We start from the raw sequence: 47,866 nt of genomic DNA, 5'->3' as shown, positions 1-47,866 counted from the left end.
GCCGGAGTGCTGGCCGCGTTCGCGACGTTCGCGGTCGGGTTCGCCGGACGCCCGGTGGGTGCGGCGCTCTTCGGGCACATCGGCGATCGGTTCGGGCGCAAGCCCGCGCTCGTCGCCTCGACGCTGTCGATGGCCGTGGCGACCACTTTGGTCGGGTTGCTGCCGACGTTCTCCTCGATCGGTGCGCTGGCCCCGGTGCTGCTGGTGATCCTGCGCGTCGGGCAGGGGATCGCGGTCGGCGGGGTCTGGGGCGGGTCGACCCTGCTCGCCGTCGAGCACGCTCCGCCGAACCGCCGGGGCCTGCACGGTTCGCTGCCGCAGCTGGGCGTTTTCGCCGGGATGGTGCTCGGCACCCTCGTCTTCGTCGTGCTGTCCGCCGTTCTCGTGGCGGACCAGTTCTCCGCGTGGGGCTGGCGGATCCCGTTCCTGCTCGGGATCCTGATGATCCCGGTCGTGTTCTACATCCACCGCTACCTCGAGGATTCCCCGGAGTTCCGCGTGGTGGAGGAGAAGCTCGCCGCCGCGCCGAAACGCTCGTCGGTGGTGCAGGTGCTGCGCCGGCCGAGGAACCTGCTGCTGGTCGTGTTCATCTTCCTGCCCGCGACGATCATGTTCTACGCGACCGCGACCGGTCTGCTGGACTACGGCGTGCGGGACCTGAAGATCGCGAAGGGCACGATGCTCACCGCGGTGATGTTCTCGATGATCGCGACCGGTGTGAGCACTGTCCTCTGTGGATGGCTGTCGGACAAGCTCGGGAGGCGTCCGGTGTACGCGGGCGGCGTGGTGCTCGCCGGCGTGTGGGGCTTCGCGCTTTTCCCGCTGGCCGAAACCCGGAACTTCTGGGCGATCCTGCTGGCGATCGTGGTCGGGCAGATCTCGGTCGGCGCGATGTTCGGGCCTGGCGTCACGATGTTCGCGGAGATGTTCCCGCCGTCGGTCCGGTTCTCCGGCGCGTCGATGGGCTACCAGCTGGCCAACATCATCGGCGGGGGACTGGCCCCGTTCGTGATGGCGGCGCTCATCGCCGCGACGCACACGACCGTGTACGTGTCGGTCTACATTCTGGCGGCCTGCCTGGTCAGCCTGGTCCCGCTCGCGCTGCTGGGCCGCCGGGTCTTGACTCCAGCCATGACCGAAGAATAATATAAAATATTATCAACCTGAGGAGGAGGTGCGCGATGGCGCCTCGAACGGATTCCGAGCTGAGCTGCCGGGCACTGGCCCTCCTCCGTGTCGTGGCCGCCGGGAGAGCGGAGATCACCTGCAGCAGCGAGCCCGACATGTTCGTTGACGGCGTGCCGTGCTGCGACCAGTACACCGCGCACGCGCTCGCCCGCCGGGGTCTGGTCGTCCAGACCGGACCGGCGGAGCTGGGAAAGCGGGTTCGCGCGCGCCTCACCCCGGCTGGGGTCGCGGCACTGGGAGTTGTCGGAGAGGCGGCCTGAAAGAGCAACGGGCGGTGCGACGGCCGAGGAGACTGCCGCACCGCCCGTGACCATGTGCTCGTCGGGCTGAGCCGGGGAGGTCTGCCGATTCAGCACACCTCCTGTCCACTGTGCACAGCGGAGGGACCGCTCGCGAGGAGCGTCGTTCCGAACGAACAAGGAGTGAGCTGATGGTTTCCGCCGCAGTCCCGGCTTTCGGGGACCGCAATCTGTTTTTCGCGTGGAGCACCTACACGACCGACTACGGCACCTACGCGAAGTGGTACGACGAGGAGCACATCCCGCAGGTGATGGACGCGCCCGGGATGGTCGGCGCGCAGCGGTTCCTCATCGCGGACACCAAGCCGCTGCCGGGCGTGCGTTCGCTGGACTTCGGGCACCTCGCGCTGTACGAAATGGACGGAAGCGCACAGGGTTTCCGCGACGAGGTCAAGCGGAAGCTGATCTCCGGGGAAATGGTGCTGCCGGACTACATGGTGCAGCCGTTCCAGGCGTTGTTCGCCAAGCCGGTCAGCGAGCCGTTCCACTCGGATCTCTTCGCGGACGTGGAAAACCTGGACAACCGGCACTTGTTCTTCGCGTGGAGCCGCCACACGGGAGACGACGCGACGTTCGCGAAATGGTACGACGAGGAACACATCCCGCAGATCATGTCGGCACCGGGAATGCTCCGCGCGCAACGGTTCGAGGTCTCCGACGTGAAGCCGCTGCCGGGGGTGAAGCCAGTCGACGAGGGACATCTGGCGATTTACGAAATCGACGGCGACCTCGAAGGCTTCCGCGCGGAAGTCAAGCGGCAGCTGATTTCCGGCGAGATGGTGCTGCCGGACTTCATGATCCCGCCGTTCGGAACCATGTTCCTCAGGCCCGCCAGCCCGTTCTTCCTCTCGGATCGCGGGGCGTGATGCGCGAGGTCGAGATCGCCGGTGTCACCGTGCCGCACCTCGACTCGGTCTACGTGGCCGGGGAATGGGTGCCAGCGACCGGAGCCGCGTACGAGGTCGTCTCGCCGTCGACCGAGAAGACCGTCGCCGAGGTGACGCTGCCGTCGGCGAAGGAGGCGGACGCGGCGCTCGCGGCGGCGACGGACACGGAGTGGGGACGGCTGCCGGTCGAGCAGCGGGTCGAGATCTGCGCGCGGTTCTGTACGGCGCTGGAGGCCCGGTTCCCGGACCTGGGCACGGTCTGGGCGGCGGAAGCGGGCATGCCGGTGCGCTACAGCGCGACGCTGCACAAGTATGGCGCGGCGGGTGCGTGGAACTCCGCGCTGGAATGCGCAGTGGACGCGCTGCGCGACGACCGCCGCAGTTCGCTGCTCGGTGACGTCGTGGTGCGTCGTGAACCGGCCGGGGTCGTGGTCGCCATCCTGGCCTACAACGGCCCCGTGGTCACGATGGCCACGAAGGTCGTCCCGGCCCTGCTCGCGGGCTGCCCGGTCGTGGTGAAGGCAGCGCCCGAGTCGCAACTGATCATGCGGCTGGTTGCCCAATCCGCCGCGACGGCGGGCTTCCCGGCCGGTGCGTTGAGCATCCTGTGCAGCGATGTGGAGGTGGCACGGCAGCTGACGGCGGACCGGCGCGCCGACCTCGTCTCGCTGACCGGCGGCCGGGTCGCCGCGCAGCACATCATCGACGCGACGCGGGAGCGGTTCGCCCGCACGCACCTCGAACTCGGCGGCAAGTCCCCGGCGCTGATCCTCGACGACGCCCCTCTCGACCGGGTGCTGAAGTCGCTGGTTCCCGGGGCGACCGGCGGTGCTGGGCAGGTGTGCGCCGCGCTGTCCCGGGTGCTGATTTCGCAGCGGCGCCACGACGAGCTGGTCGACCGGCTCCGCACGGCTTGGCAGGGACTGCGGATCGGCGACCCGTTCGACCGGGAGACGCAGATCGGCCCGGTGGTGAACTCCGCCGCGCTGCGCCGGACCGAAGGCTTCGTGGACCGTGCGCTCGCCGCCGGAGGAGAACTCGTCGCCGGAGGCAGGCGGCCGGAAGGATTCTCCGCAGGTTACTACTACGAGCCGACGCTGATCACCGGTGTCGCCCGGGACGCGGATCTGGCGCGGAACGAGGTGTTCGGCCCGGTCACGGTCGTGCAGACCTACGAAGACTTCGCCGACGGCCTGCGACTGGCCAACGACACGAGCTTCGGCCTCGCCGCGAGCGTCTACACCACCGACCGCGCCGTCGCGTGGGAGGCCGCGTCCGCCATCTCCGCGGGCTCGGTCGCGATCAACACGTTCGGTCCCGCGGTGAGCGCCCCGTTCGGCGGGGTGAAGGGCTCGGGCTGGGGCCGCGAGTCGGGGCCGGAAGGCATCCACGAGTTCACCGAGCTGAAGCAGATCGTCGTCGGACCGGGCGTGTAGAGACAGGAGAGCGGGCCATGACGTTCACCAGACTGCTCGATGCGGTAGCCGACCAGCTCCCGCCGCCGGGCGGAGACCGGATCGCGGTGAGTTTCGACGGCCTCGAACGGCTGACCTATCCGGAGCTGCGGGACAAATCGCTGCGCTACGCGACGGCGTTGCGGGAACTCGGTCTCGGCAAGGGCGACCGGCTTGGCCTGATGCTCTTCAACGACTCCGAGTACCTGCCGCTGTGCTTCGCCGCGATGCGCCTCGGCGTGGTCGCGGTCCGGCTCAACTTCCGGCTCGCGCCGGCCGAGCTGAAGTTCATCCTCGCCGATTCGGGCAGCAAAGCGGCGATCGTGCACAGCAGCCTGCTCGACCGGGTCGAACCGGTGCGCGCGGAGACCGGGGTCGAGAGGTTCATCGTCCGCCCGGATTCCGCCGATCCGATCCCGGAATGGGCGCTTCCGTTCGACGTGCTGCTCGGCCGCGAGCCGCTGGCCGACGCGCCGGAGGTGACCGACGGGGACCCGATGTCACTGCTCTACACCTCGGGCACCACGGGCTTGCCCAAAGGCGCGGTGTGGACCCACGCCAACACGGTCAGCACCGCCGTAGCGCAGGCGCTGCGCTGGCGGTTCTCGCCGGAGACCGTCGCGCTGGTGCCGGGCCCGCTCCACCACGCGGGCGGCTTCGAGGCGGTGACCGCGCCGGCGTTTCTGGTGCACGGCACCGTCGTGTGCCTGCGGTCCGGGAACTTCACCGTCGACCGGCTGCTCGAGGTCCTCGAAACCGAGGAGGTGACCGACTGCCTGCTGTTCTCCTTCATGCTGCACGACCTCCTGCGCGTGGACGGCATCGAAGACCGGCTGCCGAAATCGGTCACGCATTTCATCATCGGCGGCGACACGATGATGCCGTGGGTGGTCGAGGAAGTGCGGCAGAAGCTTCCGTGGGTGCGGCTGACCCAGGTCTACGGCCTCACCGAGGGCGGCGCGATCGCGACGACCCTGGACGACGGGGACTTCGACGCCCAGCCGAAAAGCGTCGGCCGTCCGGTGCCGCTCACCGAGGTCCGGGTCGCCGGTCTGGGACTCGAACCGGCCCCTCCCGGCGAAGTCGGCGAGATCCTGGTGCGCGGGCCTTCGGTGTGCGGCGGGTACTGGAACCGGCCGGACGCGAACCGGGACACCTTTGTGGACGGTTGGTGCCGCACCGGGGATCTGGGCTTCGTCAACCCGGACGGTTTCCTCGTGCTCGCCGGCCGGGCGAAGGACATGATCCGCAGCGGCGGGGAGAACGTCTACCCGGCCGAGATCGAGCGGGTGCTGACGCAGCATCCGGCGGTGCTGGACGCGGCTGTCGTCGCGGTGCCGGATCCGAAGTACCTCGAAGCCGGCTGCGCGGTCCTGGTGCTCGCCGAGGGAACGAAACTCGACGACGCGGAGTTGCGGGCGTACTGCCGGGAGAATCTGGCGTCCTACAAAGTGCCCCGGTATTTCGTCGCGCAGCCGGAATTGCCGCGCAACGCGTCCGGGAAGATCCTCAAGTTCAAGCTGCGCGAAAAGTACGGAAAGCTCGGCACCCCCACGGATTCCGGCGTGACGCGCCCGGGAGAGGACGGCACGCGATGAACCACCCGGTCCGGCGGCGCAAGCCCGAGCTGGCGCTGGTGACAGGTGCGGCGGGCGGCGTCGGCTCGGCCACCGCGCGGCGGCTGGTCGAGGACGGCGCGAAAGTCGCTCTCACCGACCTGAACGCCGAACGGCTCAAGGAACTCGCCCACGAACTCGGCGCGGTCGCCCTGCCCGCCGACGGCACCGACCGCGCGGCGATCCACGACGTGGTCGAGCAGGCCGTCGCCCAGCTGGGCGGCCTCGACACCGTGATCGCCGCCCAGGGCGCGGCGGTGTCGGGCACCGCGCGGCCCGCGCACGTGGAGGCGTACCAGCGTGCGCTGGACGTGAACCTGCACGGTTCGTACTACCTGGCCGGGGAAGTGCTGCCGCATCTGGTGGAGCGGCAGGGCTCGCTGGTGCTGTTCGCATCGACCGCCGGGTTGATCGCCGGTCCGCCCGGAACCGTCGGGTACACCGCGGCCAAGGCGGGAATCATCGGCATCACCCGCTGGCTCGCGCGGGACTACGGGCCAAAGGGCGTCCGGGTGAACGCGGTCTGCCCGGGCTGGATCCGCACCCCGCTCGGCGAGGGTGCGATGGCCTACCTGGCGAAGCGCGAGGGCATCACGCTCGACGAGGCGTACGCGCTGACCACGAAGCATGTGCCGCTCCGCCGGGCCGCGGAACCGGAGGAGATCGCGTCCGTGTGCGCGTTCCTCGCCTCAGGCGACGCTTCGATGGTGACCGGCCACGTCCTGGTCGCGGACGGCGGCGGCGCGGCGGTGGACTCGTCCACTTTGGTCTTCGACGAGCCGTGAACCGGGTCGCGAGGGAGGGAGGGGACTGCCAGCACCTCCCACCGTCGCCCGCGGGCGCTTAGCGTACGGAGGGGAACTGCCCCGCGTTTCGTCCCGAAGGAGCTCGCCATGCCGCTCGACCCCGAAACCCGCGACCGGATCGGCACCGCTTCGGAGATTCACATCAGCAGCTACCGTCGCGACGGTTCACTCCGGCGGTGGACCCCGATCTGGGTGGTTCAGGTCGGCGACGATCTCTACATCCGCTCGGCGTACGGCACCGAGGGCGGCTGGTACCGCTGGGCCACCGCCGAGCAGCTCGCCCGGGTGCGTGTGGACGGCTTCGAGACCGACGTGGCTCTGCGCCCAGCCGCGGACGCCGACACGAACGCCGCCGTCGACGCCGCGTATACAGAGAAGTACCGCAGCCAGCCGAGCGCCCTGGCACCGATGGTCGCGGAGACCGCCGCCGCCACGACGACCCGGCTGGAGCCAGCGCCCGCCTGACTCATTCGACCCAGGTCACCACTTCGTCCAGCCCGGCCCGGGCGGTGCGGTAGCTGTTCGTCGGATGGGCCTCGTCGGCGTAGCCGAACGAAATCCCGAGCAGGATCTTCCGGTCTTCCGGGATCTCGAAGTGCTTGCGGATCAACGTCGCGTGCCCGGCGAGCGCGGCCTGCGGGATCGCGCCCAGCCCCAGGCTCCGCGCCGCCAGCAGGAAAGTCCCCACGTACAGTCCGCTGTCGACCGCGCCGTATAGGTCGTGCACCGCGTCGGTCGTGATGATCGCGACGTGCGGGGCGCCGAAGAAACGGAAGTTCTCGAACGCCTGCCGCGCGGACGCTTCCCGGTCGCCGCGTTCGATGCCGACGGCCTCGTACAACTGCCAGCCGCTCGCGCGACGGCGATCTCGATAGACGCCGCGGTACTCGGCGGGCGGGGCGAAATCGAACTCCGCCGGGTGGTCGCGCGCCCACTCGGTCATCGCCTCGCGGAAGCGCTCGGTACCGGCTCCGCTGGTGACGATCACCTGCCAGGGCTGGGTGTTGCACCAGGACGCGGTCCGCTGCGCGAGGGTCAGCAGCCGTTCGATGACCGGCTTCGGCACCTGGCGGTCCTGGTAGGCGCGGCAGCTCCACCGGGTGGCGAGCAGGTCTTCGAGGGCTTCGTCGGGGGTCATGCCATAAGTATAAAATATATTGAAGGAGCCGTGAGGCTCAGTTTCGCAGCCAGTACGCCACCGCCTCCGCGCGGTTCGCCGCGTCGAGCTTGCGCAGGATGTGCGTGATGTGCGTCTTCACCGTGCCTTCGGAGATCGAGAGCTTCCGCGCGATGGCCCGGTTCGCGTCGCCGCGGGCCATCAGCTCGATCACCTCCACCTCGCGGGCCGACAGCAGCGGATGCCGCGGCAGGGCAGCAGGCTCGGGCGGGGGAGCGATGCGCACGTCGGCGGCGAGCCTGGTCATTCCCTCCTGCAGCGAAGCCAGTCCTTCGAGGACGGACACCCGGGCCAGTGTCTCGCTCACGCCCTCGGCGTAGAGGTTCAGCACGGCGCGGTCGGTGGCGTCGACTTCGCGGCGGGGCGAGTAGTAGCTGTCCGCGTGCAGCAGCCCGACGACTTTCCCGTACGCCTGCAACGGCGCGATGGCGTAGGACGTGCAGCCGGACATCGAGACGAGCTGCCGGTTCACGCGGGGGTTCTCCTGCACGTCGTACACCAAGCCCGCGCGCGCCTGCCGCACCACGTCGGATTCGACCAGCGAGCCGTCCAGCCGCGGCGGGGCTTCGCGTCCGGCGGCGAGCATTTCCTCGGCCAGCCGGGGATCCTGCTCGATCACCATCTTCCGCAGCACCCAGGTCGCATCGTCCACGGTGGAGACGAGCACGCGGTCGAACCCGAGCGTGCAAGCCTCCTCGGCGGCGCGGGAGAGGAGTTCCTCGGCGGTCGACGAGGTGTGCAGCCGGGTCAGCGCGCGGCGGACCCGGCGCATCGTCGAGACCCCGTCGGCGACCCTGGCATCGTCCACTCGCGACTCCAGCTCGCGGACCCTGGCCAGCAGTTCGGTGAGCCGGGGCAGGCGCTCCGGCCCGGGGGCCGCGCCGAGCTGCGCCATGGTGGCGTCCCAGACCTGTCCGAGCAGGCGTTTCGCCGGCAGCACCTCGGCGCAGCGGCCTACCGGCAGCAGCCGGTCGAGAACGGAACTCGCGTGCAGCCCCAGCTCGCGGACCTGATCGGCCAGATCCGCGCTCAGCCGGACGCTGTCGAGCCGCGGGAAACCTGTCGCGCTCATGGGCAGCCCCTCGGGAAAATTTCCCAGAGGAAATTTTGCACATTATATACCGGAGGTACCTGCCGGGCCACTCCTCGCATCGGCCGTTCGGGGTAGCGGAATACGACCGGCGGCAGATGCGGCGGCCGGGTGACGGCCGACACACTGGCCGCGCTGTCCCACCCATCGAACCGGGAATCCCATGACTACCGCAACAGTGGCAACGAAGCCACGCGTGTCCCTCCGGGCACGCCTCGGCGGCTTCGACCAGACCTACCTGGTCCTCGTCATCACGGTGCTGCTCGCCCTCGCGGCCGGGGCCACGACGACGAATTTCCTCACCGCAGGCAATTTCGGCAGCATCCTCAACCTGTCCGCCGCGTTCGGCATCCTCGCGATCGGCGAGGCGATCGTCATCCTCGGGAAGGGGCTGGACCTGTCGGTGGCCGGCATCGGGCTCGGCTGCGCGCAGGCGACGCTCGCGTTCATCAGCGAAGGCATGCCGGAATGGCAGGCGATCGCGCTGATGGCCGGTCTCGCGCTGGCGATCGGGCTGGTCAACGGCATTCTCGTCGCCGTCTTCGAGGTGCCGGCGCTGTTCGTGACGCTCGCGACCGGCATGCTGGCGATCGGCGGGATCGACATCCTCTTCCTCAGCCAGAACGTCTACGGGGTGCCCGCCGGGTCGTTCCTGTCGCAGCTGAGCGGCGGCGGGGTGCTCGGCGTGCCGAGGCCGGTGCTCATCGCCGGCGGCGCGTTCCTGCTCGCCTGGCTGTTCATCGCCTACACCTCGCCCGGGCGGCTGATCCGCGCGATGGGCGACAATTTCGAGACCGCCCGGTCGACCGGCGCGCCGGTGCGGCCGCTGCAGATCCTCACCTACGTGCTGTCCGCGCTGCTCGCCGCGGTGGCCGGTTTCGTGACGGTCTCGATCCAGGGCAGCGTGCAGACGACGGTGACGTCGTTCGACCCGATCCTGTTCACCGCGCTGACGGTGGTGGTGATCGGCGGGGTCTCGCTGTCCGGCGGGCGCGGCACGATCCTGGGCGTCCTCGCCGGAGCCCTGTTCGTCGGCGTGCTCAACAACCTGCTGGTGCTGCACGGGCTGAGCACCGCCGTGCAGGACCTCATCCGCGGCGCGGTGCTGGCCGCCGCGATCGCCTTCGACGCGTGGCTGCATCCGCGCAACGAGGAAACCGAGAAATCCGGGGAACTGTGACCGGCAACGACGCCGGGGAACGGAAGTAGAAGCGCATGAAGATCACCAGGAAGCTGTTGGTGCTGGCCGCCGCGGCGGCGCTGGCCGGGGCCGGCCTGTCCGCCTGCTCGGTCGGGGGCGGGTCCTCGGACTCGGCCGGTGCCGCGACGAATGCGGTGTTCAGCGGCAACGAGCAGCTGATGCCCATGCGGCAGAAGTCGCACGACGCGTTGAAGGGCAAGAAGATCGCCTTCGTCCCGATTCTCTACAAGGGCTACAAGCTCACCGAGAACTGGGGCACCACCATGCAGCGCACCTTCGAGAACCTGGGCGCGGACTTCCAGGTCTACGACTCGAACTTCAGCAGCGACCGGATGATCAGCACGATCAACGACCTCATCGCGCGCAAGGCCGCCGACGTGCTCGTGCTGCAGAACCAGGACCTCGGCCTGCTGGACAACGCGGTGGACCGCGCGCAGAAGGCCGGCATCTACACCGTCATGCTGAACATGCCCTCCACCCGGCTCGGCGACGCGTTCGTCGGCGTCGACGTCTACGGCGCGGCCCAGTCGATCGCCAAGCGCGCGGTCTCCGACTGCAACTCCCGCAACGCCCCGAAGACGATCTCCATCATCGACGGCCCCGGCAACGACCCGGCCTCGATCCTGTGGGACCAGGGCATCAAGGACGTCGTGGAGAAGGAGGGCTACAAGACCCTCGTCGCGCACTCGCAGTTCCAGAACGCGCAGGCGCAGGCGGCCGCGGAATCGGTGCTGCAACAGCAGCAGGGCAAGGTGTGCGGCTTCATGGTCACCTTCGACCTGAACTCGGTCACCGTCGGGCAGACCGTCAAGGCCGCCGAGGGCCGCGGCCAGGTGGCGCCGGGTTCGGTCGGCGTCTACACGCTCGACGCGGACAAGGACTGGTGCAACGCGCTCAAGCAGGGCGTGGTGACCGCTTCGGCCGCCTACGACGTGCAGGGCATCGGCGCCGCCGGTGCGGTCGCGGTGCAGAACCTGCTCACCAACGGGGTGAAGCCGGGTGCTTCGCATTCGGTCGCTTACGTGTCGAGCACGGTCGTGGACAAGTCGAACATCGACCAGACGACCATCGCCTGCTACCAGAGCAAGTGAGCGAGGACGAGTCCTGATGACAACGTCGTCTCCGAGGCGCCGCAGCGGTTTCCGTCCGCTGCGGCGCGGGCTGGACGCCTTCGGCATGACCGGCGGCCGGCCCTCGGAAAGAATCGCCCGCTACCGCACCGTCTCGGACCTGTTCGAGAAGCGGTGGATGGAAGGCGCGGTGCCGCTGGTGCTGGCGCTCGTGCTGTGCGTGTACGTGATCGCCACGACCAACGTCGGGCCCGCGAACGCGCCGCTGGTGCTCGACGAGGTGTCCGAGTACGGCCTGCTCGCGATCGGGCTGACCGTGGTGCTGGTCGGCGGCGGCATCGACCTGTCGGTCGGGTCGATCGTCGGGTTCTGCGGGCTGGGCGCGATGGTCGCGGACCGGGTGTGGCTGTGGCCGACGGCCCTCGTTATCCCCGCCGCGATCGTCGCGGGCGCGGTGCTCGGGGCGGTGAACGGGTACCTGATCGCGATCCTGCGGATGCGCCCGTTCATCACCACCTTGGTCACGCTGATCGCCTTCGGCGGCGCGGCTTCGGTGCTGCAGAACGCGAACAGCACGCGCATCGGCGTCACGAAGCCGTCGCTGGTGTGGGATTTCTTCAACGACGGCCGGATCCTGGGCATCCCGACCGCGTGGTTCCTCTTCGCGGTGGTGCTGATCGTGGTGCATCTGGCGCTCACGCGGTCCCGCTGGGGCTGGTGGGTCACCGCGACCGGCTCGGACCGGCGTTCCGCGCGGCGCAACGGCATCCCGGTCACCGCCGTGACCTTCTGGACCTACGTGCTGTCCGGCGCGCTCTCCGGAACGGCCGCGATCCTCACCTCGGCGCGGCTGGCCCGGACTGACCCGAACGTCGGCAACAGCTGGGAGATCATCGCGCTGACCGCGGTGGTGCTCGGCGGCGTCAGCATCAAGGGCGGCCGAGGTTCGGTGCTGCGCGCGGCGGTCGGTGTGGCAGTGGTGACGATCATCGAGCAGGCGACCGTCTCGGACGGCGCGCAGGGCTCGTACTACACCGTCATCCTCGCCGCGGTGCTGCTCGTGTTCACCGTGCTGGACCTCAAATGGGGCAAGTACCGGCAGCGTGCGGTGGAGAAGCTGAAGATCGACCCGGCGAGGTTGCGGCTCGGTCCGCTGGTCGACGTCACGAAGCCGGGCACGGTCTGGTCGCTCAACCGCAGGCTCACCGACGCGCCTCCGGTCGGGCTCGGCAAGATCCGCGGCGCGGAGGACTGCGCGGTGGACGGCGAGGGCAACGTGTACTGCGGCGATCAGCGCGGCTGGGTGTGGCGCTTTCGCGGACTGGACGACACCGAGGGCGAGATCTTCTCGCGCACCGGCGGATTCCCGTGTGGACACGCGTGGGACGCCGAAGGACGGCTCGTCGTCGCGGTCGGCGGCATGGGCATCTACCGCATCGGCGCCGACGGCGAACCCGAACTGGTGGCGAACAAGGTCAAGCGCAGCCCGCTGTCGCTGATCGACGATTCGGGCCTGCGGGCGATCGACGACCTGGACATCGCGCCGGACGGCTCGATCTACGCCTCGGATTTCTCCACCCGCACGAACACCGCGGACTTCCTGCTGGAGCTGGTGGAATTCCGGCCCAACGGCCGGGTGATCCGGGTGACGCCCGACGGCAAGACCGAGGTCGTGGTGTCGAACTACGTGTTCCCGAACGGCATCTGCACCGCGCACGACGGCGAGTCGATCCTGATCGCCAGCACCGGGCTGTGCCGGGTGGACCGGCTCTGGATCGCCGGGGCGAAGAAGGGGCAGCTGGAACCGGTGCTGGAGAACCTGCCCGGTTATCCGGACAACATCAACCGGTCCTCCGACGGCAATTACTGGATGCCGTTGTGCGCGATGCGGACGCAGATGTCCGACCTGCTCGGCCGGTACCCGGCGGTGCGGCGGCGGATGACCCGCGAGGCGTCGGTGGACAACTGGGTCGTGCCGCAGCTGAACACCTCGTGCGCGATCAAGTTCAGCGACCGCGGCGAGATCCTCGCCGTGCTGTGGGACGAGACGATGGAGAACTACCCGATGGTGACCGCGGTGAAGGAACGCGACGGGCACCTGTACCTGTGCGGCGTCAGCAACAACCGGATCGGCCGGCTGGAGCTGGACCCGAGCGAGGTCGGCGACATCGACCCGGCCGCCGTGCCCGGGACCGCCGGGGTGCGCAAGGCCGCGGAGGCGTTGCGATGAGCCCGGTGCTGGACACGGTGAAGGAGTGGATCAACCCGAACTGGGGTCGCGCGCGGACGGTGCCGCCGATGGACACCGGACTGCGGCCGAACCTCCGCCTCGACGGAGCGACGGAACTGCTGCCCGCGGGCGAGTACGAGCCGGACGACGTGGTGGCGACCGCCGCAGGGCTGGTCTTCAGCAGCGGCAACGACGTCTACTCGGTGCGCGGCGGCGAGGTGACGCGGCTGGCCTCGCTCGGCAGTCCGGTGACGGCGCTGACCGCACGGGACGAGCAGGTCGTCGCGGCGGTCGAAGGACGGGGCTTGGTTTCCGTGTCGGAGTCCGGCGAAACCGAGGACTTGTGCACGGACGCGCCGGTCACCACATGCGTCACGGCGCTCGCGACGGACGGCTCCGCACTGCTGGCGACTGTCGGTTCGGCGAACGTGGCGGAGTGGTCGCGGGCGCTCGTCACCGGCGACCGGTCCGGACTGCTCGTGCGGGTGCACGGCGCACAGGCCGAGGTGGTCTCGGAACACCTCGCGTGGCCGTCCGGGGTCGGGGTCGCCGACGGTGAAGTGCTGCTGTCGCTGAGCCTGGACCACCGGGTCGAAGCGCGATCCGCGCCGGGCAAGCGAGGCCGCGTGCTGAGCTCGAACCTGCCCGTCTATCCGGGACGGGTGCACGTGCGCGACGACGGCTGGTGGTTCGCCGCGCCCTACATCCGCAACCGAGTCACCGAGCTGCTGCTCGACGAGCCCGCGCTGCTGGCCGAGATGACGGAGAAGATCAGCCCGGGCGAATGGTTCCTGCCGCGACTGCGCGCGGGCGACCCGTTCACCGACACGATGCAGATGGGCCAGCTGCGCGTGCTCGGCGTGGTCAAGAGCTGGGCACCGGCCCGGTCGTGCGGGCTGGTGTTCCGGATGGACCCGACCGGACGCGTCGCCGAGAGCGCGCACGCCCGGGTCGACAGCCCGCGGCACGGGGTCACGGGCCTGACTGTCCACAACGGACACGTGGTCGCGGCCGCGCGCGGCGGCCGGAACCTGCTGCGGCTGGAGGACGCATGAGCACAGAAGACCCGGTGCTGCGGCTGACGAACATCAGCAAGCGCTACAGCGGAACGTACGCGCTCGACGGCGTCGACTTCGACGTGCGGCCGGGCGAGATCCACGCACTCCTCGGCGAGAACGGTGCCGGGAAGTCCACCATGGTCAAGATCGTCTCCGGCGCGGTCGCGCACGATTCGGGCACGCTGGAGGTCGACGGGGTCGCGCGGGCGTTCACCACGCCGCGCGAATCGGTCGAGGCCGGCGTGGCGATGGTGTACCAGGAAGGCTCGCTGGTCGAGTCGATGACTGTCGCGCAGAACCTGTTCATGGGCGACGAGAAGGTGTTCAACAACCTCGGGTACCTGAACGTCGTAGCGCGCGAACTACTGGAATCGCACAACTTCCACATCCGCCCGGACGTCGCGGCGGGTGCGCTCGGCGTCGGCCAGAAGCAGATGGTGGAGATCGCCCGCGCGGTGCACCGCAACGCGAAGCTGGTGATCCTCGACGAGCCGACGTCGTCGGTGACCCCGGAGGAACGGCTTCAGCTGTTCCTGTCGATGCAGCAGCTGAAAAAGCGCGGCATCGGCGTCATTTTCATCACGCACATGCTGGACGAGGCGTTCGAGCAGGCCGACCGGATCACCGTGCTGCGCGACGGCGTGGTCCAGGGGACGCTGGCGAGGCCGGAGTTCAGCCGCGACCGCGTGGTGAAGATGATGGTCGGCCGCACCGTCGAGATGGGACGGGTCGAGCCGAACCGTGCGCCCGAGCCGACGCCCACGCTGCAGGTCGAGGACGTGACGCTGCTGCCGGTGGTGCGCAACATGGCGTTTTCCGCCTACGCCGGGGAAATCGTCGGCATCTACGGCCTGGTCGGCGCGGGGCGCAGCGAGACCGCGATGATCGTCAGCGGGATCATGAAACGTCGCAGGCTGCGCGGCGGACGGGTGCGGCTCAACGGGGAGCCGGTGCGGTTCCGCACGCCCCGGCAAGCCCGCAAGGCCGGGATCGTCTATATCACCGAAGATCGCAAGGCCTCCGGCTTCTTCAGCCATCTCACGATTGCCGACAACATCTACCTCGGGCACCTCTGCGGCGCGCGCCGGCTGCCGTTCCTGTTCCGGCCCGGTGCGCGCACATCGATCGCGAAACGGTTCGTCGAGCAGTTCCACGTCCGGACGCTGCAGCCGACCAAGGCGACCGTCGAGGAGCTGAGCGGCGGGAACCAGCAGAAGATCGTGCTGGCCAAGGGCCTGACCCGGAAACCGCTCGTGGCGATCATCGACGAGCCCACCCGGGGCGTGGACCTCGGCACGATCCCCGAGATCCACGCGATGATCCGGGCGCTGGCCGACGACGGGGTCGCGGTCGTGGTCATTTCCTCGTACCTGCCGGAGATCCAGGCGCTCTCCGACCGCGTGCTGGTGGCGCGCGCGGGCAGCATCGCCGCGGAGTTCTCGCCGGAGGAAGCCGACGAGGAAAGCCTGATGTTCGCTGCGGTGCACTGATCCGAAAAGGACGGAAAATCTCATGCGCGGAGTCATATTCAAGGGCGACCGGGTGCTCGAAATCCAGGAGTTCGCCGACCCGGAACCGGGGCCGGACGAGGTGGTGCTGGCGATGAAGGCGTCCGGCATGTGCGGCAGCGACCTGCACTTCTACCGGGCGCCCGCCGGGCAGGCGCTGGCCGCGTTCGGGATGACCGGCGACGACGCCGGGTTCATCGGCGGGCACGAGCCCTGCGGCGTGGTGGCCGCGATCGGCACGGCCGTCGACCCGCGCGCGGTGCGGGTGGGGGACCGGATGATGGTCCACCACTACGACGGCTGCGGGTTCTGCGACCTGTGCCGCACCGGCTGGCCGCAGATGTGCGAGCGGGGCAACGTCATCTACGGCGCGACCGCGCACGGCGGCCACGCGGACTACCTCAAGGTGCCCGCGCGGACCCTTGTGCCGTTGCCGGACGAGCTGAGTTTCGCCGCGGGAGCCGCGATCTCGTGCGGCACCGGCACCGCGTACGGCGCGCTGACCCGGCTCCAGGTCAACGCGCGCGACACTCTGGCGGTGTTCGGCCAAGGCCCGGTCGGCCAGGCAGCGGTGCAGCTCGCCGCGGCGATGGGCGCCGAGGTCATCGCGGTGGACATCGCCGCGGAGCGCGTGGCTCGGGCGAAGGAATTCGGTGCGGCGCACGCGCTCGATTCGACCTCGGTCGATCCGGTCGAGGCCATCCGGGAGCTGACCGGCGGCAAGGGCGTGACCAAGGCGCTCGACTGCTCGGGCGCTCCGCCCGCCCGGGCCGCAGCCGTGAAGTCCGCCGCGAAGTGGGGCTCGGTCGCATTCGTCGGCGAGGGTTCGACGGTGACGCTGGACGTCAGCCCGGACCTGATCCGCAAGCAGTTGACGGTGGTGGGTTCGTACACGTTCTCGCCGGTCGGCCAGGCGGACTGCGCCCGGTTCATCGCCCGGCACGGCGTCGAGGCGGACCGGGTCTTCACCGACCGCTGGCGGCTGGACGACGCGGTCGAGGCCTACACCGCGTTCGACAAGCAGACCGGCGGCAAAGCGGTCATCGAGTTCTGAGCCCTGGCGACGAAAAGCGCAGCCGCCTGCGCTTTTCGTCGCTTCAGCGCGGGTCAGGCCTGACTGTCTCCACCTCGGCCGGGCCGACGGCCGCCAGAATTGGCTGCGCGTCCTTGGCCAACGAGACCACCCCGTCGATGGCACCGGACAGCGTCCGGTAGCCCTCGCTTGCGTACAGCGCGAGATTCCCGCTGCTGGCGGCTCCGGTGGAGAGCGCGAAGCGGCGGACCTCCGGCCCCGCCGCGGCCTCCGCGAGCTGCAGCAGCCGTCGGCCGAGGCCCTGTCCGCGGAGGTCGGGAGCGACGGCGAGCCGCCCGATGTGCCAGTCGGCACCGGTCTGCCGCGCCCGGACCATGCCCAGCAGACGGCCGTCCCGCCACAGGCCCCAGGCCCGCCAGGCGGCGAGCCACTCCCGCACCTCAGCCACCGACTCGCGCAGAGTCGGCAAGTCCAAGGTGTCGTTGGCCAGCGCCTCGTCGACCCAACAGCAGCGCTGCAGAACGGCCACCTCAGGCGCGTCGTCGGCGGTCAACTGCCGCACGTACGCTCCGGGCAGCGAGATCAGCGGTGTGCTGTCCGCGCGTGCGCGTTCGCGCATCGGCCGCAGAGCGTGCGCGACCCGGACCAGTTCCTCCAGCATGCCGGTGGCCGCACTGGCGCGCGCGGCATCAGGCAGGACGCGCCCCTGTTCCGTCGCGTCCGCGATCCGGATCGCGACCGTGGCGCCCAACGGCACCAGGCGCAGCGTGGTCACCACTTGCTTGGCGTGCTGGACCGCTCGGGTGCCCGCCGAGGTGTTGCCGTAGCTGACGAAGCCCATCGGCTTCCACGCCCACTCGCGGCCCAGGTAGTCGAGGGCGTTCTTGAGGGTCGCGGGCATGCCGTAGTTGTATTCCGGCGTCACCACGATGAAGCCGTCCGCCGCGTCCGCGAGTTCGCTCCACCGCCGGGTGTGCTCCTGGCGGTAGACGCCCGAGGACGGGTGTTCTTCCTCGTCGAGGAACGGCAGTTCGAGGTCGGCGAGAGACACCGGCACGAGTTCGGCCCCGAGTTCCCGGGCACGCGGGCCGATCGCCTCGGCCACCCACGCTCCGACGGCCGGGCCGAGGGCTCCGGGACGGGTGCTGCACACCAGGACCAGGACGCGCACCGATTTCGTTGACATGGAAACGAACGGTAGCGACTAGACTGTTTCCATGTCAACGAAAGCGCCGGACGACGCGGTCCGCTGGCTGAACCCGGACGAGGAGCGCGCCTGGCGGGCGTTCCGCCGCCTGACGACCGCGGTCCAGGCCGGGACGGCGCGCGACCTGGCCGAGCTCGGGCTGTCCGAACCCGACTACGAGGTGCTGAGCACGCTGTCGGAGCGGCCCGGCCGGACCAGCACCCTGCGCGACCAGGCCGCCAAGATGGCCTGGTCGCGCAGCCGGCTGTCCCGGCACGCCACCCGCATGGAAACACGCGGCCTCGTCCGGCGGGCGCCCGATCCGAGCGACGGCAGGGGCTGCCTGCTGATCCTGACCGACCTCGGCTTGGACACTCTGCGACAAGCCGCCCCTGCCCATCTCGAGTCGGTGCGACGGCACTTCCTCGACCGGCTCGCGGCCGAGGATCTCGCCGCGCTCGTGCGGATCGCCGCGAAGGTGGAGCACCTTCCGGTGTCAGAAGACCTGGCTGAATCCTGAGCCCGGCCAGCTTCTCCGCCGCTTCAGACCAGCAGGAGCTTCGCGAATTCGGCGACCGGCTGGTCGAGGTCGCCGTCCTTGATCGCGCGCAGCAGTTCGGTCCGCCTCTCCTCGGGCAGCGCCGAGGAAAGCACGTCGTGGAACTTCGCGTCCAGATCCGCCTGCGACATCGGGTTTTCCGCGGTGCCGATCGGATTGTCCACGAACACGTGCTCGGCAGTTCCGTCCTGATAGGACACGGTCAGGTCCGCGACCCAGCGTCCGGGGTACTGCTCGTCCAGCTCCGGCCGGACCTCGATCTTCACCTTCCGGGCCAGCGCGGCGACGTCGCTGTCCTCGCCGAGGTCCAGCTGCCCGGCCAGGTACGCCTGGTGCGTCGAGAATCCGTTGCCGCGGCCCAGCATCGACAGCGCGAACTGGAACGGCAGGCTGTACTGCAGGTGCTCGATGATCTTCGGCGCGTAGGCGTTGCGGTTCTGGTTGCCGATCACGACGTCTCCGCCGGTCTGGATGCCCAGCAGCACCGATTCGACCTGGTCCGGCTTCCCGGTCAGCTGCCGCGCGCCGTCGACGTAGGCGTGGTTGATGCCGCAGCAGCAGTAGGGCTTGAGCCAGATCCGGGAGATCTCGAACGTCCGGTCCAGTCCGAAGCGGACTGCGGCGTCCTCGCCGACGTCGAGCCCGGCGAAGGCGCGGAAGAAGCCTTTCCCGCCGGTGAGGAAGGTGGTCGGGCCGGTGATCCCGGCGGCCGCCAGTTCCGCCGCGCGGATGCCGTTCCGGGTGCCGATGCCGGAGTGCACGCGCTTGATGGAACCGCCGCCGGAGGAGTACTCGGTCGTGCCCGAGGCGTGGCTGAGCGCGATCGAGAGCGCGTGTCCGGTGGTGTCCAGGTCGAATCCGCGCAGTTTGGCGACCACCGCGGCGGCGCCGAAGGTCGACAGCAGGCCGTGCGGGTGGAACCCGCGCACGAGGAGGTCGGGGTTCGCGAGAGTGCCGATCCGGGTGTAGACCTCGTAACCCGCGACGATGGAGGTCAGCACGTCGCGCATGTCCGCGCCGAGTTCTTCGCCGACGGCCAGCGCCGCGGAAACCACACAGCTGCCCGGGTGCGCGGAGCTGGCGCGGTGCGCGTCGTCGTACTCGAAGCCGTGGCCGAAGGTGGCGTTGACGAATGCCGCGTCGGCCGCGCTCATCGCGTCGCCGCTCGCGACGACGTGCGCGGTGCCCGGGGCGTGGGCCGCGCGGGTCACGTCGAGCACGGCTTGGCTCCACGGCAGAGCCGCGCTGCCCACCTGCAGGGCGAGCTGGTCCTGCAGCAGCCGGCGGGCCCCGGCGAGGGCCTCGGCCGGGATCGCGTCGAAGGTCAGGTCGGTCACGAGCCGGGCGGCGGCTTCCTCGACCGGGGAGAAGGTGCGCACAGAGATTGCCTTTCAGGAGAGGGGCAGGCCGTAGGACTTGAGTTCGACGTAGGCGTCGAAGCCCTCGGGGCCCGCTTCGCGGCCGATGCCGCTGTTCTTGAAGCCGCCGATCGGCGCGGTGAAGCCGACCGGGTTGCCGTTGACCTCGACCGTGCCGGTGCGGATCTGCCGGGCGACGGCCAGCGCGTGCTCGGGGTCGGCGGAGAACACCGACCCGTTCAGCCCGTAGTCGGAGTTGTTGGCGATGGCGATCGCCTCGTCCTCGGTGTCGAAAGTGTGCACGGTCAGGACCGGGCCGAAGATCTCCTCCTGGGCGATCTTCGCGTCGGGGTCGACGTCGCCGAAGACGGTGGGGGAGACGTACCAGCCGCGGTCCAGCCCGTCCGGCCGTCCGCCGCCGACGAGCAGCGACGCGCCGGACGCCTTGCCGTCGGCCAGATAGCCCTCGACGCGGGTGCGCTGGGCCGCGCTGGCGAGCGGGCCGATCTCGGTCGCCGGGTCGAACGGGTCGCCGACCGGCATCGACCGGACCAGGTCCACTAGCCGGTCGTGGAACTCGTCCCGGCGCGAGCGGGCGACGACGATCCGGGTCTTGTTGCTGCACACCTGGCCGGTGTTGCGCAGCGAGACGGCGCGGACGGCGGCGATCGCGGCGTCCAGATCGGCGTCGTCGAGCAGGACCGCCGCGGACTTGCCGCCGAGTTCGAGCGTGCAGCGGCGCAGGTCCTGTCCGCAGAGCGCGCCGATCCGCCGTCCGGCGGCGGTGGACCCGGTGAACGAAACCTTGTCGACGCCGCGATGCCGGACCAGGTATTCGCTGACTTCCCGCCCCGCCGGGACGATGTTGACGACCCCGTCCGGCAGCCCGGCCTGCTCCAGCAGGTGGCCGAGCAGGTACGCGTCGAGCGGGGTTTCCGGCGACGGTTTGAGCACCACCGTGCAGCCGGCCAGCAGAGCGGGGGCCAGCTTGATCATGGTGATCAGCAGCGGCGCGTTCCACGGCACGATCGCGGCGACCACGCCGACCGGCTCGCGCGTGACGAGGGCGTGCCCGGTCGCGGACCGGCGGGTGTCCTGCCACGGGTAGTCCGGCGCGAGGTCGAGAAACGCGTCGAGCAGCAGCCGGGGACCGATCGCCTGCATCTTGCCAGAGAGCGTGATCGGGCAGCCCATTTCGGCGCTGACCAGGTGCGCGATCTCGGTTTCGTGCTCGGCGAGCGCGCTGCTGAGCTTGCGCAGCACCGCCGCGCGGTCTTCGAGCGGCATCCGAGGCCATGGGCCTCGGTCGAACGCGTCCCGCGCGGCGGCGACGGCGGTGTCGATGTCCGCCTCGGTGCCTTCGGGCACGCGGGCCACGACCTCTTCGGTCGCGGGGGAGACCACCTCCAGGACCCGGCCGGACGCGGGCGCCGCCCACCTGCCGCCGAGGAAAAGCTTGTCGTAGTGGCCTTGCCACACCGGGGGTTGCGCGGGCATCAGGGCACGCTCCTTGGTCGTCCGGGGAAACCTCAGGCAAGCATACGTAATATAAAATATCTAGAACAGACCTCGGCTGGCTCCGCTCGCCGGGTTGACGGGTGGTCGGCCAGATAATATAAAATATTATCTCAGCCACCCCCTGGAGCGAAGGCGGGCGACATGCAGCACAAGCCACTCGACGGCATCCGGATCCTGGAGATCGGGGGCTACATCTCGCTCCCGTTCGGGACCTCGATGCTGTGCGGCCTCGGCGCGGAGGTCGTGAAGGTGGAGAAGCCGGTCTTCGGTGAGGACTTCCGGCGGCGGATGAACGAGGAAAGCCCGTACTTCCGCCAGTACAACGCGGGCAAGCGCAGCCTGTCGGTCGACCTCAAGACGGCCGAGGGGATCGAGCTGGTCAAGGCGCTGGTGCCGCGGTTCGACGTGGTGCTGGAGAACCTTCGGCCCGGCAAACTGGCCGCGATGGGCCTCGGCCCCGAAGACTGCCGGGCACTGCGGCCGGATGTCGTCTACGGCTCGGTCACCGGGTTCGGCTCGACCGGACCGCTGGCGGACCGGCCCGCCTACGACACGATCGGGCACGCGTTCGGCGGGCTGTACTCGCTGTTCAGCGACGAAGGCCGGCCGCAGCTGGCGGGCGGGCTGAGCGCGGACCTCGTCACCGGGCTGACGACGGCCGCGGGCGTGCTGGCCGCGCTCGTAGGAAGGCTGAAGACCGGGCAGCCGCAGCGGATGGAGACCTCGATCATGGAGGCGGTCAGCACGTTGACCGCCGACGGCATCACCCAGGCCTTCGAACTCGGCCACGACCCGAGCCGCACCAGCAGGCATCCGCAGGCGCAGAACTTCTGCGTGCCGACCTCGTCCGGGGAGTACCTGGCGGTGCACCTGTCGTCGTCGCAGAAGTTCTGGCAATCGCTGTGCCGCGCGCTGGAGCGCACCGATCTGCTGGAGGACCCGCGCTTCGCCGAGTACCGGCCGCGCGAGGCGAACTACTTCGAGCTCGTGCCGATCGTCGAGGCGGAGTTCGCGCGCAAGCCCAAGGAGCATTGGGAACGCGTGCTGACCGAGCACGACGTGCCCTTCGCGCCGGTGCTGTCCATGACCGGGTACCTCGACCACCCGCAGATGCGGCATCTGGGCATCGCCGACCACCAGCCGGACGGCCTCGCGCTGCTCCGTCCGCCGTGGACGTTCGACGGCGCGCGCCCGGACCGCTCTCCCGTCGCGCCGAAGGTGGGCGCCGACTCCCGTGCGGTGGCCAGCGAGGTGCTGGCGGCCGACGACGTCGAAAAGCTGTTCGCGACCGGCGTCCTGTACGAATCCTGACCGATCACTGGAGAACTTCGATGAAGCCGTACCGTTCCATGCTCTTCGTGCCCGGCCACAAGGCCTCGTGGGCCGACAAGGGTCTCGCGTCCGGCGCCGACGCGCTGATCCTCGACCTCGAGGACTCCGTGCCGGCCGCGAACAAGGACGAGGCGCGCCCGGTGGTCGCGGAGACGATCGACCGGCTGCACGCCCAAGGCGTGCGCCCCGACCTCTGGGTGCGCCCGAACGCGTCGGTCAGCGGCCTGCAGGGCGCGGACCTGGAGGCGGTCATCCGGCCCGGGCTGGCCGGGCTGTTCCTGCCGAAGGTGTTCGACGCCGAGGAACTGGTGCGCATCGACGCGGTCGTCTCGCACCTCGAAGCGCGCGAGGGGCTGCCCGCCGGGAGCATCGGGCTGATCGTGAGCTACGAGACCGCTGCGTCGATGGCGCACTGCGAGGAGATCGCGGCCGCGACGCCCCGGGTGTCGAGCCTGCTCGGCGCGACCGGGCCGAGCGCGGACGTCGGCCGCGAGCTGGGCTTCGAGTTCACTCCCGCCGGGCTGGAGACGCTGTACCTGCGCAGCCGGATCGTGCTCGCCGCCCGCGCGGCCGGTCTGCACCATCCGGTGGCCGGGGTGTGGCAGGACATCCGAGATCTGGACGGCGCGCGCCAGTTCTGCCTGGACAACAAGCAGCTCGGCTACCGCGGGATGGTGTGCATCCACCCGTCGCACGTGGCGATCGCCAACGAGGTCTTCACGCCGACGCCCGAGGCGGTCGACCACTCGCGCCGGCTGATCGACGCGTTCCGCGAGGCGGAGGCGGCGGGCAGCGCGGCGGTGGACTTCGAGGGCCAGCACATCGACATCGCGCACGTGAAGACCGCGGAAGGGATCGTCGCGCAGGCGGAGGCGATCGCGGCCAACGCCTGACCGGTTCTCCGCGGACGAAAAAGTGCCCGGGCTCCCTTCGGGGACCCGGGCACCGTCCTATTCGGACCTATGCGGACTCTTCGGCGTCCGCCCAGAGACCGCGTTCCTCGAGGATCCGCACGACGTTGTCGGCGCCGTCGAGGATGTGCCGTTCGGCGATCGTGCGCGCCTTGCGGACGTGCCTGCCGCGCAACGCCTGCACCAGCTCGGCGTGATCGGCCAGCGTGTGCTCGACGTGGCCTTCGATCGAGGCGTAGAAGCGGTTCGGCAGGTGCTTGACCACCGAACTGAGCAGCAGCGTCAGCCGGTGGGAGTCCGCGGCCAGGTTGAGCTGGCGGTGGAACTCGTGGCCGAGCCGGGTGATGGCCTCCTGGTCGCCGGCGTCGGCGGCCTTCTCGAAGTCCTCGTTGACCGCTTCGAGGCGGGCGAGCTGGTCCGGCGTGATCTTCTTCGCCGCCCGCGCCGCCAGTTCGGCGGAGAACTGGGCCTGCGCCCAGAACAGGTCGCGCACGTCCTGGCGCGACACAGGCGCCACGACGAACCCGCGCCGCGGCACGAGTTCCACGAAGCCTTCGCTGCGCAACGAGAGCAGGCCTTCGCGCACCGGCGTGTTGCTCACCCCGACCGCCTCGGCGATCGGCTCGGTGCGGAGGAATTCGCCCGGCTTGACGTCCCCGGACATGATCAGTTCCCGGACGTAGGTCGCCACTTCCTCGGGCAGCTGCTGGCGGCGGTCGCCGCCGCGCAGCCGGGTCAGTTCGTCGGCCACCGGCCACCTCCCCAATGCCTGGAAGCAGCTTCCAGGATCTGTTGTCCAACCGGAAACATGATATATGAACGGCAGGCGATTATGGCACGACCGGCAGGCTCGCGGGCGCGCCGACCTGCCGGGGATCGACCGGCGCGGGCGCGAGCAGCGCGGTGCCGCTGACCGTGCCGAGCGGTCCTTGCCGGTCGAACACTGTCGCGGTCGTCACCGCCACGCCGTCGTGCTCGACCCGGTGGTCCGCGGTGAGGCCCAGTTCCAGGTCGTCTGCGGGGACTCGGCCGAGGGTGAGCGTCAGGTCGGCGTTGATGAATTCCAGGCCGGCCTCGCCCCAGTTGGTCACGAGGTTCACCAGGTCCGCGGCGGTGGCCGCGTGCTGGAACGGCGTCGGCCGCTCGCCGCGCACGATCTCCTGCGGGAACACCCACAGCGTCTTGCGCGAGGAGTTCTGGTGCGGTTCGGGCGATCCGGTCCAGCCGACGCCGTCGCTGTGGAACACCCGAGGCTCGTCCGTCGCGGGGCGCAGACCCGGCGGCGGCGCCATCAGCCCGCCGGCCGGGGCCCAGACCGTGCCGGTCGCGGGGGAGCCGGCGGCGAGGAACAGCCCGGACGCCTTGCCGACGAGGGTTTCTCGCTGCCACAGCGTCGCTTCGACGAGGCAGAGCCGACGTCCGCGCCGCACCACTTCCGCCCGCGCGACCGACGGCACGAAACCGGCCGGGCGCAGCAGGTCGACGGTCCAGCGGGCCGGGCGGAGCAATCCCGTCCCGGCGGCCTGTTCCGCGGCGCGGGCGAGCGCTCCGCTGGTGGCCATCCCGCGAAGCTGGGCGCCGTCGCCCCAGCTGGCGCGCGCTTCGGGAAGGGGGAGCAGGAGCTCGCCGTCCGGGCCGGGTTCCGCGGTGAAAAACGCCATCATCACCCCGCGAAGATAACATTTTATATCGGACAAGCGCGGGCTGGCCGGTGCCGCGCCGTCCCTTGCCGCGATCGGCAGACAATACATAATATGAAATCAAGCTTGTTCTGACCGCCGAGGAGTGCCGATGACGACCGAGACGACCCGCTCCGGACCGCTGACCGGAGTGCGGGTCCTGGCACTCGCCGGGATGGGGCCGACGCCGTTCGCGAGCATGCTGCTGGCCGACCTGGGCGCCGAGGTGGCGCGGGTGGCGCGCCCGGCGAACCGCTCCGGCCGCGCGCTCGGCCAGACCGAGGGCATGGCCGCCGAACACGACCTCGCCAACCGCGGCGTCGCGACCGTGCAGGCCGATCTCAAGTCCCCGGAGGGGGTCCGAGCGGTGCGGCAGCTGGCCGAAGCGGCGGACGTCTTCATCGAGGGTTACCGGCCGGGCGTCGCGGAGCGGCTGGGCCTCGGCCCGGAGGTTCTGCTGGCCGCGAACCCCGCCCTGGTCTACGCGCGGCTGACCGGATACGGCCAGTCCGGTCCGCTGGCGCAGCAGGCGGGACACGACATCAACTACGTCGCCCAGACCGGTGCGCTCCACGCGATGGCGCGGGCGGGGGAGGCGCCCCGGCCGCCGATCAACCTGCTCGGCGACTACGCCGGCGGGGCGCTGGTCGCGGCGTACGGGATCGTGAGCGCGCTGCTCGAAGCTCGCGCGTCGGGCCGGGGACAGGTGCTGGACGCGGCGATGATCGACGGCGTCGCCCTGCTGACCGCCAAGCTGCAGGGACTGCGCGCGGCCGGCCGCTACTCCGACGAGCCGGGCACGAACTACCTTGATTCGGGCGCGCCGTTCTACGACACCTATCGCTGCGCCGACGGCCGGTATGTCGCGGTCGGCGCGCTGGAACCGGACTTCTATCGCGAGTTCGTGTCCCGTCTCGAGGTGGACCTGACCGGCTGGCCGGAGCAGGACGACCGGGAGAACTGGCCTCGCCTGCGCTCGCTGATCGCGGCCGCGTTCGCGGCGAAGGACCGCGACGAGTGGGCCCGGATCTATGCGGGCACCGACGCCTGTGTCACGCCGGTGCTCACGTTCGACGAGGCGGCCGAGCATCCGCACAACGCCGAACGCGGGGTGTTCGACCGGGTCGGCGATGTGCTGCACCCGCAGCCCGCACCGCGGTTCAGTCGGACCCCCGCTCGCGAACCGTCCGCGCCTGAAGCCGGGGCGCGGGACCTGAACCGGCTGCTGGCCGCCTGGGCGCCGCGGCACGCGCAGTCGGCCTGAGGCGGGACCCGCCGGCCGGGCGTTCTCTGGACGCAGCTGCGCAGATAGTATATTTTATATTTAATGACGGCGGGCGATCGCACCGCTGCCCGGGACGCTTCGACCGGGGACGACCGACCAGACGCCGGGCGCGCGGCGGGGAGAGGACTACCGATGGCAGGCTTGTATTTCGAGGAGTTCGAGCCGGGGATGGTGATCGACCACCCGACGCGGCGCACGGTCACCGAGGCGGACAACACGCTGTTCAGCGTGATGACGCTCAACCTGGCCCCGCTGCACCTGGACGCGGAGTACAGCAAGGACACCATCTACGGCCAGCGGCTGGTGAACAGCCTGTTCATCCTCGGGCTGGTGTCCGGGGTGACCGTGCCGGAGACGACGCAGGGCACCACGCTCGGCAACCTGGGCTTCGAGAAGATCACCTTCCCCAAGCCGGTGTTCCACGGCGACACCATCCACGTGCGGACCGAGATCGTCAGCAAGCGCGAGTCCAAGAGCCGAAACGACTCGGGCATCGTCATGTTCCGGCACCTCGGGATCAACCAGCGCGACGAGATCGTGTGCGACGCGCTGCGCGCGGGCCTGATGCTGAAGCGGTCCGCCGCCGAGGCGCCCGCCGCGCAGAGCTGAGCGGGAAGGGAGCGGACATGGCCGAGGACGAGACGGGTTTCGCCTGGGTGCCGCCGCGAGAGGTGCTGGACCGCAGCCGGTACCTCGCCGCGCTGCGGAAGTGGGGCTTGCCCGGCGACGCGGACGGCGTGGCCGAGGCGAACCGCCGGGCGATCGCCGATCCGGAGTGGTTCTGGCGCGCGGTGGTCGAGGACCTGGACGTCGCCTTCGCGGAGCCGTTCACGCGGGTGCTCGACGAGTCCGAGGGCAAGCCGTTCCCGCGCTGGTTCGCCGACGGGCGGATCAACGTCGCCGAACTGTGCGCGCACCGGCACGCCCGCGGCGCACTCGCGGGCAAGACCGCGGTCGTCTACGAGGGCGATTCCGGACAGCGGCGCACGCTGACGTTCGGCGAGCTGGACGACCAGGTGCGCCGGTTCGCCGCGAACCTGGCCGCGCTCGGCGTCTCGCGAGGCGACCGGGTGGTGCTGTTCATGCCGGTGGTCCCGGAAGCGGTGGTGGCGTTCCTGGCGATCGCCATGCTCGGCGCGGTCGCGGTGCCGACGTTCAGCGGCTACGCGGCGGACGCGCTCGCCACCCGGCTGCAGGATTCGGAAGCGGTCGTGCTGATCACCGCGGACGGGACGACCCGCCGGGGCAAGCAAGTCCCGCTGAAGGAGACCGCCGACGCGGCTCTGCGGGAAGCGCCTTCCGTAAAGCGTGTCGTCGTGGTCCGCCACCTCGGCATCGACGTGCCGATGACGGACGGCCGGGACGTTTACTACGACGAGCTGGACCCGTCGCCCGCGCCGGTGGAAACCGCGGCGACCGAGGCCAACGACCCGCTCACCGTCGTCTACACCTCGGGCACGACCGGACGGCCGAAGGGGATCGTGCATTCCCACGGCGGGTTCGCGGTGAAGACCGCCGTCGATTTCGCCTACGGCTTCGACGTGCACGCCGACGACGTCGTCTGCTGGATCACCGACCTCGGCTGGCTCGTCGGGCCGATGCTGATGACCGGGCCGCTGCAGCTCGGCGCGACGATCGTGATGATCGAGGGCCTGCCGACGCATCCCACGCCGGACCGGATGTGGGAGATCGTCGAGCGCAACGGAGTGACTGTGCAAGGCATCGCTCCGACCGCGGCCCGTGCGTTGCGTGCGGCGCAGGAGAAGCCGGAGCACGCGCTGGCGACGCTGCGGGCGTTCGTCTCCACTGGCGAAGCATGGGACGAGCCGACCTGGTGGTGGCTGTTCGAGCAGGTCGGGAAGCGCCGGGTGCCGATCGTCAACTACAGCGGCGGCACCGAGGTGGGCGGCGGGCTGATCGTCGGCTACCCGTTCCTGCCGGGCGAGGCGGCCGCGTTCACCGGGCCGTTGCCCGGCGTGGACGCGGCGGTGCTCGACGACACGGGGCAGCCGGTCGTCGGCGCGATCGGGGAATTGGCCGTGCGCAACACTTTCCCGGGCATGACGCACGCGTTCTGGCACGACCGCGAGCGCTACCTCGAGACCTACTGGTCGCGGTTCGACGGGATCTGGGTGCACGGCGATCTGTCCAGTGTGGACGAACACGGGCAATGGCGGATCCACGGCCGTTCCGACGACACGCTCAAGCTGGCCGGCCGCCGCGTCGGCCCGGCCGAGATCGAGGCGGCGCTGCTGCGCGACGAGCGGATCGCCGAGGTGGCCGTGATCGGCGCCCCGGACGAACTGCGGGGCCAGCGCGCGGTGGCGTTCGCGGTGCTGCGCGCACCGGGGGCCGACCGCGCGGACTTGGCGGCGACCGCGCTGGAGAACGCCGGGAAGTCGTTCGCCCCCGAGGTGTACGTCGTGCCGACGCTGCCCAAGACCAAGAACGGCAAGATCATGCGGCGCGCGATCCGGGCCCGGTTCGTCGGCGCCCCGGTCGGCGACCTGTCGTCGCTCGATCCGGCCACGCCGCTGGAAGACATCCCTGTACTCGCTGAGGAGAACGCGAAATGACCGACCCGGAAAGCAATGTCGAGATCGTCCGGAAGGCGACCCGGGAGCTGGCCCGCAAGTTCGACCACGAGTACTGGCTCGACAAGGACCGCAACCACGAGTACCCGTGGGAGTTCGTGAGGGCGTTCGGGGCGGGCGGCTGGCTCGGCGCGATGATCCCGGAGGAGTACGGCGGCATCGGCCTCGGCCTGGAAGAGGCCGCGGTGATGATGGGGGAGATCTCCGCCTCGGGCGCGGGGATGGCCGGCGGTTCGGCGATCCACTTCTACGTGTTCCCGCCCGCCCCGCTGGTCAAGTACGCCTCGGAGGAACTCAAGCGGGAATTCCTGCCGAAGCTGGCCACGGGCGAGCTGCTGATGGCGTTCGGCGTCACCGAGCCGGACGCCGGGGTCGACACGTCGCGGATCAAGACCAAGGCGACCAAAGTGGACGGCGGCTGGAAGATCACCGGCAAGAAGGTCTTCATCACCAACGCCCAGAACGCGCAGAAGATCCTGCTGCTGGCCCGGACGTCGCCGCGGCGGGACGACAAGCCGCTGTACGGGATGTCGCTGTTCTTCGCCGACATGGACCGCGAGCGCATCACGGTCCGGGAGATCGAGAAGCTCGGCCGGGCCGCGATCGACACGAACGAGCTGTTCATCGACGACCTGTTCGTGCCGGACGACCGGTTGGTGGGCGAGGTCGACAAGGGCTTCTACTACCTGCTGGACGGGCTGAACCCGGAACGCATCGTGGTCGGCATGGAGGGCGTCGGCCTGGGCCGGGCGGCGCTGGACATCGCGTCGGAGTACGCGAAGAACCGGGTGGTGTTCGACCGTCCGATCGGGCAGAACCAGGCAGTGGCGCACCCGCTGGCGGATTCGTGGATCCGCCTGGAAGCCGCCGAAGGCATGGTGATGCGGGCGGCCCGGCTGTTCGACGAAGGCCAACCGTGCGGTCCGGAAGCGGCGGCCGCGAAGTACCTGGGCGCCGAGAGCGGTTTCGAGGCGTGCGACCGGGCGTTCTCGACTCTCGGCGGCTACGCGTACGCGAAGGAGTACCACGTCGAGCGGCTGTGGCGAGAGGTTCGGTTGCTGCGCAACGCGCCGTTCTCGCAGGAGATGGTGCGGAACTACATCTCGCAGCAGGTCCTCGGGCTGCCCCGCTCGTACTGAGGCAGCTCGCGACGGGGCAGAGGGCGAGACCTCTGCCCCGTTGTGCGAATTGACATTTTATGGCTCCACCAGGTGCCCATTACGGTCGAATTCATGGAGCGGAACTTTCACTCGGCCGAAGAACTCGCGGCCGCCTTGCGCGCTGGTGAAGTGACCTCACTGGAGCTGACCGACCAGGCCATCGACCGCATCGAGCGGGAAGACAAGGCGCTCAACGCGATCTGCGTACCGGACTTCGACCGTGCTCGCACCGCCGCGCGCGAGGCCGACCAGGCGCGCGCCCGCGGCGAGGACGCGCCGCTGCTCGGCATCCCGGTGACGGTCAAGGAGTGCTACAACGTGGCCGGGCTGCCCACGACCTGGGGCATGCCGGAACACCGGGGCTTCCTACCGGCCGAGGACGCGGTACAGGTGGCGCGGCTCAAGTCCGCCGGTGCGGTGCTCCTCGGCAAGACGAACGTCCCCTTGGGACTGCAGGGTTTGCAGAGTTCCAACCCGGTCTACGGCACCACCAATAATCCGTGGGACCACGATCGCACGCCCGGCGGTTCCTCCGGCGGATCGGCGGCGGCTCTGGCGGCGGGCTTCGGCGCGTTGTCCATCGGCTCCGACATCGCCGGCTCGCTGCGCACCCCGGCGCATTTCTGCGGGGTGTACGGGCACAAGCCTTCCCTCGGCCTGGTGGCGAACCGAGGCATGGTCCCGCCGGCCGCTCCGGCGTTGCCGGTCGACCTGGATCTCGCCGTCGTCGGCCCGATGGCGCGCACGGCTCGCGACCTCGCGCTCCTGCTCGACGTCATGGCCGGGCCGGACCCGCTGACGTACGGCGTGGCGCACGAACTGACGCTGCCGCCCGCGCGCCACGAGCGGCTGAGCGACTTCCGCGTCCTGGTCCTCGACGACCACCCGTTCATTCCCACCGGTGCCGCGGTGCGGGCTGGCGTGGACCGGGTAGCCGAAGCTCTGAGCGAGGCCGGTGCCCAGGTCGAACGGCACAGTCCGCTGCTGCCCGACCTGGCCGAAGCCGCGACGCTCTACACGGAGCTGCTGTTCTCGGGGTCCGTCGCGCGGTTCCCGGTCGAAGCGTACGAGCAACTCCAGGCGCGTGCCGCCGGGCTGAGCGCCGACGACCGAAGCCTTGACGCGGCGCGGCTGCGCGGGATGGTGCTCACCCACCGCGACTGGCTCGCGGCGAATCGCCGCCGAGAACTCCACCGGCGCGGCTGGCGGCAGTTCTTCGCCGAGTTCGACGCCGTCGTCTGCCCGGTCACGCCGACGCCCGCGTTCCCGCACGACCACAACCCGGATCTGCTGGCGTGCCGGATCGACATCGACGGCGTCGAGTACCCGTTCTTCGACCAGCTCGTCTGGGCCGGTCTGGCCACCATGCCCGGCCTGCCCGCCACCGCGATGCCAGCGGGCTTCTCGCCCGAGGGGTTGCCGGTGGGCGTGCAGATCATCGGGCCGATGTTCGAGGACCGGACGCCGCTGCGAGTGGCCGACCTGCTGGAGCAGCGGCTCGGCGGCTTCCAGATGCCGGACTGAGCCGTACCAGCTGGCGGCCCTTTGCCTTGCACGCCAACGTTTCCGGGGCGAACACCGACCGTCCACAAGGGACGCGGCTTTCGTCGCCGTCCGATGCCCGCGGAAGTCGTCACGCACGGTGAGTGTTGACACGCTCCGCTCGTCATTCATACATTATCTCGATCTTTGTATGAATGACGAGCGGAGCTGGTTCGGATGAAGCTCGGCAAGACCGCTGTCGTCCTCGGCGGAAGCGTCGCGGGCCTGTGCACCGCCGGGGCGCTGGCCCCGTACTTCGAGCAGGTGCTCGTGCTGGAGCGGGACGAGCTCCCGGAGAAGGCCGAGCACCGGCGCGGGGTGCCGCAGAGCAAGCACCCGCACTTCCTGCTGAACTCGGGCCGCCGGGCGATCACCGCGCTCTTCCCCGGATTCGAGGACGACCTGATCGCGGCGGGCGGGCTGCACCTGATGCCGTCGATGGACGCCGCCTACCTGGACCGGGACGGCTGGTCGGCGCGCAAGCGCAGTGCGATGACGATGGTCTACAGCTCGCGGATCCTCATCGAGCGCGTGCTGCGGGACAAGGTGCGCGAACTGTCGAATGTGGACATCCGGGAGGGTGTCGCGGTGCGCGGCCTGGCCACCGGGTCGGGGGCGGTCACCGGGGTCGAGGTCGCCGCGCCCGGCGGCGAGGAACACCTGGACGCCGACTTCGTCGTGGACGCGATGGGCCGCGGCTCGCCGGTGGCGAACTGGCTGGTGGCGGCGGGCTGGCCGGAGCCCGAGGTGCGGACCCTCGACGCCAAGGTCACCTACACCTCACGCTGGTACGAGCTGCCCCCGCCGGAGCGCCGGCCGGCGTCCTGGTGGTGGCGGCACCTGGTGCTCATGCCGACCCAGGACCGCGGCCGGCATCCCGCGGAGCACGAGTTCCTGGTGAACTTCTTCCCGATCGAGGGCGACCGGGTCATCGCGTGCATGGGCTCGTGGGGCCTGGAAATGCCGCGGACGGCCGACGCCTTCGGCGAGTCGGCCCGCCGGGTCCGGACGCCGCTGTTCGCCGCCGCGATGGACCGGTGCACGCCCACCTCGGAAGTGCATCTGACCCGGTCCACCGGCAATCGGTGGCGGCGGTACGACCGCTGGGCGAACCCGCCGCGAGGTCTCGCGTTCGTCGGCGACTCGATCTGCGCGTTCAATCCGTTCTACGCGCAGGGCATCAGTTCCGCGTCCGGGTCGGCACTGCTGCTGCGCGAGCATCTCGCCCGCGCCACCAGCCTCGACGCGGGCTTCTCCGCGCGATTCCTTGCCGCACAGCAGGATCTTCTGCAGGTGCCGTGGACCCTGGCGATGGCTCGCGACCGGGGTTACGAGTGCGCGGAGGGCACCGAGCGGCTGTCCGAGCGGAAACGCCGCCTCCTCGCGGCCGTCTCCGCCCCGGCGTTCAGCCTCATCGTCGGGGCCGCCCGGGAGGACGACGTCGTCGACGAGCATTTCGCCAAGGTGTTCAACCTCGACGAGTCGCTGGGCGAGATGATGCGCAATCCGCGCGTGCTCGCCGGGCTCGCCCGCTACTGCGTTCGCTCGGTGCTGGGCCGGCACCGGGTGCCCTACGGTTTCGATCCGCACGTCGAGCCGCCCGCCACCGACTATTCTCCGGCCGCGGTCGCGGGATGAGCGCCGTCTGCGGGCCGGACGCGGAGGCGGTCACCCGGCGGCTCGGGTTCGACTGCCACGACGTCAGCCCAGTGGTCTCTGTCCGGGTGCCGTGGGAGCTCGCGCATTGGACGATGCCGCTGCTCGAGGTGCTGATCGTCGGCGGCGCCGTTTTCGCTCTGTGGCACGCCGTGCGCCGCTACCGCGCGGGCGATCCGGTCAACCTGGCGCTGTGGTGGGCCTCGCTGGTGTATCTCGTCGTCACCGAACCGCCGCTGTATTTTCCCGAATGGTTCGGCCTCGACCGGCTGTACGGGTTCATCTTCGCGCACAACCGGTTCACCGTGCAGTTCATGGGAGACCGGCTGCCGCTCTACATCGTGGCGTTCTATCCGGTGATCAGCCAGCTCGCCTACGAGCTCGTGCGGTCGCTCGGGATCTTCCGCCGCCGCGGCCCGCTGGCCGGGGCGGTCGCCGTCGCGTTCGCCTGCCAGGTCTTCTACGAGGTTTTCGACCAGGTGGGCCCGCAGCTCGGGTGGTGGGCCTGGAACCCGGCCAACCGCATCGTCAACCAGCCGGCGCTGGCTTCGGTTCCGATGACCAGCATGCTGTTGTTCGCTTCGGTTTCGATGGCGGCCATGACCTACCTGGTGGTGCGTTTCACCGGCGGCCGCCGCGGTTGGCGGCTGGTGCCGCGCATTCTCGCGGCGGGCGTCCTCACCCCGTTCACCATGGCAGTCGCTGGTCTCCCCTCGAGCCTGTTCGGCGGCGACCATCCCGACCCGACGGCGCAGGCCTGGGTGCTCGGCGTGGAACTTGCCCTGGTCTGGCTCGCCGGCGCGGGGCTCGTCGTGGCACAGCTGCGCTCCGGTGAGCGCGGAACGGACGAGCCGCTCTCGGTTTTCGGCCGGTACTACCCGGCGATTTACCTGCTCGGGATGGCGGTGTGCTGGATCGGGGCCTTGCCCGCCTACCTCGGCGCCCGAGACGGGGTCACCAGCGCCGGAACCCCGATCGGGAGCGGGCCGTACGCGCTCGCCTGTTTCGTCGCCGCCGGTTTGCTGCTGGCCGCGCAGCGCGCAGCCGCTCGCCGGGACGCGCCCGTCGCTCGTTGACCTGCGGCCTCGTCTGGGACGATGGGCGCCATGGGGTACCACGGATGGCAGGGCGACCCGCCGGGAGCCGAGGACGAGGCACGCCGCCGGATCGTGCAGGCGGCGATCGCGTGCATCGACCGCGCCGGGCTGGCCAAGACCAACCTGTCCCACATCGCGGCGGAAGCGGGCGTGACCCGGCAGACCGTGTACCGCTACTTTCCCAGCCTGGCCGAGATCCTGCGCGCCGTCGCCCACGCGGGCGCCGACGAGTTCGCCGAACGGATGCGGCGGCACCTGTCCGCGTTCGACAGCCCGGTCGAGGTCGCCGTCGAATCCGTCGTCTTCGCGGTCCGCAGCCTGCCCGACGAGCCTTATCTCGGTTTGCTCCTGCAGGCCGGGGAAGCCGACTACTTCACGGCCGGAACCGCCACGCCGCCGTCGTTCTCCCTGGGCGCGCGGATCCTGCGCGACACCGAGGTGGACTGGTCGGCCGCCGGGGTGCGCACTGACGCCGAACTCGAAGAACTCGCCGAGATCCTGATGCGGCTGTTCATGTCGTTCCTGCAATACCCCTCGACGCCCCCGGCGACCGACGACGAACTGCGCGGGATGGTGCGCCGCTGGATCGGCCCGGCACTGCGCGGGTGATCCCGGCACGGCGTCGGGCGTCCACAAAGGACGCCGTCGGTCCGGTCAGGACCAGGTGACCGGAGGCTCGTGCACCCCGAGGTAAACCTCGCAGTCGCCGAGGGGGTCGTCAGCCTGGACCTCGGTCAAGGCCCTGGCCGGTGCGCTCGCCCGCCGTGCTCCGGACGCGGGCGCCGGCGGTGGTGGGTTCGGGGATGTGCTCGTGTCAGCAGTGGCGTCAGCGCGACCCGAAGGTGCCCGGTTGTCACGGCAGTCGCATACACCCCCGCGCTTGCGGGTAGTGCTTCAAGACGGCCGACGACGCTGTGCTGGCTGTGGAAGCTCGTGCGAAGGGAACGGTGAACGTGAACATCAACAAGCTGCTGTACCGGCCGATGGGCATGCTGTTCGGCGTGCTGGGCGGTCTGGCCGCCAACGCGGCGTTCGAACGAGCGTGGAAGGTGATCGCCGGCACCAAAGAGGCGCCCACCCCCCTGCAGAAGGACCGGGGCTGGGGCGAGGTGCTCTTGGCGGCGTCCGTCCAGGGAGCGATCTTCGGCCTGGTCAAGGCGGCGGTCGACCGGGGCGGCGCGACCGGCTACGACAAGCTCACCGGGCAGTGGCCCGGGGACACCGACAAGCACGACAGCGCCTGAGATTCGCGGCACCGCTGCCGCGAGCTCAGCGGACTTCAGCGCGCGGCAGTGTGCCGGGGGTGCGCAGCGGATACCCGGAGGGTGTCGGTGCGCCGTTCGAGGAAGAGGTCCGGATGGACGAGGTGGGCGAGGTTCGCCGGGCTGCGGTCCCGTTGCACGAACCGACGGAGCTGGAGCCGCTGCTGGACCGGATCGGCGACGCTCGTTACGTGCTGCTCGGCGAAGCGTCGCACGGCACTTCGGAGTTCTACTGGTGGCGCGCGGAAATCACGCGGCGGCTGATCGCCGAACAGGGCTTCTCCTTCGTCGCGGTGGAGGGCGATTGGCCGGATTGCCACCGGCTGCACTGCTGCGTGTCGGGTGCGCCGGGCGTCCCGAAGGACCCGGCGCAGGTGCTGTGGGAGTTCGACCGGTGGCCGCGGTGGATGTGGGCCAACGAGGAGGTCGCCGAGTTTGCGCGCTGGCTGCGCGAGTTCAACGCGGCCCGTTCGGCCGGGCGTCCGCCGGTCGGGTTCCACGGCCTCGACGTCTACAGCCTCTGGGACTCTTTGCGCGCGGTGCTCGGCTACCTGCGGCAGCACCGGCCGGAGCACGTTGACCGCGCTTTGGCCGCGTGGCGCTGTTTCGAGCCGTACGAGCAGCAGCCGCAGCGGTACGCGAGGGCCAGCGCGATCGTGCCGGACGGCTGCCAGGACGAGGTCGTGGCGCTGCTGGCCGAACTGCGCCGCGCGAGGGACGGCTCGTCGCCGCCCGGGCTGGACGCGGGCTTCGTCGCCCGGCAGAACGCCGAGGTCGTGGCCGGCGCCGAACGCTACTACCGCGAACTGGTGCGCGGCGATCGGCGGTCCTGGAACGTCCGCGACCGGCATCTCGCCGACACTCTCGACCGGCTCGTGCGGGCATACGGCCCCAAGGCCAAAGCGGTCGTGTGGGCGCACAACACCCACGTCGGGGACGCCCGCGCCACGGACATGGCCGCGGCCGGAATGCTGAACCTCGGGCAGCTGGTGCGCCAGCGGCACGCGCGAGAAGGCGTGGTCACCGTCGGATTCGGCAGTCACCGCGGTTCGGTGATCGCGGGCGAACGCTGGGGTGCGTCGCCGCGCCGGGTAACCGTCCCTCCGGCGCGCGAGAACAGTCTCGAAGGGCTGCTGCACCAAGCCGTGCCCGACGACCACACGCTCTTCGTCTTCCCGGACCAGCCCTCCGGCTGGGCCGACCAGCTCCGCGGCCACCGCGCGATCGGCGTGGTCTACCGACCGGACTCGGATCGCGGCCACTACGTGCCCACCGTTCCGGCCCGCCGCTACGACGCCTTCGTCCACTGCGATTCCAGCAGCGCGCTGACCCCCTTGCACCCGCTCGAGGACGAACTGGTCCCAGCGGAGGCCGAGACGTATCCGAGCGGACAGTAAGTCCAGGAACGACGCTTCCGGCCGCCGGTCCGCTGGGTATCGGAGACGCGAGTTGTGGGTATCCGACCGCGCACAGACCTTTGCCGCTCAGGAGACGACATGCGCTACCAGTCCGCCGGTCCCGCGACGAGCCGAGCGCCCCGCCGTTCGTGGCTTCGGATTTTCGGGGTCGGCCTGCTGCTGTGGGTGCTGACGGTCGTCGTCACGTTCGCGACCGGCAACCCCAATCTGGTGCCGACGCTGGTCCTGCTGGGCAGCTTCCTCGTGCCCGTCACCTTTGTCGCCTGGGCGTTCGGGCGGCAGCACAGCGGCGAGGTGACCGCGGAGCTGCTGCTGAACACGTTCGTCACCGGCGGCGTGCTCGGGGTGCTGGGCGCTTCGCTGCTGGAAACCTACCTACTGCACCCGTCGCCCGGCCTGTTCTTCGGGGTCGGTCTGGTCGAGGAGGCCGTGAAACTCGCCGCTCTGGCTTTCCTCACCCGCCGCCTGACCCGCAAATTCGCCGTGGACGGCATGATTCTGGGTGCTGCGGTCGGCTTCGGCTTCGCCGCTTTCGAATCGGCTGGCTACGCCTTCACAGCATTGTTCACCGAGCACGGCCTCTCGCTGGTCGATCTGGTCCAGACGGAAATCCTGCGCGGCCTCCTGGCACCGGTCGGCCACGGACTGTGGACCGCGATCCTCGGCGGAGTGCTGTTCTCCGCAAGCGATCATCGGCACTTCGCGCTCACCCGCCGCCTGCTCCTGTCGTACCTCGGCGTCTCGGTGCTGCACGCCCTGTGGGACTCGATGCACGGCATCGCCCTCACCCTCACGCTGCTGCTGACCGGCACCCCGACGCAATCCCAGCTGCTTCAGGAGGGCTATCAAGTACAGCCGACTCCCTTGCAAGCCAACCTCTTCACGATTTTGAGCTGGGGCGGCCTGGCTGTACTGGCTTTGGTCGGCGTGGCATGGCTGCTCCTAGAACGCCGCGGCGCTAGCCGGGGCACGCAGTCCGGGGTGCTGTGGCGAGTGCCGACTGTCCGAATGTGACACTGCCGGTCGGACCGCAGTGCGCGAGCGAAACTCCGCGCTCAGTACGGTCGCGGGTCAGTCCGCGGTGAGGTCTTCGGACGGCCAGCGGGTAAGGAACGCGCCGAGTGCGTCGTCGATGAGCTTGCCTTGTTCCGTCGGTTCGTGCCCGGGGCCGAAGTGCTCGCTGAATGCGTCGCCCAAGAGGTCGATCATGGCTTCTTGCTGGTCGAGCGTGGGTTTATCCTGCACCCGAAATACGGCCAATAGTTCAGGGTCGTGCTTCTCCAGCAGGCTGGTCACGATCGGCTGGAACCGGTTGGGGAGGCTGTCCAACACCGTGCTCACTCGTGCCTCCGGCCTGTTCGTGTTCGTGCCCACCATGTCGTGTTAACCGTGGCGTCCTTGCCGACGTAGCTGCACTGCGGAGTGTTCAGTGACACCGGCTGCGAACTGCCGTGCGGGGCAGCTCGCAGCCGGTGGACGTCGTGTCAGCTCTGTCAGGGCAGGCAGAGGGTGGCGAGTCCTATTTTCAGCCAGCGTCAGCAGGAATAGCCACGTGCTTTGCCGCGGCTGGCGGATCCCTCGCCCGGCCGCAGGCAAACCCTCGCGATCATCCGCTCGCGTCAGCGAGGCTGATCAGCCCACCACTTCTGCCCGCTTTCCGGCAACGTCTGGATCGGGTCGTAATACGGGTACTTCCGCTGCAACGCCTCCGGGTCCTCGTGTTCGATCCCGGTCCGGTAGTTCTTCGTCCAGTACGAAATCCCCAGATCCCGGTCGTACTCCGCCACCTGGTGCACCCACCGCTTCCCCACATACGGCACATCGCACACGATCCGCGGCGTCGCGTACCCCGGCAGATACCCCATGATCGAATGCTGCAATTCCTGCGCTTCCCACACGGCGACCCGCCAATGCTCCGCATTGGGAATCATGTCGCACATGTAGAAGTAGTACGGCAGAATATTGGCCTCGCCCTGCAGAGCGAAGCAAAGATCCAACAGCGCGGCCGGAGTGGCGTTGACGCCGCGCATCAGAACGCCCTGGTTCCGCACATCCCGCACGCCGACCTGCAACGCCGTCCGCGCCGCCTCCGCGACCAGCGGCGTCACCGACTGCGCGTGGTTCACGTGCGTGTGAATGGCCAGGTTCACCCCGCGCGCCTGGGCGGTCAACGCGACCCGCTGCAACCCTTCGGTCACCTTCGGCTGGAGCCAGTGCTGCGGCAGGGCCGCGAGCGCCTTCGTGGCGAGGCGGATGTCGCGCACCGTCTCGATGTCCATCAGCCGCATCAGGAACGACTCCAGCTGCGGCCACGGCACGTTCGCCACGTCGCCGCCGGAGACCACTACGTCGCGCACTCCCGGGGTGCGCTTGAGGTAGTCGATCATGGCGTCCTGGCGGTCGACCGGCTTGAGCGCGAGCTTGTGCTTCTCGACCTGTTCGGTCGAGTTGCCGACGAGGTCCATCCGGGTGCAGTGGCCGCAGTACTGCGGGCAGGTCGAGATCATCTCGGCCAGCACCTTGGTCGGGTAGCGGTGGGTGAGCCCCTCGACCACCCACATCTCGGCCTCGTGCAGCGAGTCGCGTTCGGCGTGCGGGTGGCTCGGCCACCGTTCGTGCCGGTCGCTGCGGACCGGGAGCATGTAGCGGCGGATGGGGTCGGCGTAGAACGCCTCGGTGACCTTCGCCGGGTCGGTGCCCGCGTGCGGGGCCATCGTGTTGATCATCTGCGGCGGCAGCAGCATCGACATCGTGGCCATCTCGCGCTGGTCGGCGAGCAGGTCCTCGTAGAACCGGTCCTCCAGCAGGTCGCCCATCAGCGCCCGCAGCTGCTTGACGTTGCGCACGCAGTGCACGCGCTGCCACTGCGCGTCCCGCCATTCTGCCTCGGTCACGTCGTGCCAGCCGGGGAAGCGGCGCCAGTCGGGTTCCACCAACTCGGCGCGGACGTACTCGTACGGCTGGTCGAAGGCGGCGGCAGTCGGCACAGGTTCCTGGATCGCAGTCATCTGTACTCCTAGTCGTCGGGAACGCGTGAAAATATCCTGCCATAACGTTAGTCGACCGTAAATCTTTCTGCATGATGACCCGGTCTGCCCTGCTCGGAAGGGCAGGCGAGAGACTCGGGGCGTGAACGACAGCACGACGCTCCTGCTCGGCGGCCGCGTCTACACCCCGTCCTCGCCGGACGCCACCGCGATGGCGGTCTCCGGCGGCACCGTGGTGTGGGTCGGCCAGGACGCTCCGGCCCGCGCGCTGCACCCGGACGCCGAGGTGGTCGACCTGGGCGGGGCGTTCGTCGCGCCGGCGTTCGTGGACGCGCACGTGCACGCCACCTCCACCGGCCTGCACCTGACCGGTCTCGACCTGACCTCCGTGCGCAGCTCCGCCGAACTGCTCGCCGCGGTGCGCGAAGCCGTTGTTCCCGGCCAGGTCCTGCTCGCACACGGCTGGGACGAGTCGTCCTGGACCGAGCAGCGGCTGCCGAGCCGCGCCGAACTGGACGACGCCGCCGGTGACACGCCCGTCTACCTGAGCCGCGTCGACGTCCACTCCGCCCTGGTGTCGAGCGCTCTGGTCAAGCTCGCGCCGGGCGTCGAATCCGCCGCCGGATGGTCCGCCGACGGCCCGCTCACCCGTGACGCCCACCACCGCGTCCGAGGCGCGGTCCGCGACGCGGTCACCCGGCCGCAGCGCCAGGCGGCCCAGCGCGCGTTCCTCGAGACGGCCGCCGCGCGCGGGATCGTGTCGGTGCACGAATGCGCGGGCCCGGACATCTCCGGCGAGGAAGACTTCGCCGACCTCCTCGCGCTGGCCGGCCCGGGCCTGCCCGAGGTCGTCGGCTACTGGGGAGAACTCAACGGCCTCGAGACCGCCCGCCGCCTCGGCGCGCACGGTGTCGCCGGAGACCTGTTCGTGGACGGGGCCCTCGGCTCCCGCACCGCGGCCCTCACGTCGCCGTACTCCGACGAGCCCGGCACCTCCGGCTCTCTCTACGCCGACGCCGGGGTCATCGCCGACCACCTGGTCGCCTGCACCGAAGCCGGGCTGCAGGCGGGGTTCCACGTCATCGGCGACGCCGCCGTGGGCGAGGTGGTCGAGGGATTCCGGCTCGCCGAGAAGCAGGTCGGCCAGCGTTCCCTCGCCGCGCGCCACCACCGGCTGGAGCACCTGGAAATGGTCACCGCGGAGCAGGCGCGCGCACTCGCCGGATGGGGCGTCGTCGCGTCCGTGCAGCCGCTGTTCGACGAAGCCTGGGGCGGCGACTCCGGCATGTATTCCGAACGGCTCGGCGCCCGGGCGACAGCGCTGAACCCCTTCGCCCAGCTCGCGGCGGAAGGAGTCGTGCTCGCTTTCGGCAGCGACGCGCCGGTGTGCGCGGTCGACCCGTGGGCGGCGGTCCGCGCGGCCGTGCACCACCACACTCCCGAAGCGCGCCTCTCCGCTCGCGCCGCCTTCACCGCCCACACTCGTGCCGGGCACCGCGCTGCGGGCGTCAACGACGGCGTGACCGGCAGCCTTGTCCCCGGCGCGCCCGCGCACTACGCGATCTGGGACGCGGCCGACCTCGTCGTAGCGACGGCCGACAGCCGCGTGCAGCGCTGGTCCACCGACCCGCGTTCGGGCGTGCCGCCGCTGCCGAGGCTGGAGCCAGGAACGCCGCTGCCGCGCTGCCTGCGCACCGTCCGCGGCGGCACGGTCATCTACGACCAGTTCACACCGGCCGCTTAGAGTTCCGGGTGTGGCAGTGAGCGTGGCGGACGCCGAATCGGGCGTTCCGCACAAGACCAAGCGAAAGCGGGCGTGGAAGCCCTGGCTCGCGCGCGTCGCGGCGACGGCGGCGACGGGCTACGGCTACTACCTCAGCTTCGCGCCGCGCCCGCTGTGGTGGCTGGCCCCGATCGCGTTCGCCGCGTTCGCGCTGGTCCTTCGTGGACGGTCGTTCCGCGGCGCGTTCGGGTACGGCTTCGTGTTCGGCATGGCGTTCTTCGTGCCGCTGCTGGTGTGGCTGCAGGACTTCCTCGGCCGCGACTTCGGGCCGCTGCCGTGGCTGGCGCTGTCGTTCGCGCTGTCCCTCTACTTCGGACTAGCCGGGTTCCTGATCCGCGTCGTCTCCCGGTTGCCTCTCGCGCCGCTCTGGGGCGCGCTGGTCTTCGTCGCGCTCGAAACGCCGCGCGCGTGGTTCCCGCTCGGCGGCTTCCCGTGGGGCCGCGTCGCGTTCAGCCAGCCCGAGGGCGCGTTCCTGTCGCTGGCATCGGTCGGCGGCGCGCCGCTGGTCGGCCTCGCCGTCGTGCTCACCGGTTTCGGCCTGGCCGCGGTCGTCGCCCGGCTCTGGCGCACGCGCAAAGCCTGGGACCGCGCGCTCGTGTGGCCGGCCGTGCTCACCGTGCTGCCCGCCGCGGCCGGGCTCGCGGTGTGGCCGACGATCGGAACGGAGGCGCAGAACGGTTCGCTCACCGTCGCTTCCGTGCAGGGCAACGCGCCGGACATCGGCCTGGACCTGCAGGGGCAACGCGGAGTGCTGCGCGCCAACGCCCTCGCCGAGAGCGCCCGCCTGCTGCAGAAAGTCCAATCTGGACAGGTGCCGAAGCCGGATCTGCTGCTGTGGCCGGAAACCTCGACCCCGCTCGAGGGCGACGACCCGGGCGTCGACCAGATGGTGTCGGCCTTCGGCTCTCCCGCGATCATCGGCGCGCTCGTGCGGACCCCGGACGGGGCGGCGGAGAACTCCGCGGTCGTCTGGGATCCGAACACCGGCCCGGGGCAGCGTTACGTGAAAAAGGATCTGGTGCCGTTCGGCGAGTACGTGCCCGCCCGCGCCGTCGCCCGGCTGGTGACGCCGTTCATCGACGACACCCGCGACATGCGTCCCGGCGACGGCTCCAACGCCGCGCTGTCGGTCGCGGGCGCCAAGGTCGGCGTGTTCATCTGCTACGAATCGGCGTTCGACGGTCCGGCTCGCGACGCGACCGCCGCAGGCGGCGAGCTGCTCGTCGTGCCGACGAACAACGCGTGGTACGGACCGGGGGAGATGAGCTACCAGCAGCTGGCGATGGCGCGGCTGCGCGCGGTCGAACACGGGCGCGCGGTGGTGGTGTCGGCGGTGTCCGGGGTCAGCGCGTTCGTCGCCCCGGACGGGACGATCACCAGCTCCACCGGCCTTTTCACGGCGGATGCCCTGGTCGGGCGCGTGCCGCTGCGCACGCAGACTACGCTGTCGGATCGAATCGGTGCGTGGACGGAGTACGGACTGCTGGCGTTGGCGATCGCGGGTGTCGCCGGCGGGTTCGTGCTCCGTTTTCGCACCCGGCGCGGCACGGCGGCGCCGACGGGGACCACAGCAGGGGAAGCGGCGGGCTGACCCGCCGGATGCGGAGGAGACGGATGGCGCAGGCGCCGCGGGGGGCCGAAACGATCGAACCGGTGCTGGTGGTGATCCCGACCTACAACGAGCGGGACAACCTCGGCCCGGTGCTGGACCGGCTCCACAAGGCACTCCCGGACGTCGACGTGCTCATCGTCGACGACGGCAGCCCGGACGGCACCGGCGAGCTGGCCGACGAGCGCGCGGCCGCGGACAAGCGGGTGCACGTGCTGCACCGCACCGCGAAGGAAGGTCTCGGCAAGGCCTACATCGCGGGGTTCCATTGGGGGATGGAACGCGGCTACGCGACGTTCGTGGAGATGGACGCCGACGGCTCGCACGCGCCGGAGGACCTGCCGCGGCTGCTGGACGCGGTCGGCGACGCGGACCTGTCGATCGGGTCGCGGTACGTGCCCGGCGGCAGCACGGTGAACTGGCCGCTGCGCCGGACGCTGCTCTCGCGAGGGGCGAACCTGTACTCGCGGATCGCGCTGGGGATCAAGGTGGCGGACATGACCGCCGGGTTCCGCGCGTACCGCCGTCCGGTGCTGGAGAAGCTGGCGCTGAACGAGGTCGCCTCGCACGGCTACTGCTTCCAGATCGACCTCACGCGCCGCACCGCGGACGCCGGGTTCGACATCGTCGAGGTGCCGATCACCTTCACCGACCGGGAAATCGGCGTGTCGAAGATGAGCGGCGGGATCATGTCCGAGGCGTTCTTCCGGGTCGCGGAGTGGGGTGTGCAGCGCCGCCTGGCCCAGCTGAAGAGGCTGCTGGGCCGGGACTGACCGGCTGCTAGCCCAGGACGCGGTAGGTGAGGTGTTCGGCGCGCGGCGTCGACACCGCACCGAGCGGCTCCAGCCGCACCGGTCCGGGATTTCCCTGGGGGAACAACGGCGTTCCGTCGCCGAGGACGATCGGCGCGAGGTGGATCCGCAGCACGTCCGCCAATCCCGCGTGCAGGACCTGCGACGCGATCGACCCGCCGCCGCCCACGGTGACGTCTTTTCCGCCCGCCGCCGCGCGAGCCTGCTCGACTGCGCTCTCGAGGCCGTCGGTGACGAACCGGAACCGCTCGCCCAGCCGGGTTTTGTCCGGCCGCGCATGGGTGACGACGAACACCGGCACCGCGGGGACCCGGTCCTCGCCCTCGCCGTAGCCGTCCACGTCGGGCCAGCCGTTCGGACCGTCCACGACGTCGAACATGGTGCGGCCCATGACGACCGCACCGGTTTCGGTGAACGAGCGGTGCAGGATCTCCGAATCGCGCGGCGTCGGGTCGGACACCCAGGCGTGCAGCGGTTCGCCGCCGACGCCGAGTCCGTGTTCGGGCCCGGCTCCCGGGGCGGTGACGTAGCCGTCCAGCGACATCGAGATGTCCACGACCACCCGGCTCGCTCCCGGCCGGTCCGCTGCGCGTGCGAGTTCGTCGAGCCGGTCCATCGAATCGCGGACGCCGCGTTCCATTCCGCTCGCGACCATGGCGTCGCGGGTCTCGACGCTGGGGAAGACCGACCGGGTCCGCAGCCGCGTCCGGCCGTCGAGGTCCTCGAAGGTCAGCGTTTGCAGGCTGACGTCGCCGGGCGCGCCCTCGTACTCGAAGGTCTGGACGATCCGCTCGGCTCTGTCCACGGCGTGGAAGACGCCGCGGAACACGTGCTCGCTGCCGTCGGGAGCGACGTGCACGTAGCGGTACGCCCCGCCGGAGTGCGCGGCGAACTCGAGGATCCGCATCTCGACGTCGCGCGGACCGAGCCAGCGTGTCAGCAGGTCGGGGTCGGTGTGCGCGCGGAACAGTTGAGCGGGCGTCGCGTCGAATTCGCGGACGACCTCGATGAACGGGCTGCCGGGCTGGGCGGTGATGGTGGTCGGGTTCGCGGTCATCGGTCCTGCTCCTTGGTCTCTTCGAGAAGGCTGTCGAGGCGGCGGTATTCGCGTTCGCGGGTCAGCCGGTAGGTGTCGATCCAGCTGGTCAGCTCTTCGAGAGCGGCCGCGTTGAGGTGGCACGGGCGGCGCTGGCCGTCGCGGCTGCGCGTGATGAGCCCGGCCGCCTCCAGCACCTGGACGTGCCGCGACACGGCTTGCTTCGTCACCGGGAACGGCTCGGCCAGTTCGTTCACGGTCGCTTCTCCGCGCGACAGCCGGGCGATCAGCGCGCGCCGGATGGGGTCGCCCAGCGCGGTGAACGCCCGGTCCAGCCGGTCCTCGACGTTGTCAACGGTCATCTTTATCAACCGATCTCTTTATCAAGCAGTACGTTGACTGTAAGCCTGTCGCGTCGCGGGAGCAAGACGGGAAGCGGAATTCAGCGGACCTTGCGCACCGAGGTCGTCTCGACTTCGGCCGGCGTGCCGCTCGCCGTGACCGGCTTGAGCGGCGGGATCGGCTGCCCGGCCTCGTCGACCAGTACGGAGTGGTCTTCGCCGGGGGAGAAGGCGTGCCGCTCGCCCCACTGCCGGAGGGCGACGACGACGGTGAACAGGTCCCGTCCGGCCGGGGTGAGCGAGTAGACCTGCCGTTTGCCCGACTCGGCGGTCCGCCGGTCCAGGACACCGCGTTCGACCAGGCGGCGCAGCCGGTCGGCGAGGATGTTGCGGGCGATGCCGGTGCGGTGCTGGAAGTCGGTGAACGCCCGCGCGCCGTCCATCGCGTCGCGGACGATCAGCAGGCTCCACCGGTCGCCGACGAGGTCCAGAGTGCGGGCCACTGGGCACGACGGGTCGGTCCAGGCCGGGGTGTCGCCCACGATCAGGTGCCTCCTCGATGAGTTGCTCTTTGAAACCATTCTGCCGTACGGTGCGATCAGTTGCAATTCGCTACTGATTGGGGGAGTCATGGGCCTCACCACCGGCCGCCGGACAGTGTTCGCCGCCGTGTGCGCGGTCGCTGTCGCGAGCATCTACGCCGCTCAGCCTGTGCTGGCGGAAATCGGCCCGGACCTGGGGGTGCCGGACGCTGATCTGGGCTGGATCGTCGCCGCCGGACAGCTCGGCTACCTGGCCGGACTCGTCGCGTTGGTCCCGCTGGGCGATCTCGTCGACCGGCGGAAGCTCATCGCCGCGCACTTGCTGCTGACCGCCGTCGGCGCCGCGCTGGCCGCGGTCGCCGCCCAAACCTGGCTGCTGCTGACCGGACTGGCGCTCGCCGGCCTCTTCGCGGTGGTCGTGCAGACGACAGTCGCCTACGCCGCCGCGCTGTCGACGCCCGGGGAACGCGGCCGCACCCTCGGTGTCGTGACCTCGGGCGTGGTCATCGGCATCCTCGGCGCGCGGGTCGCCGCCGGCGCACTGGCCGAACTGTGGGGTTGGCGCAGCGTCTATGTCGCGCTCGCGGTACTGCTGGTGACGCTCGCCGGTGTCGTACTTAAGGCGATGCCGCCGGATCCGCGTCGCGACGGCACCACGTATCGGCAGGTGCTGACTTCGCTCGGCGGTCTGTTCCGCGAGCCGCTGTTCCTCTCGCGAGGGCTGATCGCGTTCTTCCTGTTCGCGTCGTTCGGCACGCTGTGGAGTGGCCTGTCGCTGCCGCTCGCCGCGGACCCGTGGAACCTGAGCACCGTGCAGATCGGCTTGTTCGGGCTGGTGGGTCTGGCCGGCGCGCTGGGCGCCGCCCGCGCCGGACGCTGGGCCGACCGCGGACGCGCGAGCCTCGTCACCGGCGGAGCGCTGATCCTGCTGGCGGCGTCCTGGCTGGCGGCCGGCCAGCCTTCGCTGTGGCTGCTGGGGCTGGGCGTGCTGGTGCTCGATTTCGCCGTGCAGGCGGCGCACGTCAGCAATCAGCACCTGCTCACCGCGGCGCATCCCGATCGCACCAGCAGCGTCATCGGCGGCTACATGATCTTCTACTCGCTCGGCTCCGCCCTCGGCGCGGCCACGACCACGGCGGCGTTTGCGACGGCGGGCTGGACCGGTTCGAGCGTCTTGGGCGCGGCGTTCGCCGGGTGCGCGTTCGCGGTCTGGGCGGCAGCGAGGTTCGCCCGCGCCCGGGGTCGCGCCGAGGTCCGGGCTTGTTCGGCTTCCTGAGCCCGCCGCGAAGGCGACGCGGACGCGGAACGGCCCCCGCGGGGGGAGGTCGCGGGGGCCGTTCCTGTTCGGTGGTGGGAGCCAGCTACTGGCCGAGGCTCAAGCGGACCGGCTGGTCCGGCGTCCCTTGAGCTCGGCGAGACGTTCGTTCAGCAGGTCCTCGAGCTCGGGGATGGAGCGGCGCTCCAGCAGCATGTCCCAGTGCGTCCTGGGGGGCTTGACCTTTTTTTGCTCGGGCTGCCCGCCGTCGACGATCTCGGATTCGCTGCCGTGCAGGCGGCACTCCCACACCGTCGGGATCTCGGC

At 70.2% G+C, this 47,866-nt stretch carries 44 protein-coding genes (1 of these 44 cut by a window edge); 31 read left to right on the top strand and 13 right to left on the bottom strand.

The features are described 5' to 3' along the window. The 7 genes from H5411_RS22335 to H5411_RS22305 all read left to right on the top strand — a co-directional run. On the top strand, window positions 1-1,146 hold a 1,146-nt coding region (locus H5411_RS22335), incomplete at its 5' end, for an MFS transporter (RefSeq protein ID WP_183124926.1). 35 nt (window positions 1,147-1,181) lie between these two features. Continuing rightward, window positions 1,182-1,448: a hypothetical protein gene (locus tag H5411_RS22330; RefSeq protein ID WP_101440008.1), complete on the top strand. Its 267-nt coding sequence runs from the start codon at window positions 1,182-1,184 to the stop codon at window positions 1,446-1,448. Between the two features lie 170 nt (window positions 1,449-1,618). Then, a complete protein-coding gene (locus H5411_RS22325; RefSeq protein WP_183124925.1) occupies window positions 1,619-2,353 on the top strand; it encodes a hypothetical protein in 735 nt (244 codons plus the stop codon). Next, on the top strand, window positions 2,353-3,810 hold the full coding sequence (locus tag H5411_RS22320) for an aldehyde dehydrogenase family protein (RefSeq protein ID WP_246369132.1): 1,458 nt from the start codon (window positions 2,353-2,355) through the stop codon (window positions 3,808-3,810). The genes H5411_RS22325 and H5411_RS22320 overlap by 1 nt, the downstream gene beginning before the upstream one ends. Window positions 3,811-3,827: 17 nt before the next feature. After that, complete coding sequence (locus H5411_RS22315) at window positions 3,828-5,426, top strand: class I adenylate-forming enzyme family protein (RefSeq protein ID WP_183124923.1); 1,599 nt, start codon at window positions 3,828-3,830, stop codon at window positions 5,424-5,426. Then, entirely contained in the window at window positions 5,423-6,229 is an 807-nt protein-coding gene (locus H5411_RS22310; RefSeq protein WP_183124922.1) for an SDR family NAD(P)-dependent oxidoreductase, read from the top strand. Before H5411_RS22315 ends, H5411_RS22310 begins: the two co-directional genes overlap by 4 nt. A gap of 108 nt (window positions 6,230-6,337) precedes the next feature. Then, a complete protein-coding gene (locus H5411_RS22305; RefSeq protein ID WP_183124921.1) occupies window positions 6,338-6,715 on the top strand; it encodes a DUF2255 family protein in 378 nt (125 codons plus the stop codon). A gap of 1 nt (window position 6,716) precedes the next feature. Here the strand turns inward: H5411_RS22305 and H5411_RS22300 are convergent, their stop codons facing one another. Both H5411_RS22300 and H5411_RS22295 read right to left on the bottom strand, forming a co-directional pair. Beyond that, window positions 6,717-7,388 (bottom strand): nitroreductase, encoded by a 672-nt coding sequence (locus tag H5411_RS22300; protein ID WP_183124920.1) that lies wholly within the window; start codon window positions 7,386-7,388, stop codon window positions 6,717-6,719. 37 nt (window positions 7,389-7,425) lie between these two features. After that, window positions 7,426-8,499, bottom strand: a complete 1,074-nt coding sequence (locus H5411_RS22295) for a LuxR C-terminal-related transcriptional regulator (RefSeq protein WP_183124919.1) — start codon at window positions 8,497-8,499, stop codon at window positions 7,426-7,428. Window positions 8,500-8,713: 214 nt separating this feature from the next. Here H5411_RS22295 and H5411_RS22290 point away from each other — a divergent pair, with 214 nt between their 5' ends. The 6 genes from H5411_RS22290 to H5411_RS22265 are packed head-to-tail and all read left to right on the top strand — an operon-like array spanning window position 8,714 to window position 16,638. Beyond that, a complete protein-coding gene (locus H5411_RS22290) occupies window positions 8,714-9,697 on the top strand; it encodes an ABC transporter permease (protein WP_183124918.1) in 984 nt (327 codons plus the stop codon). A gap of 35 nt (window positions 9,698-9,732) precedes the next feature. Then, window positions 9,733-10,809, top strand: coding sequence for a sugar ABC transporter substrate-binding protein (locus H5411_RS22285; protein ID WP_101440016.1), 1,077 nt, complete (start codon window positions 9,733-9,735; stop codon window positions 10,807-10,809). Between the two features lie 16 nt (window positions 10,810-10,825). Continuing rightward, a complete protein-coding gene (locus tag H5411_RS22280; protein ID WP_183124917.1) occupies window positions 10,826-13,018 on the top strand; it encodes an ABC transporter permease in 2,193 nt (730 codons plus the stop codon). Beyond that, window positions 13,015-14,073: a hypothetical protein gene (locus tag H5411_RS22275; RefSeq protein WP_183124916.1), complete on the top strand. Its 1,059-nt coding sequence runs from the start codon at window positions 13,015-13,017 to the stop codon at window positions 14,071-14,073. Before H5411_RS22280 ends, H5411_RS22275 begins: the two co-directional genes overlap by 4 nt. Further along, window positions 14,070-15,566, top strand: coding sequence for a sugar ABC transporter ATP-binding protein (locus tag H5411_RS22270; RefSeq protein ID WP_183124915.1), 1,497 nt, complete (start codon window positions 14,070-14,072; stop codon window positions 15,564-15,566). The genes H5411_RS22275 and H5411_RS22270 overlap by 4 nt, the downstream gene beginning before the upstream one ends. A 22-nt stretch (window positions 15,567-15,588) precedes the next feature. Next, window positions 15,589-16,638, top strand: a complete 1,050-nt coding sequence (locus H5411_RS22265) for a zinc-dependent alcohol dehydrogenase family protein (RefSeq protein ID WP_183124914.1) — start codon at window positions 15,589-15,591, stop codon at window positions 16,636-16,638. A gap of 43 nt (window positions 16,639-16,681) precedes the next feature. Here the strand turns inward: H5411_RS22265 and H5411_RS22260 are convergent, their stop codons facing one another. Then, a complete protein-coding gene (locus H5411_RS22260; protein WP_220817294.1) occupies window positions 16,682-17,803 on the bottom strand; it encodes a GNAT family N-acetyltransferase in 1,122 nt (373 codons plus the stop codon). A gap of 31 nt (window positions 17,804-17,834) precedes the next feature. Between H5411_RS22260 and H5411_RS22255 the strand changes: the two genes are divergently transcribed. Next, window positions 17,835-18,323: a MarR family winged helix-turn-helix transcriptional regulator gene (locus H5411_RS22255; RefSeq protein ID WP_183124913.1), complete on the top strand. Its 489-nt coding sequence runs from the start codon at window positions 17,835-17,837 to the stop codon at window positions 18,321-18,323. Window positions 18,324-18,346: 23 nt separating this feature from the next. Here H5411_RS22255 and H5411_RS48990 read toward each other — a convergent pair whose 3' ends face one another. Together H5411_RS48990 and H5411_RS22245 are read right to left on the bottom strand one after the other, a co-directional pair. After that, window positions 18,347-19,741: an MmgE/PrpD family protein gene (locus tag H5411_RS48990; RefSeq protein WP_183124912.1), complete on the bottom strand. Its 1,395-nt coding sequence runs from the start codon at window positions 19,739-19,741 to the stop codon at window positions 18,347-18,349. Window positions 19,742-19,753: 12 nt separating this feature from the next. Next, window positions 19,754-21,217, bottom strand: a complete 1,464-nt coding sequence (locus H5411_RS22245) for an aldehyde dehydrogenase (protein WP_101440024.1) — start codon at window positions 21,215-21,217, stop codon at window positions 19,754-19,756. A 162-nt stretch (window positions 21,218-21,379) separates the two neighbouring features. Between H5411_RS22245 and H5411_RS22240 the strand changes: the two genes are divergently transcribed. Next, window positions 21,380-22,549, top strand: a complete 1,170-nt coding sequence (locus H5411_RS22240; protein WP_101440025.1) for a CaiB/BaiF CoA transferase family protein — start codon at window positions 21,380-21,382, stop codon at window positions 22,547-22,549. Window positions 22,550-22,569: 20 nt separating this feature from the next. After that, entirely contained in the window at window positions 22,570-23,463 is an 894-nt protein-coding gene (locus H5411_RS22235) for an HpcH/HpaI aldolase/citrate lyase family protein (protein ID WP_101440026.1), read from the top strand. Between the two features lie 67 nt (window positions 23,464-23,530). Here H5411_RS22235 and H5411_RS22230 read toward each other — a convergent pair whose 3' ends face one another. Both H5411_RS22230 and H5411_RS22225 read right to left on the bottom strand, forming a co-directional pair. Further along, entirely contained in the window at window positions 23,531-24,232 is a 702-nt protein-coding gene (locus H5411_RS22230) for a GntR family transcriptional regulator (protein ID WP_220817293.1), read from the bottom strand. Between the two features lie 79 nt (window positions 24,233-24,311). Then, complete coding sequence (locus H5411_RS22225; RefSeq protein ID WP_246369129.1) at window positions 24,312-25,145, bottom strand: acyl-CoA thioesterase domain-containing protein; 834 nt, start codon at window positions 25,143-25,145, stop codon at window positions 24,312-24,314. Window positions 25,146-25,272: 127 nt separating this feature from the next. Between H5411_RS22225 and H5411_RS22220 the strand changes: the two genes are divergently transcribed. The 11 genes from H5411_RS22220 to H5411_RS22170 all read left to right on the top strand — a co-directional run bounded on the left by H5411_RS22220 (window position 25,273) and on the right by H5411_RS22170 (window position 38,188). Beyond that, window positions 25,273-26,424, top strand: a complete 1,152-nt coding sequence (locus tag H5411_RS22220) for a CaiB/BaiF CoA transferase family protein (RefSeq protein WP_183124910.1) — start codon at window positions 25,273-25,275, stop codon at window positions 26,422-26,424. A 153-nt stretch (window positions 26,425-26,577) separates the two neighbouring features. Then, a complete protein-coding gene (locus H5411_RS22215) occupies window positions 26,578-27,054 on the top strand; it encodes a MaoC family dehydratase (protein ID WP_101440029.1) in 477 nt (158 codons plus the stop codon). A gap of 17 nt (window positions 27,055-27,071) precedes the next feature. Then, window positions 27,072-29,021: an AMP-binding protein gene (locus H5411_RS22210; protein ID WP_183124909.1), complete on the top strand. Its 1,950-nt coding sequence runs from the start codon at window positions 27,072-27,074 to the stop codon at window positions 29,019-29,021. Next, window positions 29,018-30,178, top strand: coding sequence for an acyl-CoA dehydrogenase family protein (locus tag H5411_RS22205; RefSeq protein ID WP_183124908.1), 1,161 nt, complete (start codon window positions 29,018-29,020; stop codon window positions 30,176-30,178). The genes H5411_RS22210 and H5411_RS22205 overlap by 4 nt, the downstream gene beginning before the upstream one ends. A gap of 93 nt (window positions 30,179-30,271) precedes the next feature. Then, window positions 30,272-31,723: an amidase gene (locus tag H5411_RS22200; protein WP_183124907.1), complete on the top strand. Its 1,452-nt coding sequence runs from the start codon at window positions 30,272-30,274 to the stop codon at window positions 31,721-31,723. Window positions 31,724-31,918: 195 nt separating this feature from the next. Further along, complete coding sequence (locus tag H5411_RS22195) at window positions 31,919-33,379, top strand: FAD-dependent oxidoreductase (RefSeq protein ID WP_183124906.1); 1,461 nt, start codon at window positions 31,919-31,921, stop codon at window positions 33,377-33,379. Beyond that, the gene (locus H5411_RS22190) at window positions 33,376-34,473 is read left to right on the top strand and encodes a hypothetical protein (RefSeq protein WP_101440034.1); all 1,098 of its coding nucleotides are present in this window, start codon (window positions 33,376-33,378) and stop codon (window positions 34,471-34,473) included. Before H5411_RS22195 ends, H5411_RS22190 begins: the two co-directional genes overlap by 4 nt. Before the next feature lie 30 nt (window positions 34,474-34,503). Next, window positions 34,504-35,103, top strand: coding sequence for a TetR/AcrR family transcriptional regulator (locus H5411_RS22185; RefSeq protein ID WP_101440035.1), 600 nt, complete (start codon window positions 34,504-34,506; stop codon window positions 35,101-35,103). 344 nt (window positions 35,104-35,447) lie between these two features. Further along, complete coding sequence (locus H5411_RS22180; protein WP_312878533.1) at window positions 35,448-35,738, top strand: DUF4235 domain-containing protein; 291 nt, start codon at window positions 35,448-35,450, stop codon at window positions 35,736-35,738. Between the two features lie 59 nt (window positions 35,739-35,797). Beyond that, on the top strand, window positions 35,798-37,153 hold the full coding sequence (locus H5411_RS22175; protein WP_244194875.1) for an erythromycin esterase family protein: 1,356 nt from the start codon (window positions 35,798-35,800) through the stop codon (window positions 37,151-37,153). 99 nt (window positions 37,154-37,252) lie between these two features. Then, a complete protein-coding gene (locus H5411_RS22170; RefSeq protein WP_101440036.1) occupies window positions 37,253-38,188 on the top strand; it encodes a PrsW family intramembrane metalloprotease in 936 nt (311 codons plus the stop codon). A gap of 57 nt (window positions 38,189-38,245) precedes the next feature. Here the strand turns inward: H5411_RS22170 and H5411_RS22165 are convergent, their stop codons facing one another. Both H5411_RS22165 and H5411_RS22160 read right to left on the bottom strand, forming a co-directional pair. Continuing rightward, window positions 38,246-38,515: a hypothetical protein gene (locus tag H5411_RS22165; RefSeq protein WP_183124905.1), complete on the bottom strand. Its 270-nt coding sequence runs from the start codon at window positions 38,513-38,515 to the stop codon at window positions 38,246-38,248. Between the two features lie 278 nt (window positions 38,516-38,793). Further along, a complete protein-coding gene (locus H5411_RS22160; protein WP_183124904.1) occupies window positions 38,794-40,182 on the bottom strand; it encodes a KamA family radical SAM protein in 1,389 nt (462 codons plus the stop codon). Between the two features lie 121 nt (window positions 40,183-40,303). Between H5411_RS22160 and H5411_RS22155 the strand changes: the two genes are divergently transcribed. The 3 genes from H5411_RS22155 to H5411_RS22145 are packed head-to-tail and all read left to right on the top strand — an operon-like array spanning window position 40,304 to window position 44,326. Then, the gene (locus tag H5411_RS22155; RefSeq protein ID WP_183124903.1) at window positions 40,304-41,905 is read left to right on the top strand and encodes an amidohydrolase; all 1,602 of its coding nucleotides are present in this window, start codon (window positions 40,304-40,306) and stop codon (window positions 41,903-41,905) included. A 10-nt stretch (window positions 41,906-41,915) separates the two neighbouring features. Then, window positions 41,916-43,535, top strand: a complete 1,620-nt coding sequence (gene lnt / locus H5411_RS22150; protein WP_183124902.1) for an apolipoprotein N-acyltransferase — start codon at window positions 41,916-41,918, stop codon at window positions 43,533-43,535. Between the two features lie 23 nt (window positions 43,536-43,558). Then, entirely contained in the window at window positions 43,559-44,326 is a 768-nt protein-coding gene (locus H5411_RS22145) for a polyprenol monophosphomannose synthase (protein ID WP_183124901.1), read from the top strand. A gap of 7 nt (window positions 44,327-44,333) precedes the next feature. Here H5411_RS22145 and H5411_RS22140 read toward each other — a convergent pair whose 3' ends face one another. The 3 genes from H5411_RS22140 to H5411_RS22130 all read right to left on the bottom strand — a co-directional run bounded on the left by H5411_RS22140 (window position 44,334) and on the right by H5411_RS22130 (window position 46,323). Next, window positions 44,334-45,422 carry an SRPBCC domain-containing protein gene (locus tag H5411_RS22140; RefSeq protein WP_183124900.1) on the bottom strand — a complete coding sequence of 363 codons (1,089 nt, stop codon included), beginning with the start codon at window positions 45,420-45,422 and terminating at the stop codon, window positions 44,334-44,336. Next, the gene (locus H5411_RS22135; protein ID WP_183124899.1) at window positions 45,419-45,763 is read right to left on the bottom strand and encodes an ArsR/SmtB family transcription factor; all 345 of its coding nucleotides are present in this window, start codon (window positions 45,761-45,763) and stop codon (window positions 45,419-45,421) included. The genes H5411_RS22140 and H5411_RS22135 overlap by 4 nt, the downstream gene beginning before the upstream one ends. Before the next feature lie 80 nt (window positions 45,764-45,843). Continuing rightward, on the bottom strand, window positions 45,844-46,323 hold the full coding sequence (locus H5411_RS22130; protein WP_183124898.1) for a winged helix-turn-helix transcriptional regulator: 480 nt from the start codon (window positions 46,321-46,323) through the stop codon (window positions 45,844-45,846). A 49-nt stretch (window positions 46,324-46,372) separates the two neighbouring features. Here H5411_RS22130 and H5411_RS22125 point away from each other — a divergent pair, with 49 nt between their 5' ends. Beyond that, window positions 46,373-47,560 carry an MFS transporter gene (locus H5411_RS22125; RefSeq protein ID WP_183124897.1) on the top strand — a complete coding sequence of 396 codons (1,188 nt, stop codon included), beginning with the start codon at window positions 46,373-46,375 and terminating at the stop codon, window positions 47,558-47,560. A gap of 99 nt (window positions 47,561-47,659) precedes the next feature. Here the strand turns inward: H5411_RS22125 and H5411_RS22120 are convergent, their stop codons facing one another. Further along, window positions 47,660-47,866 carry the 3' portion of an RNA polymerase-binding protein RbpA gene (locus H5411_RS22120; RefSeq protein WP_009078445.1) on the bottom strand. Its footprint extends 141 nt past the window's final position, so 207 of the gene's 348 nt are visible here — the last part of the coding sequence; its start codon lies beyond the right edge, outside the window — the gene reads right to left on this strand; its stop codon occupies window positions 47,660-47,662.

The sequence above is a fragment of the Amycolatopsis echigonensis genome (genome assembly GCF_014174495.1).
Lineage (GTDB): Bacteria > Actinomycetota > Actinomycetes > Mycobacteriales > Pseudonocardiaceae > Amycolatopsis > Amycolatopsis echigonensis.
The sequence above is the reverse complement of the archived record's forward strand: the minus strand, read 5'-3'. Positions and strand labels throughout refer to the sequence as shown.

Excerpts from the sequence above, each read along its gene's own strand:
- H5411_RS22215 (WP_101440029.1), top strand. The coding sequence starts at position 26,578 with ATGGCAGGCTTGTATTTCGAGGAGTTCGAGCCGGGGATGGTGATCGAC.
- H5411_RS22265 (WP_183124914.1), top strand. The coding sequence starts at position 15,589 with ATGCGCGGAGTCATATTCAAGGGCGACCGGGTGCTCGAAATCCAGGAG.
- H5411_RS22205 (WP_183124908.1), top strand. The coding sequence starts at position 29,018 with ATGACCGACCCGGAAAGCAATGTCGAGATCGTCCGGAAGGCGACCCGG.
- H5411_RS22255 (WP_183124913.1), top strand. The coding sequence starts at position 17,835 with ATGTCAACGAAAGCGCCGGACGACGCGGTCCGCTGGCTGAACCCGGAC.
- H5411_RS22140 (WP_183124900.1), bottom strand. The coding sequence starts at position 45,422 with ATGACCGCGAACCCGACCACCATCACCGCCCAGCCCGGCAGCCCGTTC.
- H5411_RS22315 (WP_183124923.1), top strand. The coding sequence starts at position 3,828 with ATGACGTTCACCAGACTGCTCGATGCGGTAGCCGACCAGCTCCCGCCG.
- H5411_RS22145 (WP_183124901.1), top strand. The coding sequence starts at position 43,559 with ATGGCGCAGGCGCCGCGGGGGGCCGAAACGATCGAACCGGTGCTGGTG.
- H5411_RS22130 (WP_183124898.1), bottom strand. The coding sequence starts at position 46,323 with ATGGTTTCAAAGAGCAACTCATCGAGGAGGCACCTGATCGTGGGCGAC.
- H5411_RS22280 (WP_183124917.1), top strand. The coding sequence starts at position 10,826 with ATGACAACGTCGTCTCCGAGGCGCCGCAGCGGTTTCCGTCCGCTGCGG.
- H5411_RS22275 (WP_183124916.1), top strand. The coding sequence starts at position 13,015 with ATGAGCCCGGTGCTGGACACGGTGAAGGAGTGGATCAACCCGAACTGG.
- H5411_RS22190 (WP_101440034.1), top strand. The coding sequence starts at position 33,376 with ATGAGCGCCGTCTGCGGGCCGGACGCGGAGGCGGTCACCCGGCGGCTC.
- H5411_RS22170 (WP_101440036.1), top strand. The coding sequence starts at position 37,253 with ATGCGCTACCAGTCCGCCGGTCCCGCGACGAGCCGAGCGCCCCGCCGT.
- H5411_RS22325 (WP_183124925.1), top strand. The coding sequence starts at position 1,619 with ATGGTTTCCGCCGCAGTCCCGGCTTTCGGGGACCGCAATCTGTTTTTC.
- H5411_RS22200 (WP_183124907.1), top strand. The coding sequence starts at position 30,272 with ATGGAGCGGAACTTTCACTCGGCCGAAGAACTCGCGGCCGCCTTGCGC.
- H5411_RS22245 (WP_101440024.1), bottom strand. The coding sequence starts at position 21,217 with ATGCCCGCGCAACCCCCGGTGTGGCAAGGCCACTACGACAAGCTTTTC.
- H5411_RS22295 (WP_183124919.1), bottom strand. The coding sequence starts at position 8,499 with ATGAGCGCGACAGGTTTCCCGCGGCTCGACAGCGTCCGGCTGAGCGCG.
- H5411_RS22270 (WP_183124915.1), top strand. The coding sequence starts at position 14,070 with ATGAGCACAGAAGACCCGGTGCTGCGGCTGACGAACATCAGCAAGCGC.
- H5411_RS22185 (WP_101440035.1), top strand. The coding sequence starts at position 34,504 with ATGGGGTACCACGGATGGCAGGGCGACCCGCCGGGAGCCGAGGACGAG.
- H5411_RS22210 (WP_183124909.1), top strand. The coding sequence starts at position 27,072 with ATGGCCGAGGACGAGACGGGTTTCGCCTGGGTGCCGCCGCGAGAGGTG.
- H5411_RS22160 (WP_183124904.1), bottom strand. The coding sequence starts at position 40,182 with ATGACTGCGATCCAGGAACCTGTGCCGACTGCCGCCGCCTTCGACCAG.
- H5411_RS22235 (WP_101440026.1), top strand. The coding sequence starts at position 22,570 with ATGAAGCCGTACCGTTCCATGCTCTTCGTGCCCGGCCACAAGGCCTCG.
- H5411_RS22125 (WP_183124897.1), top strand. The coding sequence starts at position 46,373 with ATGGGCCTCACCACCGGCCGCCGGACAGTGTTCGCCGCCGTGTGCGCG.
- H5411_RS22300 (WP_183124920.1), bottom strand. The coding sequence starts at position 7,388 with ATGACCCCCGACGAAGCCCTCGAAGACCTGCTCGCCACCCGGTGGAGC.
- H5411_RS22225 (WP_246369129.1), bottom strand. The coding sequence starts at position 25,145 with ATGATGGCGTTTTTCACCGCGGAACCCGGCCCGGACGGCGAGCTCCTG.
- H5411_RS22260 (WP_220817294.1), bottom strand. The coding sequence starts at position 17,803 with ATGTCAACGAAATCGGTGCGCGTCCTGGTCCTGGTGTGCAGCACCCGT.
- H5411_RS22195 (WP_183124906.1), top strand. The coding sequence starts at position 31,919 with ATGAAGCTCGGCAAGACCGCTGTCGTCCTCGGCGGAAGCGTCGCGGGC.
- H5411_RS22330 (WP_101440008.1), top strand. The coding sequence starts at position 1,182 with ATGGCGCCTCGAACGGATTCCGAGCTGAGCTGCCGGGCACTGGCCCTC.
- H5411_RS22135 (WP_183124899.1), bottom strand. The coding sequence starts at position 45,763 with ATGACCGTTGACAACGTCGAGGACCGGCTGGACCGGGCGTTCACCGCG.
- H5411_RS22305 (WP_183124921.1), top strand. The coding sequence starts at position 6,338 with ATGCCGCTCGACCCCGAAACCCGCGACCGGATCGGCACCGCTTCGGAG.
- H5411_RS22320 (WP_246369132.1), top strand. The coding sequence starts at position 2,353 with ATGCGCGAGGTCGAGATCGCCGGTGTCACCGTGCCGCACCTCGACTCG.
- H5411_RS22310 (WP_183124922.1), top strand. The coding sequence starts at position 5,423 with ATGAACCACCCGGTCCGGCGGCGCAAGCCCGAGCTGGCGCTGGTGACA.
- H5411_RS22220 (WP_183124910.1), top strand. The coding sequence starts at position 25,273 with ATGACGACCGAGACGACCCGCTCCGGACCGCTGACCGGAGTGCGGGTC.
- H5411_RS22285 (WP_101440016.1), top strand. The coding sequence starts at position 9,733 with ATGAAGATCACCAGGAAGCTGTTGGTGCTGGCCGCCGCGGCGGCGCTG.
- H5411_RS22240 (WP_101440025.1), top strand. The coding sequence starts at position 21,380 with ATGCAGCACAAGCCACTCGACGGCATCCGGATCCTGGAGATCGGGGGC.